General features: G+C 62.9%; 49 protein-coding genes and 2 pseudogenes. 14 read left to right on the top strand and 37 right to left on the bottom strand.

Annotated features, from left to right (window positions below; translation table 11 throughout):
- The coding region (locus tag GSQ79_RS02840) for a molybdopterin cofactor-binding domain-containing protein (protein ID WP_158807224.1) at positions 1–694 on the top strand (694 nt) is incomplete at its 5' end.
- Between the two features lie 4 nt (positions 695–698).
- On the opposite strand, the gene GSQ79_RS02835 is transcribed toward GSQ79_RS02840, so the two are convergent.
- The 4 genes from GSQ79_RS02835 to GSQ79_RS02820 all read right to left on the bottom strand — a co-directional run bounded on the left by GSQ79_RS02835 (position 699) and on the right by GSQ79_RS02820 (position 3,060).
- Complete coding sequence (locus tag GSQ79_RS02835) at positions 699–1,625, bottom strand: alpha/beta fold hydrolase (RefSeq protein ID WP_158807223.1); 927 nt, start codon at positions 1,623–1,625, stop codon at positions 699–701.
- Between the two features lie 107 nt (positions 1,626–1,732).
- Positions 1,733–2,023: a hypothetical protein gene (locus tag GSQ79_RS02830; protein WP_158807222.1), complete on the bottom strand. Its 291-nt coding sequence runs from the start codon at positions 2,021–2,023 to the stop codon at positions 1,733–1,735.
- Positions 2,024–2,108: 85 nt separating this feature from the next.
- On the bottom strand, positions 2,109–2,837 hold the full coding sequence (locus GSQ79_RS02825; protein ID WP_246725066.1) for a 2OG-Fe dioxygenase family protein: 729 nt from the start codon (positions 2,835–2,837) through the stop codon (positions 2,109–2,111).
- Positions 2,830–3,060 carry a BrnA antitoxin family protein gene (locus tag GSQ79_RS02820; RefSeq protein ID WP_158807221.1) on the bottom strand — a complete coding sequence of 77 codons (231 nt, stop codon included), beginning with the start codon at positions 3,058–3,060 and terminating at the stop codon, positions 2,830–2,832. The genes GSQ79_RS02825 and GSQ79_RS02820 overlap by 8 nt, the downstream gene beginning before the upstream one ends.
- A gap of 222 nt (positions 3,061–3,282) precedes the next feature.
- Here GSQ79_RS02820 and GSQ79_RS02815 point away from each other — a divergent pair, with 222 nt between their 5' ends.
- Positions 3,283–4,104 carry a hypothetical protein gene (locus GSQ79_RS02815; RefSeq protein WP_158807220.1) on the top strand — a complete coding sequence of 274 codons (822 nt, stop codon included), beginning with the start codon at positions 3,283–3,285 and terminating at the stop codon, positions 4,102–4,104.
- A gap of 89 nt (positions 4,105–4,193) precedes the next feature.
- Here GSQ79_RS02815 and GSQ79_RS02810 read toward each other — a convergent pair whose 3' ends face one another.
- Positions 4,194–5,240 (bottom strand): oxidoreductase, encoded by a 1,047-nt coding sequence (locus GSQ79_RS02810; protein WP_158807219.1) that lies wholly within the window; start codon positions 5,238–5,240, stop codon positions 4,194–4,196.
- Positions 5,241–5,442: 202 nt separating this feature from the next.
- The gene (locus GSQ79_RS02805) at positions 5,443–5,604 is read right to left on the bottom strand and encodes a hypothetical protein (RefSeq protein WP_158807218.1); all 162 of its coding nucleotides are present in this window, start codon (positions 5,602–5,604) and stop codon (positions 5,443–5,445) included.
- 674 nt (positions 5,605–6,278) lie between these two features.
- On the opposite strand from GSQ79_RS02805, the gene GSQ79_RS02800 reads away from it, so the two are divergent.
- Positions 6,279–7,625, top strand: a complete 1,347-nt coding sequence (locus GSQ79_RS02800; protein ID WP_158807217.1) for an exopolysaccharide biosynthesis polyprenyl glycosylphosphotransferase — start codon at positions 6,279–6,281, stop codon at positions 7,623–7,625.
- A gap of 49 nt (positions 7,626–7,674) precedes the next feature.
- Here GSQ79_RS02800 and GSQ79_RS02795 read toward each other — a convergent pair whose 3' ends face one another.
- Positions 7,675–8,754 carry a hypothetical protein gene (locus tag GSQ79_RS02795; protein WP_158807216.1) on the bottom strand — a complete coding sequence of 360 codons (1,080 nt, stop codon included), beginning with the start codon at positions 8,752–8,754 and terminating at the stop codon, positions 7,675–7,677.
- Positions 8,755–9,216: 462 nt separating this feature from the next.
- On the opposite strand from GSQ79_RS02795, the gene GSQ79_RS02790 reads away from it, so the two are divergent.
- Both GSQ79_RS02790 and GSQ79_RS02785 read left to right on the top strand, forming a co-directional pair.
- On the top strand, positions 9,217–10,203 hold the full coding sequence (locus GSQ79_RS02790; RefSeq protein WP_158807215.1) for a sterol desaturase family protein: 987 nt from the start codon (positions 9,217–9,219) through the stop codon (positions 10,201–10,203).
- Positions 10,204–10,253: 50 nt separating this feature from the next.
- Positions 10,254–11,351, top strand: coding sequence for a GNAT family N-acetyltransferase (locus GSQ79_RS02785; RefSeq protein WP_246725065.1), 1,098 nt, complete (start codon positions 10,254–10,256; stop codon positions 11,349–11,351).
- Between the two features lie 29 nt (positions 11,352–11,380).
- Here the strand turns inward: GSQ79_RS02785 and GSQ79_RS02780 are convergent, their stop codons facing one another.
- Positions 11,381–12,400 (bottom strand): hypothetical protein, encoded by a 1,020-nt coding sequence (locus tag GSQ79_RS02780; protein WP_246725064.1) that lies wholly within the window; start codon positions 12,398–12,400, stop codon positions 11,381–11,383.
- A 720-nt stretch (positions 12,401–13,120) separates the two neighbouring features.
- On the opposite strand from GSQ79_RS02780, the gene GSQ79_RS02775 reads away from it, so the two are divergent.
- Entirely contained in the window at positions 13,121–15,211 is a 2,091-nt protein-coding gene (locus tag GSQ79_RS02775) for an exopolysaccharide transport family protein (RefSeq protein ID WP_158807213.1), read from the top strand.
- Positions 15,166–16,461: pseudogene (locus GSQ79_RS02770) on the top strand (VpsF family polysaccharide biosynthesis protein); the annotation flags it as partial. The gene GSQ79_RS02775 and the pseudogene GSQ79_RS02770, both read left to right, overlap by 46 nt.
- Before the next feature lie 26 nt (positions 16,462–16,487).
- Here GSQ79_RS02770 and GSQ79_RS02765 read toward each other — a convergent pair.
- Positions 16,488–17,750, bottom strand: coding sequence for a glycoside hydrolase family 5 protein (locus tag GSQ79_RS02765; RefSeq protein ID WP_158807212.1), 1,263 nt, complete (start codon positions 17,748–17,750; stop codon positions 16,488–16,490).
- Complete coding sequence (locus tag GSQ79_RS02760) at positions 17,740–18,864, bottom strand: DUF1972 domain-containing protein (protein WP_256378980.1); 1,125 nt, start codon at positions 18,862–18,864, stop codon at positions 17,740–17,742. The genes GSQ79_RS02765 and GSQ79_RS02760 overlap by 11 nt, the downstream gene beginning before the upstream one ends.
- A 245-nt stretch (positions 18,865–19,109) precedes the next feature.
- Between GSQ79_RS02760 and GSQ79_RS02755 the strand changes: the two genes are divergently transcribed.
- Together GSQ79_RS02755 and GSQ79_RS02750 are read left to right on the top strand one after the other, a co-directional pair.
- Positions 19,110–20,273 (top strand): glycosyltransferase family 4 protein, encoded by a 1,164-nt coding sequence (locus GSQ79_RS02755; RefSeq protein WP_158807210.1) that lies wholly within the window; start codon positions 19,110–19,112, stop codon positions 20,271–20,273.
- Entirely contained in the window at positions 20,270–21,538 is a 1,269-nt protein-coding gene (locus tag GSQ79_RS02750; RefSeq protein ID WP_158807209.1) for a hypothetical protein, read from the top strand. The genes GSQ79_RS02755 and GSQ79_RS02750 overlap by 4 nt, the downstream gene beginning before the upstream one ends.
- 266 nt (positions 21,539–21,804) lie before the next feature.
- Here the strand turns inward: GSQ79_RS02750 and GSQ79_RS02745 are convergent, their stop codons facing one another.
- Both GSQ79_RS02745 and GSQ79_RS02740 read right to left on the bottom strand, forming a co-directional pair.
- On the bottom strand, positions 21,805–23,247 hold the full coding sequence (locus GSQ79_RS02745) for a carbohydrate porin (RefSeq protein ID WP_158807208.1): 1,443 nt from the start codon (positions 23,245–23,247) through the stop codon (positions 21,805–21,807).
- Between the two features lie 148 nt (positions 23,248–23,395).
- Positions 23,396–24,505 carry an ABC transporter substrate-binding protein gene (locus tag GSQ79_RS02740; RefSeq protein WP_210252995.1) on the bottom strand — a complete coding sequence of 370 codons (1,110 nt, stop codon included), beginning with the start codon at positions 24,503–24,505 and terminating at the stop codon, positions 23,396–23,398.
- A gap of 198 nt (positions 24,506–24,703) precedes the next feature.
- Between GSQ79_RS02740 and GSQ79_RS02735 the strand changes: the two genes are divergently transcribed.
- Positions 24,704–25,480, top strand: a complete 777-nt coding sequence (locus GSQ79_RS02735) for a GntR family transcriptional regulator (protein WP_158807207.1) — start codon at positions 24,704–24,706, stop codon at positions 25,478–25,480.
- A gap of 37 nt (positions 25,481–25,517) precedes the next feature.
- Here the strand turns inward: GSQ79_RS02735 and GSQ79_RS02730 are convergent, their stop codons facing one another.
- From GSQ79_RS02730 to GSQ79_RS02675, 12 genes are all read right to left on the bottom strand, one after another.
- Positions 25,518–26,411, bottom strand: coding sequence for a polysaccharide deacetylase family protein (locus GSQ79_RS02730; RefSeq protein WP_158807206.1), 894 nt, complete (start codon positions 26,409–26,411; stop codon positions 25,518–25,520).
- A gap of 15 nt (positions 26,412–26,426) precedes the next feature.
- The gene (locus tag GSQ79_RS02725) at positions 26,427–27,416 is read right to left on the bottom strand and encodes an amidohydrolase family protein (protein WP_158807205.1); all 990 of its coding nucleotides are present in this window, start codon (positions 27,414–27,416) and stop codon (positions 26,427–26,429) included.
- A 1-nt stretch (position 27,417) separates the two neighbouring features.
- On the bottom strand, positions 27,418–28,923 hold the full coding sequence (locus GSQ79_RS02720) for an aldehyde dehydrogenase (protein ID WP_158807204.1): 1,506 nt from the start codon (positions 28,921–28,923) through the stop codon (positions 27,418–27,420).
- A gap of 128 nt (positions 28,924–29,051) precedes the next feature.
- Complete coding sequence (locus GSQ79_RS02715) at positions 29,052–29,756, bottom strand: ABC transporter ATP-binding protein (protein WP_158807203.1); 705 nt, start codon at positions 29,754–29,756, stop codon at positions 29,052–29,054.
- Positions 29,749–30,507, bottom strand: a complete 759-nt coding sequence (locus GSQ79_RS02710) for an ABC transporter ATP-binding protein (protein WP_158807202.1) — start codon at positions 30,505–30,507, stop codon at positions 29,749–29,751. Before GSQ79_RS02710 ends, GSQ79_RS02715 begins: the two co-directional genes overlap by 8 nt.
- 39 nt (positions 30,508–30,546) lie before the next feature.
- Positions 30,547–31,806, bottom strand: a complete 1,260-nt coding sequence (locus tag GSQ79_RS02705) for an ABC transporter substrate-binding protein (protein ID WP_158807201.1) — start codon at positions 31,804–31,806, stop codon at positions 30,547–30,549.
- Positions 31,807–31,821: 15 nt separating this feature from the next.
- Positions 31,822–32,799 (bottom strand): branched-chain amino acid ABC transporter permease, encoded by a 978-nt coding sequence (locus tag GSQ79_RS02700; protein WP_158807200.1) that lies wholly within the window; start codon positions 32,797–32,799, stop codon positions 31,822–31,824.
- Positions 32,799–33,656, bottom strand: coding sequence for a branched-chain amino acid ABC transporter permease (locus GSQ79_RS02695; protein ID WP_158807199.1), 858 nt, complete (start codon positions 33,654–33,656; stop codon positions 32,799–32,801). Before GSQ79_RS02695 ends, GSQ79_RS02700 begins: the two co-directional genes overlap by 1 nt.
- 2 nt (positions 33,657–33,658) lie before the next feature.
- Positions 33,659–34,552, bottom strand: coding sequence for a polysaccharide deacetylase family protein (locus tag GSQ79_RS02690; protein WP_158807198.1), 894 nt, complete (start codon positions 34,550–34,552; stop codon positions 33,659–33,661).
- A 2-nt stretch (positions 34,553–34,554) separates the two neighbouring features.
- Positions 34,555–35,259, bottom strand: coding sequence for a fumarylacetoacetate hydrolase family protein (locus tag GSQ79_RS02685; RefSeq protein ID WP_246725063.1), 705 nt, complete (start codon positions 35,257–35,259; stop codon positions 34,555–34,557).
- 25 nt (positions 35,260–35,284) lie between these two features.
- Positions 35,285–35,938 carry a cysteine hydrolase family protein gene (locus GSQ79_RS02680; protein ID WP_158807197.1) on the bottom strand — a complete coding sequence of 218 codons (654 nt, stop codon included), beginning with the start codon at positions 35,936–35,938 and terminating at the stop codon, positions 35,285–35,287.
- An 11-nt stretch (positions 35,939–35,949) separates the two neighbouring features.
- Positions 35,950–37,179, bottom strand: coding sequence for a S9 family peptidase (locus tag GSQ79_RS02675; RefSeq protein ID WP_158807196.1), 1,230 nt, complete (start codon positions 37,177–37,179; stop codon positions 35,950–35,952).
- 458 nt (positions 37,180–37,637) lie between these two features.
- On the opposite strand from GSQ79_RS02675, the gene GSQ79_RS02670 reads away from it, so the two are divergent.
- Positions 37,638–38,834 (top strand): MFS transporter, encoded by a 1,197-nt coding sequence (locus GSQ79_RS02670; RefSeq protein WP_158807195.1) that lies wholly within the window; start codon positions 37,638–37,640, stop codon positions 38,832–38,834.
- 90 nt (positions 38,835–38,924) lie between these two features.
- Here the strand turns inward: GSQ79_RS02670 and GSQ79_RS02665 are convergent, their stop codons facing one another.
- The 3 genes from GSQ79_RS02665 to GSQ79_RS02655 form a co-directional block, all read right to left on the bottom strand.
- Positions 38,925–39,869 carry an acetamidase/formamidase family protein gene (locus tag GSQ79_RS02665; protein WP_158807194.1) on the bottom strand — a complete coding sequence of 315 codons (945 nt, stop codon included), beginning with the start codon at positions 39,867–39,869 and terminating at the stop codon, positions 38,925–38,927.
- 93 nt (positions 39,870–39,962) lie between these two features.
- On the bottom strand, positions 39,963–41,225 hold the full coding sequence (locus tag GSQ79_RS02660; protein WP_158807193.1) for an MFS transporter: 1,263 nt from the start codon (positions 41,223–41,225) through the stop codon (positions 39,963–39,965).
- Positions 41,226–41,318: 93 nt separating this feature from the next.
- The gene (locus tag GSQ79_RS02655) at positions 41,319–42,164 is read right to left on the bottom strand and encodes an aldo/keto reductase (protein ID WP_158807192.1); all 846 of its coding nucleotides are present in this window, start codon (positions 42,162–42,164) and stop codon (positions 41,319–41,321) included.
- 437 nt (positions 42,165–42,601) lie between these two features.
- On the opposite strand from GSQ79_RS02655, the gene GSQ79_RS02650 reads away from it, so the two are divergent.
- The 3 genes from GSQ79_RS02650 to GSQ79_RS02640 all read left to right on the top strand — a co-directional run bounded on the left by GSQ79_RS02650 (position 42,602) and on the right by GSQ79_RS02640 (position 46,638).
- Positions 42,602–43,840, top strand: a complete 1,239-nt coding sequence (locus GSQ79_RS02650; RefSeq protein ID WP_158807191.1) for an LVIVD repeat-containing protein — start codon at positions 42,602–42,604, stop codon at positions 43,838–43,840.
- Positions 43,841–43,850: 10 nt separating this feature from the next.
- A complete protein-coding gene (locus tag GSQ79_RS02645) occupies positions 43,851–44,876 on the top strand; it encodes a GTP-binding protein (protein WP_158807190.1) in 1,026 nt (341 codons plus the stop codon).
- 304 nt (positions 44,877–45,180) lie between these two features.
- Positions 45,181–46,638, top strand: coding sequence for a carbohydrate porin (locus GSQ79_RS02640; protein WP_210252994.1), 1,458 nt, complete (start codon positions 45,181–45,183; stop codon positions 46,636–46,638).
- A gap of 173 nt (positions 46,639–46,811) precedes the next feature.
- Here GSQ79_RS02640 and GSQ79_RS02635 read toward each other — a convergent pair whose 3' ends face one another.
- The 10 genes and pseudogenes from GSQ79_RS02635 to GSQ79_RS02590 form a co-directional block, all read right to left on the bottom strand.
- Entirely contained in the window at positions 46,812–47,534 is a 723-nt protein-coding gene (locus tag GSQ79_RS02635; protein WP_158807188.1) for a GntR family transcriptional regulator, read from the bottom strand.
- 592 nt (positions 47,535–48,126) lie between these two features.
- Positions 48,127–48,435: a hypothetical protein gene (locus tag GSQ79_RS02630; RefSeq protein WP_158807187.1), complete on the bottom strand. Its 309-nt coding sequence runs from the start codon at positions 48,433–48,435 to the stop codon at positions 48,127–48,129.
- A gap of 4 nt (positions 48,436–48,439) precedes the next feature.
- Positions 48,440–49,129, bottom strand: a complete 690-nt coding sequence (locus GSQ79_RS02625) for a tetratricopeptide repeat protein (protein ID WP_158807186.1) — start codon at positions 49,127–49,129, stop codon at positions 48,440–48,442.
- Positions 49,129–50,169, bottom strand: a complete 1,041-nt coding sequence (locus GSQ79_RS02620) for a hypothetical protein (protein ID WP_158807185.1) — start codon at positions 50,167–50,169, stop codon at positions 49,129–49,131. Before GSQ79_RS02620 ends, GSQ79_RS02625 begins: the two co-directional genes overlap by 1 nt.
- A gap of 12 nt (positions 50,170–50,181) precedes the next feature.
- Complete coding sequence (locus GSQ79_RS02615; protein ID WP_158807184.1) at positions 50,182–52,614, bottom strand: N,N-dimethylformamidase beta subunit family domain-containing protein; 2,433 nt, start codon at positions 52,612–52,614, stop codon at positions 50,182–50,184.
- A gap of 46 nt (positions 52,615–52,660) precedes the next feature.
- Entirely contained in the window at positions 52,661–53,101 is a 441-nt protein-coding gene (locus tag GSQ79_RS02610) for a N,N-dimethylformamidase, small subunit (protein WP_158807183.1), read from the bottom strand.
- Between the two features lie 19 nt (positions 53,102–53,120).
- On the bottom strand, positions 53,121–53,819 hold the full coding sequence (urtE, locus tag GSQ79_RS02605) for an urea ABC transporter ATP-binding subunit UrtE (protein WP_158807225.1): 699 nt from the start codon (positions 53,817–53,819) through the stop codon (positions 53,121–53,123).
- A gap of 2 nt (positions 53,820–53,821) precedes the next feature.
- On the bottom strand, positions 53,822–54,562 hold the full coding sequence (gene urtD / locus GSQ79_RS02600; protein ID WP_158807182.1) for an urea ABC transporter ATP-binding protein UrtD: 741 nt from the start codon (positions 54,560–54,562) through the stop codon (positions 53,822–53,824).
- A 10-nt stretch (positions 54,563–54,572) separates the two neighbouring features.
- On the bottom strand, positions 54,573–55,679 hold the full coding sequence (gene urtC, locus GSQ79_RS02595) for an urea ABC transporter permease subunit UrtC (protein ID WP_158807181.1): 1,107 nt from the start codon (positions 55,677–55,679) through the stop codon (positions 54,573–54,575).
- Positions 55,680–55,717: 38 nt separating this feature from the next.
- Positions 55,718–56,165: pseudogene (locus GSQ79_RS02590) on the bottom strand (branched-chain amino acid ABC transporter permease); the annotation flags it as partial.

Below are 56,165 nucleotides of genomic sequence, written 5' to 3'. Positions count from 1 at the left end.
GACGACGCCGTTCAAGCCGTCGTGGATCCGCACGCCGGGCCGGCTACAGAACACCTACGCCAACGAGAGCTTTATGGACGAGCTGGCGGTGGCCGCCGGCGTCGATCCGTTCGACTATCATCGGCGCGTATTGAAGGATCCGCGCGGTCTGGAGCTGTTGGATCGGCTGCAAAAGCTCGCGGCATGGAAACCCGGCGCGGCCAAGCGCGAGCCGACCGGCACCGCGGTGTTCGGGCGCGGCATGTCCTACGTGAAATACGAACTGGTGCGCACTTATGTCGGCGGCGTCGCCGACGTCGAGGTGGACAAGGCGACCGGGGCCGTGCGCGTCGTGCGCTTCTTCGTCGTCCAGGATTGCGGGCAGATCATCAATCCTGACGGCATCAGCAACCAGCTCGAAGGCAACGTCATCCAGACGGTCAGCCGCACGCTCAAGGAGCAGATAACCTTCGACCGCTCGCACGTGACGAGCCTCGACTGGTCGAGCTATCCGATCTTGACCTTTCCGGAGGTGCCGGAGGTGGTCATGGACCTGATCGATCGGCCGCACGAAGTGCCGTGGGGCGGTGGTGAGCCCTCCGCCTCGATCGTCCCCGCGGCGATCGCCAACGCGGTGTTCGATGCGGCCGGCGCGCGCATGCGCTCCGTGCCGTTCCTGCCGGAGAAGGTCAAAGCCGCAATGCAGCGGACCTGACCCTTCAGGGCGCGCGCAAAAAATCGAGCACCGGCTTCAGCGACAGAGCCGGCGCCTCTTCCTGTGGGACGTGGCCGAGGCCGGGCAGCGCGGCGAGCCTGGCATCGGGCATTGTCCGCAGATAGTCGGCGGCGTTGGCGACGGGGATCATGCCGTCCTTCTCGCCCCACAGCAGCAGGGTCGGCGCCCTTACGCCGCGCAGCAGGGGCTCCGGGGGCACCATCGTCACTTGCTCCATGCGCGCGATCATCGCCGGCCGCACGCCCGGCGCCAGCATGAAATCGCGATAGCGCGCGACGAGGGCCTCGTCCATCCGCGTGGGGTCGCCGAAGGCCGGGCTCATGCTGGCCCGCACCATGAAGGCCGGCAGCGTATAGGGCAGCGCCCGGACCATCAGCGGCACCTCGGGCTTTTTGCCGTAGTCGAAGCCGGGGCTGGCAAAGCCGTCGGGCGAAACCAGCACCAGCCTGTCGACCCGCGCCGGGTTTTTGGCAGCGAACATCCAGGCCAGCTTGCCGCCGATGGAATTGCCGATCAGGCTCGCGCGGTCGATGCCGAGGGCATCCATCACCGCCGCCAGAATCTGAAGGCTGCGAGCGTCGCTGTAATCGCCGGTGGGATCGGGGCCGGTCAGTCCGAAGCCGGGCCAGTCGAAACGGATCACCCGAAAATCGGCGGCTAACGATTTGACCCAGGCGTCCCAGGTTTCGAGGCTGGAGCCGAAGCCGTGCAGCAGGATCAGCGCGGGGGCGCGTTTGGGACCGCTGTCCGCCAGGCGCATGCGCATCCCGGCGATATCGCGATAGCCGGTGGGCGCGATATGGTATGCCGCCTCGAGCGCCGCTCGCGGCTTGTCGGGCGTGTAGAGCCATAGGCCGGCTGCCGCCACGATGACGAGGGCGCAGAGCACGAGCAGGACTGCGAGCTTCATCTCAATGTCCCCGAAGCGGATGCCATACGGAAGCCGTGTTGCGCGGTCTCCGCAAGCCGGAAAGCGCGATCCGGCCGGACGACCCAGCGTCTCGGGATTGCAGCGCCTCAGAATTTCCGTGTTTTTGTCAGTCGCGCGAGAGCCATCGCCTCGGCCTCGACCACAGGCGCCGTCGCGACCTCGACGATGTCGTCCGGCATCAAAATGCGGCGTTCCGCGGCGAAAGCGATCGGCTCCAGGCGGCAACGGCAGATCGCCTTCTGTGCGCCATCGACCAGATAATATTCGCCAAGCGCCTCGACCTCGTTGGGGCGCGCCTTGCACAGCCGCTCCTGGGTCTTGACCAAGTGGCGGTTGATCCGGGTGATCAGCGATTTGAGTTTGACAGTATGCCCCACGACCATGCTCCGGCGTGGCTTCGATCACGCCTGAAGCGGGAAGCCCTGGCAATGCGGTTTAATCGCGCGGCGCGGGCCGCACGGCTCAGTTTCGGCGGAAGGTCACCACGAGCACGTCGCGGTGCGCCGTCTGCGCGGGGTCCAGCGGCTCGACGGCGGTGACGCCGTGGAATACCCGCGCGTCGTTTACGATGGCGGAGTCGAGCGGCTCGGTCAGTGTGAAGGACCCCAAGGGCTTACGGTCGAGATCGCTGATCGTCGTCACGCCGCTGGCGATGTTGTCGCGCGCCAGGAGCATCACAAGAACCCAGTCGACGCCGTCGCGATGCGCACCTTCCGGCGTCGGCTGGCCCGCGCCGTCGGTGCTCGCTTCAATACGAAACTGATGCACCTCGACGAACCACGAGTCCGGCTGATCAGCGACCGGGGTGAGCGCGTCGAACAGGTCATAGCAGGTCGCAAGCACCGCCTGCATCGCCGGATGCGCCGCGACATCGTCACGCACCGGCTCGAACCAGCGCTCGATGCCGCCGTTCAGCGGGTTGAAGTCGGTGCCCTGGTAGTGCGGCTGGTGCGGGCGGCGGGTGACCGCCTCGGCCGACACATCGAAGGTCGCGTGACGGCGGCGACGATAGCGCCCGCCATCGGCCATGTGACGGTCTTCGCCGAGATCGTCCCAGCTGACCGCGAAGCCGATGAGCCCATCCTCGCCGATCGCCAGAAGCGCGGCCATCTCTTTGGCATGGACGAAGGCGAAGCCACTGGTGTCGACCGCCGCGCGCACGTCTTCGAACAAGCTGGTTGCCTTAGTCAAAACCGATCGCCTTCCGCAGTGCCGCATTGAGCCGATCCTGCCAGCCCGGCCCCTGCTCCTGAAAATGCTCCAGCACGTCCTGGTCGATCCGCAGCGAGACGAGTTCTTTGGCGCCGGGGATCGCGCGCGGCAACACGACGGGCGGCGCCACCTTGGGGGCCGGCTTGAACACGGCTTCCGCGGCATCCACCGCGCTGACCGGGCGGCGAGGTCTATCCACCATGACTTGGTCTCTTTCGATCGAACTGCAGCCTCTTGCGCGGCTTTTGAACGGCTTCGGCCCTGCTCTACGCCATGGGCGGGCAAAGCTCAATCAAACGGGCATGCCATGCCCTAAAAACCACATCGTACGCAATTCGTTGGATTTTCGCCTGCGCGGCGCGTGTCACCCTATCGCCGCTGCACGATCCCGTTCAACCGTAGACCGAAGGCTTGGGAGGGCACGATGATCGGACGACGCCTTGGGATCGCGACCGTCGGCTGCTTGATGCTGTCGGCCCATGCTCATGCGCAGGGCGCCGCCGATGCGCCTGCACCCAAGCGATCCCAAAGCAGCACCGTCTACCAGTTGCTCGGCGCCGGGTTGGCGCTGCGCTACGAGGCCGCCGCCTGCGGCGTGGTCGCGACGCCGGCCCAGACCGCAGCCATCGCGCAAAAGCTCGAAGCGTTGATCAAGAAATCCAAGTCGTCGGCGGCCGAAGTCGCCGCCTACAAGGCCCGGACCCAGGCCAAGATCGACCCGCTGATCGCCGCCAACGCCAACTTCTGCACGACCATCGCGCAGAGCTTTTCGAGCTACGTCGACTCCTTCGTCACCGAACGCCCGACGGCCGAATGGGAGGACGCGGCGCAGGTCGCATCCGGCGGGTCGAGCGCGCTGGTCGGTGGCTGGACCGTCGACACCCGCGACTGCACCATCACCTATGCCTATGGCGACGAAGGCCACCCGACCGGCATCTTTCTCGGCAAGGTCCAGGGCGCGATTGCTGTAACCTTGCAGCACGACGGTTGGGCCTGGAATGAAAACTCCGTGGTGCTCGTGACGACGCACCTCGATCAGACCGCGATCAAGCCGCTCGTCGCCTGGCACGCCGCGAAAACGGGCCCCTATCTCGCGGCGGTCTTCCCGGCGGCGTCGCTGCCCGACTTCGCCCGCGCCGGCGCGATCGCGCTGGCCTTCGACGGCAAGGAGGCGGCCCCGGCAACATTCCTGATCCCCGGCATCGCGGATGCGCTGGTAGCGCTCGATGGCTGCGGCGGCCCATAAAAAATGTCCATGTGTCCTTGACGCACGTCCGGACGAAGGGCCCGTCATTTTCAAGATCGGTCCGCGGCGGCTCGTCCCGGCCTCAAAAGCTAAGGCGTAGGAACGATCGACGCGTGGCTTCGAGCGGATTCCAGCGCCGCCTCGAGACACGCCATGACTTCGATTGCCTCGGTCGGCGGAACCGGGCTCGGTGCGCCTCTCAGCAAGGTGTCCGCTATCCCGACGTAGAAGAGGCGCTGGTCCCCGTTCGACGCCGCAAAAGCTCGTCGATTGCCTTCACCATCGTAGACGATCAGCGGATCCGGATCTTCGCCCCATCCGGCGGCGGCTGGCTTCATGCCGGCAAGCAATTGTTGCTCCTGGATGTCGGCTTTGGGCTTTACAATCGTGCCTGCATCACCGTGGACGACGAAGCGTGACGTCCCCCCGGCAGTCAGAATGCTGGCCTGGAGTACGGCCCTAAGGGCCGGATAGTCGAATACGACATGAAACCAGTCGTCCGTCAGGGCCCCGGTGCGAAGCGTCGCCATATCGGCATCGATCCGGTCGGGAAGGCCGAAGAGCTGTAGGGCCTGATCGATCAGGTGCGGGCCCAGGTCAAACAGCAGACCACCGCCGCAACCACCGCGTTCGCGCCACCGGTCCCTGACCTGCGGGCGGAAGCGATCGATGCGGGACTCGAAGACCTTGACCGTTCCGACGACGCCATCCGCGATGGCGTCCTTGACGCTTAGGTAGTCACTGTCCCAACGGCGGTTGTGGAACACCGAAAGCAAGCGATCGCATCTGACAGCGGTGGCGATGAGGCTCCGGGCCTCGCCAAGATCCAGAGCGAACGGCTTGTCGATGACGACATGCTTGCCAGCCATCAACGCAGCTTGGGCGAGCGGCGCATGCGTGTCATTGGGTGTTGCAATGACGACGAGGTCGATGTCCGTCGACGATGCGATCGCCATCGGATCAACCGCGACGGCCATGCCCGGCAGATCGGCGCGCACCTTTCCGGCGTCGCTTGATCCGACAAGGCAAAGCCTGAGGCCGGGCACGGACTGGATGAGCGGGGCATGGAACGTCCGACCTGAGAAGCCGTATCCAATCAGGCCGACACGGACGGGGTCTCGGACGCGTGCGAGCATAGGGATTCCTTCCGGTAGTCCAGCGATTGAAGCGACTCAAGGATCGGCGGTCGGAGGCCGGCGACATTAGGCTTCCAGTGATCCCTTCGATATAAGGCGTATTGCCGGACGCGGCCGCACGGACGGAAGCTCAGCTTGCCCGAGGTGCCGGCAACGCGTCTCCCGAAACCATGCGGCGTCGCGACGTGGAATACCGTGCTGCCTAGCTCAGCGATGCGCGTGAGCGAGCGACGGCAAGGGCATTCTCGACCTCCTGGACCGCCTGCGGGACTCGGCCACGATACTGCGTCGGAGCCCCGTCGCGGACCACAGTGACGCGTTCGAGCGCCGTCCGTTTCCCGCCATCGACGATCGGCAGGTTCACCGAGGGCTCGATCGAGATCCCCTCGTTCCTCGGATCGAGACGGTGGGCACCGGTATTCCGTGTGCCGCGGGAAAAGCTTCAAACTCGTCCGGACCCACCATAGGCTCTCGGCGACTTCTCGAGCCACCCACCACCCGACCAGAAATAGGCAAGTAATTGATTCAAGAGATCTAAGGGCGTGCACGTCATCATTGGCAGGCGTCGTCGCGTTACATCGGCACAATGATAAGCGACTGCAAAATCATCGACTTGGGACGGGCATCTACAGGCGGCTGCTCCAATCCAAAGGCATTACCCATTTTGGTGCCGGCTGTAAGGTGCGGAAAGGCGCACTCGACCAATCAATCAGCTTTATCCCGAGAGAAACACCTCTTGGGCACCAAAAGGCGACTCGACACCATGGTTTATGCCTATTAACCCTGCGGTCAGGGCCTTTACGTCGCCCGCGGGCTTTCCTGGTGGCCGTTCGCTTGCTTGGAAGAACGCGCGCGTGTCGGATTTCGGCCAAAGCGTTGATTTTTGAGACAACTCGCATTGCCTGTTGAGAGGGCGTTTTGTATTTCGATCCACCTGTGCTCCATCGTGGGGCATTGCGGCCTGCAGCGACCACCTTTGGCGCGTTAAGGCGGGGCAAAACAAGACTTAGTCCCGCGCGCGTGCGTGCGCGGTTTGCCGTGACCGCAGCACTCGTCGATCTCGCGGCGATCACCCTCAGCGCGGGCCTCGTCGGCTACGCCTACCACGAACTGCTTTATCAGACGGCGGGCATGACGCTGTTCTTCGCCGGGACGGGCTTCTGTCTCGGGATCATATTCGTCATCACAGCGATCTTGCGCGAAGACTACGATATCAGGCGCTATCGCACCTTCTCCGGTCATGCACGGCGCGCCTTCCTGATCTGGAACGTGACGTTCGTGACCGCGCTCGTTCTCGTGTTCACGACAAAGACGACCGACCTGTTTTCTCGTGCGACGATGACGCTCTTATATGGCACAGGCTTCGGGACGATTCTCGCCTTCCGCAGCTTCGTCGTTGTCGGCCTCAAGCGAAACGATCGGCTGGATACCGCAACGGCTCAGCGCATCTTCCTCGTCGGCGGGGAAGACGAGATCACGCGCTTCACGACACAAAACGATCCTTGGACGGCAGGCGTCCTGGTCGGCGCCTCAGTACTGCGTGGGCCGACGACCATGGCTGACGACCTCGCCTTAGCCGCGGCATCTGCACGGATGCTGCGCCCGGACGATGTCTTCATTCTCCTGCCGTGGTCGCAAGAAGAGGCGATCGATGGATGCGTCGAAGCGTTCAAACGCGTTCCGGCGGCCGTCCATCTCGGGCTCGAACGGGCCTTGTCGCGTTTTGGCGACGTTCGCTTCAGTCGGATTGGATCCTTCGCGGGCCTGAACCTCGTACGCCAACCGTTGACGCGAGCGGAAGTCGCGATCAAGCGGCTTTTCGACGTGTTGGGGGCGCTGGCCCTGCTGGCTGCCCTATCGCCATTGTTCGCTCTCGTCGCCTTGGCCATCAAGCTCGAAAGCAAGGGGCCGGTCCTGTTTTTTCAACGCCGCTATGGATTCAATCAGGAGCCTTTCCGCATCGTCAAGTTTCGCTCCATGAGCACGCTGGAAGACGGTCGCGACGTCCGTCAGGCCGAACGCGGCGATCGGCGCATCACGCGCGTGGGACGCTTCATGCGTCGGTACAATATCGACGAACTTCCCCAACTGGTAAACGTGCTTCACGGCGAGATGTCGCTTGTCGGGCCTCGCCCTCATGCGCTCGCGCATGATCAGCAGTTCGAGACCACGATCGCCAACTATGCCAGGCGCCACAATATGAAACCCGGCATCACAGGGTGGGCGCAAGTCAACGGCTTGCGCGGCCCTATCCTCACCGCGAGCATGATCCAGAAGCGTATCGAACATGACCTTTACTACGTCGACAATTGGTCAATGAGTCTCGATCTGAGGATCATCGTTCAAACGGCATTCTCGCCGAAGGCTTTTGAAAACGCTCTATGATCTGAGGACTAAAACGGCGTGGTCAGAATCACGCGGGGTCATCAAGGGTTCAACGAAAGTCTTCCGTCGAGAGCTGGGTCCAGGTTTCGCCGAGCAGGCCGCCGATCACGCTGTCGTTGCCGGCCAGCGCGGCGGCGATCTCGGGATCCCGTGAAAAACTCGTCGCCGCAGCGACGTGATGATAGAAGATGCCGCGTTGTCGCATCAGGCCGCCCAGCACATGGGGATTGGCCGATCCGCGGACTGCGACGGCGCCGATCGCATCGGCCCTTTTCATCACGGCGCCAAGCACCGAAAGCTCATGGTTGCGGATCGACAGGATCTGGAGCGCATGGGCTGCCGCGCCGGCCCTGGCGTAGAGAAGGTACAGCCCCAACGTCTTCCCCTGGGGGTCCACGACTTTCCGGACATTCAAGGGCCCGTTGCGAGTCTTGCGGGAGGCTTGCTCGAGAAGCCAAAGCAGTTCCGTCCGCTCGCTCCAGTCGGGATGAAAGCGGAACCGCTCGACCAGGGCCAGCGCCGCGTCGGCAAACTCGAGGTGCGAGATCGCGACATCCGTGACCGCGCCTCGCTCTGGAGCCGGCAGAGACGCGAACGCCAGACGCCGCGCGCCACGATCGAGAAACCGCGCGATCGGTGCAAGGGCCCGCACGAGACCTGGTATGCGTCGCCCGACGAGAAACGTGCTGGTCTCGACCGGACGCAGGATTTTGACCCATTCGAGGCTGTGCAGCGGCAGGACCGCGTATTTGAGCGCACGGGTTATTCCGAGAGAGATCTGGTTTGCCGTATCCGTAAAGACGAGGTCGAAATCCTCGGTGGTCGTGGCCCGGGCAAGTCGGACCGCAGCTTTGGCCCGGTTGGAGTCGCGAGCCATGAAATTGCCGAGAATGCCGACGCGCAACGGCCTGTCACCGAGCCTGGCGGACAGCGTGACGATCCCCATGAACGCGTCGATGGTCCCGTCGGCACCGACGTCGACCAGCGACGCCGGTTGCAGGCGATCGCCCGGGGAGGTGAGATAGGTTCGTTCGAGCGCGAGCGCGACAGCATCACGGCGGATGACCGATCCGCTGCGGAACGCCGCCGCGAACAAGTCACAAAGACCGGGAATATCCTGTTTGCGCAAACGACGGACACCGGGTTGGTCATCGGAACGGTGATCCAGCGGGTAAAGGCCGACCGCGGTCGTGGATCGTTCAAGTTTCAGGGTCTTGTCCAGTAAGCAGGCACAACAGATCGTCGCGCCCCCGCCAGACCATGTAAAATCTTAGACTTCAAACACAAAAGCGGTCGTATCGCTTTGCTCCGCTCCGGAACGCGTCTTCACCAAACATATAACGCCATGATAATATTCGCGGTTCGCGCCTTTACACGAATCAGCTCTAAGGTAAACTTTTTGTAAGACTGCCCATTGCGCTGGGATAATGTTTAGAAGGACGATCCGCGCCGACCGCGAGCGCGATGAAAGACGGGTATCACAGCGCGAGCATCGCCTTCAAAAGGTGCCGGCGGCGTAAGATTATTTGGAGCCTCTTGTTGAGGCGATCAGCTGTCGCGACAGGTAGTGTGAATTCGAATTAGGATCGACATGTCGAACACGTTCGTCGAGATGATATCGAAGCGTCTATCGTTTGAAAGCCTCGCAGCGATGCTGCTGCTTTTGGCGACGGCCTTCGTTTGCGCAGGGGTCGCCTATTGGAAAAACGGCGGGGAGCGATCGCCACGTGAATTCCTGACGTTCATGTTTCCCCGAGACGTCCTGACGACGGCATCGGCCAAAGCCGACTTTGCGTTCTGGCTGACGAAGCGGCTGATGACGCCATTTCTATTCATTCCCGCCGGAGCGGTCTTTGTCAGTGCCGTCGCCTATTGCACCAGATTTGTCGGTCAAGCCGTTCTTGGCATTCACGACCCGATTGTTCCGGGACCACCGGGTCCCGCGACGATCGTCGTTTTTACGGTTACGATGCTGGTGGCCTACGATATTTCCTATTATCTTTATCACGTCGCGCAACATCGCATTCCGTTTCTGTGGGAGCTGCATAAGGTCCATCACTCGGCGGAAGTCATGGTCGGGATCACGAAGGATCGCGTCCATCCCCTCGACGAACTGATGAACCGCGCCTGGGACGGTCTGATTCCCGGACTCTGCTTCGGAATCTGGACTTTGATCGCGCTCGATCCCGTCGAAGTGACGATCTTCGGCATCAACGTTTACGTCATGCGCAATATTCTGATGATGGACTTCGTCCGCCACACCCACCTTCGGATCTCGTTTGGGTCGATCAACCATGTGGTCTTGTGCCCGCATTGGCATCAACTTCACCACAGCACCAACCCGAAGCATTACGACAAGAATTTTGGATTGCTGTTCTCGTTCTGGGATCGTTTGTTTGGTACCCAATGCATTCCAGAGCCTGAAGAGGCCTTCACCTTTGGTCTCATCGACCGCGACGTGGATGCCTATCAATCGCTGTTCGGCCTATATCTGCTTCCTCTCAAGAAAATGGGGGGCCACATCGCATCGTCTTTTGTGGCGCGCAACACGCGGCCGAACGACAAGGTTTTGCCTTGAGCGGCCCGACAATGCTGCATCGGATCGAGATCGTCGAAACGACCGAGCGGTTGATCGAGATCGGGCCGGCGTGGACAGATCTCTGGTTGCGGACAGACAGCTACGTCTTCCAACGCCACGACTGGGTCATGACCTGGTGGGAGACGATTCCCGATCGCAAGAACCGCAAACTCAACATCGTCCTCGCATGGCGGGACGCCGCGACCCTGGACGCGATCCTGCCGCTCGCGTCTAAACGCCGGAGCGGCTTTCGAGTGGTGGAATGGGCCGCGAAGGATTATGTCGATTACGCCGATGGTCTCGTAAACCCGGAACTCGATCGAACCTTGATCCGGACCCTCTGGGACAAGGTTTGGTCGGCAGGCGGCTTCGACATTGTTTATCTCAATCGCCTTCTACCGGAAGCGAAAGCGCAAATCCTGACTGGAGAGCGATCGGCAAGTCAGAAATTACGTCCATATCATCGTCGTGACGCTAGTCTTCGTGTCTGCGGACCTTGGCCGACGGGCGATGCCTGGTTTCAAGCCCAAACCAAAAAAGCCCGTCAAAACTATCGGCGCGGTCTGTCTTATCTTGGCGAGCGCGGCACAACGGGCTTCAGACTTGTCGACCCGAGCGAGCCGCTCGCGCCCATCGTCAAGCGCCTGTCGGCGCTGAAGCGCCAGAAGGACGCGGCACAGAAGACCCCCCTCTTCGACGATGCGTCCACGACGTTGACCACGCTTGTCGAAATTCTGGCAGCGGTGGGCGTGCTGCGGATCTTCGTTCTGGAGTGTGATGGACTCATCGTCGCCGCCTCGGTCAACTTCGTCAAAGGCGATACGATGATGGCATTCGTGACCGCATACGATGCCGACTTCCAAAAGGGTTCGCCCGGCGTTGTCTTGATGATGGACTACATCAAATGGTCGATCGATCACGGGTCGAAGACGATCGATTTTCTGTTCGGCGAAGAAGACTTCAAGCATCGCTTTGCGACCCAAAGCGTCAGCCTGGACTCGATGGTGGGCGCACGAAGCCTTGCGGGTGCAGTGGCCCTGGCCTTGGAGCGGATCTATCGCGGCCTGAAAACACTGCCGCAGCGCTTGCGGATCGAGAAGCTGCGCAGGCGGGCCTTTGGCTCGACGAAGTCATCGCCCGCTGATTGAGCGGTCGCATTGCGGATGTCCCGTAGTCTTTAGGAGCGACCAGGCAAGAGACGATTGCGCGACCGCCCGGAGCCATCGATGAACTCGAATCCGCCGGCGCCGTTCAGCGTGTGCAGGCGGCTCCCGCGCCAGTGCGGCCCCGCCTGCATTCGCGCCTCGATGGTCTGTTCGAAACCCTCGTCGTCGAGTTTCGTGATACGGGCGATCGCCAAAGCCTGGCCATAACCGTACCGGCAATCCTGGACGGGGCGGAAGATCGCGCCGTCCCGTTCGGTGAGACGTCCCGCCGGGCGCGCCGACGCGATATCGATGAGCACTGGGTTCCGTGCATGCGCGATCCACGGCCCGCGGAAGTCTTCCGCAGACCACAGATGCAATGTGTCGGAGTGGTCGCCCCCCTCGTCCCGGACCGTCGCGAACATCCACCACCGGTCCCGTATCTTCTGGACGGTGGCATCGCTTGCCACGATATTCGCGACAAGCGTGCTGTCCTTGACCCATCCTGCGGGGAACGCCGTCGCCCGATAAAGATCGATGGAGCGCGCCGCGCAGGACTCCGGGATCATCCAGACCTCACCGTCCTGTTCGAACACGAAGGGATAGGACAGATGATAGTCGCGTTCGAGGACCGGTTCCGGTCTCCCGATCGGTCCGTCTGCGCCAAACGTGACGGCTGAAATGATGCCTTTCTGGGTGCTGTGCGAAAAATCCTCGACAAACAGCGTCACCGCGCCGCGATAGTCGATCGGAAACGGATCGGCATAGAAGCGTGATCCGTCGTCAGGCAGAGCCCGCCACCCATGCTCGGGACGACTTCCGAGATCGAAAAGGTCGGGGCCCGTCTGCCGCCAACCGACACGCCAGTGCGGCGTGTCATAGGCGATGGTGTACAGTCGCCGTGCGACCTGACGGCCGAACATCGTCGTCACCCTTCGGATCACGTCCCAAGAGTTCAGCCGATCCGCCACGAACGCCGGTAATTCTTGATCGGGCAAGGCCGGTACGGTCTTCGATGCGGCGCCGTCCAACGCCGCCATGATGAGCGTCACGGTCCGAATCAGACACGTTTCGTAAGCTTTGAAAAGCTTGCCCTTGCCGGCTGCTGCGAGGCGCCCCGTGGCTACAACGGTTCCGTCGGGTCGACGAACGGTCGCTACCGGGGCGCGGTCGGCGATAAGAGACGGAAGCAGAGCTTGCTCGCCTGCCTGATCATCGAAGCACAAAAGCCAAACCTCGCAGTCAGCCCGGACGACGTCGCCACAGAGATCGAGGATGAGATCGACAGGCGTCGCATCGTTCGGCCGATCTGCGAGAGGCTTTGGCAAGCCGAAAGCAGACTTCGAGCGGCCAAAAAAAGCTGCCTCGATCCGAAATAACAGATCCGCGTTCGTCGGCAAGGCGCCCGGCCCTGGCCTGGCGTCGATCGAGACGACGCAGCCGGGCCTTTCCGACAGACGTTCAAGAAGTCGGAGATGCCAAGGCCGCACTACGGTACCGTCGAAGCGAACCGTCAGATGCAAGCCGAGATCTCCAATAGACCGAACCTTGATCAAGCCCTTACAGCGATTGGCACAGGTAATTCAATAGTGCCGCTTTACCTCAATCGCGTGTATCAGATCATAGACACAACTTGCATTGTCGTCCGCTTAGAAACTTGTTAACCATTCTGGCGTACCTGACATTGGGGTCTCCGCAACTTGACGCAAGATCTCCGAGGGTTGGCGGCCAACTGGCGATCCAGCATCGAGGCTCCAATCCCGTACAGCCCTATGGACGTCGCAGAAGATCAGGCCCCTTCGTCGTTTGCCGGGGCTGTTGATATTGCGGATCTCTGGCGGATTCTATGGTGCCGCCGCGCATGGGTCTGCGCCGCGTTCGCGATCTGCGTCCTTGCAGCGTCGGCCTACGTTCTGACGACGAAATCGCAGTTCACGGCCTCAGCTCAGCTCCTCATCGATCCGCGCGGGCGCCAGATCGTCACAAAGGATGTCAATCCCGACAGCCTCGCGGCTGATGGTGGCGTCATCCAAGTCGAGAGCCAAGCCCGTGTGATCGGCTCGGATACCGTTCTGATCCAAGCCATCCAAAAGCTCGGGCTTGATCACGAGCCCGATTATGGCGCGGTGAAACCAGGCATTCTCTCGTCCGTGATGCAACGGCTGTCGGGGTCGAGCGACGCGACGGATCCGAACGCCTCCGTCAATCGAGCCCTGAAGGTGCTCCGCGCCCATCTGGCCTTGAAGCGCGCCGACCGCGAATTCATCGTCGACATCATCTTTACGGCCTATTCAGCGGACCTCGCCGCCAAAATCGCAGATGCGATTGCCGAAGCCTACGTGAACGATCAGGTCCAGTCGCGCGCGCGGTCGTCGACAAGAGCCTCGGAAGCTTTAGCGGCCCACCTCGACGATCTCCGCGCGCAGGTCAAAGCTGCGGAAGACAAGGTCGAGACCTACAAGGCCGCGCATGATCTGATCGGCACGGACAGGCAATTGCTCAGCGATCAACAGCTCGGCGACACCAACGCGCAGCTCAACAATGCACGCGCAAAGACCGCAGAACTCCGCGTCCGCGCCGAGCAGATCGACGCTCTTCGCCGCAGCGGTCTGGATAAAGGAGCGATCCCGGAGGCGGTTCAGTCCACCGTGATCACACAGCTCCGCGCGTCCTATGCCGATCTCCTCAGGCGGGAATCCGACATGCGGACGCGCTATGGCGATCGCTATCCCGATCTCATCGCGCTCGTCGCAGAGGTCCGCCAAGCCCGATCCGCTATCGGCACCGAACTCGAGCGACTGGCTCGCTCCGCGCATTCCGAACTCGATCGAGCCCAGAAGAACGAACGCGCTCTGGATCAAAGCCTCGACTCCTTGAAAAAGAAGACGATCGTCAGCGGTGACGCGTCGGTGAAGCTGCGGGAACTCAATGCGGAAGCCTCCACGCGCCGCGCCCTCTATCAGTCCTTTTTAAGCAGGGCGGAGGAGACCGGCGAGCAATCCGGCATCGATACATCGAACACACGGATTCTTTCCAAGGCCGTTCCGCCGGATCAGGCCAGCTGGCCGGCCCGAGGCTTCATCATGCTCGGGGCGTTGATCGGCGGCATCGGACTCGGAGCGACGCTCGCTTTCCTTCTCGAGTTCTTGAGGCCAACGATCCTGTCGCTTGCGCATATCCAGCACACGACAGGCGCGCCCCTCGTGGGGGTTCTGCCATCGCAAACGCAACGCATATCGGGTTGGCCGAGCCTGCGGCGTGTGGCCCGTCCAGCCTCGCCGCAAAGCAACGCCTTGGGATTGGCGCTCAGTCGCCTTTTCGGCCCCTTGCCCGAGTTGCGCGAGGCGACGACGCTCCATACGCTCTTCGTCACTTCCGTCTCTCACGACAGCAAGGCGCGCACTGACGTAACAGCCGGCTTGGCCTCGGTCGCCTCGGCTTTTGCCATTTCGGTTCTCTTGATCGATGCCGATTTCGAGGCGGGGCCCCATGACGCCGACGGGTTTCTCGACGTTTTGCGTGGCGATTGCAGTCTCAAAACCACTTTGAATCGTCGGAACGCGCCCGGCGTTCAGCGGCTCGGTGTCGGACGTGCCGACACAGGAGCGGCCTCCACGCTGCGCGAACGAACGATCGACGACTTCATGCAGGTTGCGGCGCATGACTTCGATTTCATCGTTTTCGACGGGGGCGCACTGACCGATAACTTGTGGGCGGCGCCTCTGGCGGCGTGCGTCGACCAAATCCTGTTCGTGGCCGTCCGTGGCGTGACCCCGCAGCGCGATGTTGCCACGGCAAGCGAAGCCATTTCCGATGCGTGCGGCCGCTCGATCTCGGCGGCCATTCTTGTCGACCCCGCTTAGGGCCTGACGTGGAACGCGCGCACCCGGTCGACAGGCGTATCCTCCAGACCGCGCGCGGTCTGACACCGATCGCCACCATCCCCTCACATCTCTTCGTCTTCAGCGTCCTGGTCCTCTACACAGTCTCGGGCGGCATGCTCTGGCTTGTCGGGATCAACTACGAAGGCCTGACCGGCAGCGCCGCCAGCAAAATTCACCCTGGCACCTACCTCGTCGTCGCCGCTTTCGCGATCGCTGCGATCGAGGCCGGAAACCCCGTCGCCTTCGGCGTCGAGCTGGCGCGTTATCGACCCGCCGCATTCCTGCTTCTGATGGCGACGATCGTTCTGTTCGTCGACATCGTCGTCAATGCCGGCCCGGGCATGGCCGGCACGCGCGAGACCTACATGCTGGCGGCGCTGGCCGTCGGCTTGTTCGCAAAATCGGACACGCCGACACGCGCCCGTATCGAGATCGTCATCCACGCCGCAATGGTCGCAAACGCACTTCTCGGGCTGGTCGAATTCGGCACCAAGCATCTCTATTTCCCGTACCGCTTCGACGGTGCCCTGCTAGTGACGGATACGCGATCGACCGCGCTTCAAGGCCATCCGCTCGGCAATGCGACAATCACGTCCTTCTATATCCTGGCGCTTCTTGCCGGCGGCGGACGGCTGTCGCCGGGCGTCAAAGGCAGCATCATTCTTGTCGAGTTTCTCGCCCTTGTAGTCTTCGGCGGACGCTCCGCGCTCGTGACGACCGTGGTCCTTGGCGGCGTTCAAGGATTATTTCTCTTCGCGAGAGCCGTCCGATCGCACCGCATTCCGATCGGCGGGGTGGTCGTCGCCCTTCTGATCGCTACCGCGGCTCCCATCGTCATAATCGGCCTAGTTTCAGGCGGGTTCTTCGATGCCATCCTGGACCGCTTCGCGTCCGATGGCGGCAGCGCGAATGCGCGTGTCGATATGCTGACGCTCCTCCAGCAAATTCCGCTGGCCGATCTGCTGATCGGTCCGGATCAGGGCCTCGTCGAGAGTCTGCGCCGGGTCAACGGACTGATGTCAGGGATCGAAAACCCTATCGTCCGCACGATCCTGTATCAGGGTGCGATCCTCACCGCGCTCATGATGGTCGCACTCGGCTTCTTCCTTTACGAACTGACACGCTCGTCCAGGCCCGGGATGGCCTTGCCGATGCTGGGGTTTCTGATCGTGATCAACACGTTCGAGAGCCTCGGCAGCAAGTCGACCCTGCTCGCAAAATTCGCCTTGATGATGCTGGTGCTGTTTCGTCGCGATCAGGGCGAGCTCCGCAATCCGAGCGCCCGGATGATGTCCGCATCGAAGGCACGGGACGTATCGTCCATCAGACCCATACTGTCGAAGAGGTTCCAGAAAGCCCAGCCGAACCCGCGCGCTTCGGCCGCCTCGCGAACATCGCGGACATAACGGACACGATCCGCCGGAGAAGCACCGACGATCGTGCCCCAGGTCTTTACGGCGCCGAACTCCCCCATCAGCACCTGGTCTCTCGGAATAGCGTGAGCCCGCACCCAGGCGCTGACCTGATCGAAGTAAAGCGCGAGAAAGCCGACGCCCGGATTGGCCTCGAAATACTGGCGCATCAGCCGCTCGGTGATGGCCAAGGCCTCCCGCTTCTCTGCTGGAGAGCGGCCGGCATCCAATTCCATGCGCGACTTTACCGCGCTCAAGGTCTGTTCGAGCGAGCCTGCCGATCCGGGCCACGGCACCGCGTTCAAGGCGCGGTATACCGGCTCCTGCATCCAAGGCGCTCCCTGATGGCTGAAAAGATACGGTTCGTAGAAGTGGAAGGTGAAAAGCAGGGGTGCGAAGGCAGCCAGCGGCTTGGGGTCCAGCGCCGTCAGACCGCTGACCATGCTGCCGCACGACCCCGTCGCTACCAAGGTGAGCGCCGGTGCCCGAGCCCGAACAGCCGCAAACAGGTTGCTCTGAACCGCCAGCCACGTCTCTGAACCGCACGCCTTCGGCGGTTCGTTCACCGGCTCCAAGGCGATGCGCGGCCCCATCGGGGCCAAGCCCTCCGCGCAGGCCACGACGAAGCTGCGATAGGCGGCGAAGAGCGGCGCATCGATCGCCGCGATCAGGTTGGCGGACCGATAGTAGTGCGTCGCATCGTTCGCTTGGATGTTGACGACGACACCGAGGCCGGCGCCTTGCGCCGCCCGGACCGCATCGAACAACGATGCCATCAGACGCTTGCGGTGACCGTCGCGCGCATCGAGAAACGGGCCCGGATCGACCGGGATCCGCACGAAGTCGAAGCCGGCGTCGGCGAGACGCCGAAGATCCTCTGGTCGCGGCACGGCCCTCTCCTCCTGAAATGGCGGCCAGGCATAGTCGGTTCGCGGCGCGTGAAATTCGCGCGTCAGCGAGAACCAGGGAAACGTGTTGACCCCCCGCCTGAAGGCAGCCGGTTTCGTCGCGGCGCTTCCAGCCGCCACGCCCGGTTCGAGGCCGGCCGCGAAGACCGATCCGGTCAACAGCAGCGCGTCGCGCCGTGAGACGCCGTCAGGCCTCATGGCCATGACCGAGGGCTAGCAACTCACGTTCGTAGGCCGCCAGGACGTCCGGCCAGGCGAACGCTTGCCGGGCCCGCGCGCGCGCGGCAAGGCGTGCGGGGACAACAAGTTTGTCGTTATCGAGGATCGACGAGATTGCAGCGTCACAACCGGCGACATCCTTGAAATAGAACTGCGCCGCGCCGGCGGTCCAACGATTGAACCCGTTGTCATGAGCGATGACGGCATTGCCGGCCCAAAGCGCTTCGACCAGAGACGGGTTCGTACCGCCGGCCGAATGGCCATGGACGTAGGCCCGCGCATGGAAACGCAGGCACCGCAGCGCGTCTTGATCGTAGATGGGACCGAGGAACGAAACCTCGGGACCCGCTGCGGCCTTGACCGCGCGATGATAGGCATTGCCCTCATGCATCGTGCCGAGGACGGCGAGCTTCGCACCGCGCACCCGACGCGAGAAGGCTTGGACAATTTCGAGGATATTATTTTCCGGTTCGATCCGCGCGATCGAAGTCAGGTATCGATCGGCAACAAGGTCGCGTACGGCGAGCAGAGCGGGATCGGCGGCTTCGATGGGGACACCGCCGTATGGGATCATTACGATCCCGTTGCGAGACCGGCGCGACGCGAGGTGATCGGCGATCGCCGGATGATCCGCGACCAGCTTGTGCGAGACCCAGGCAGCGATCCACTCATTGACCCAGAACCACCCGCGGACCGGACGGCTCCACTTCTGCCGGCGCCATTCCAGTCCATCCATGTTGGTCAGGATCCGGCGCTTCTTCCATCGAAGAAACGGCAGGAACACTGCGGAATTATAGCCAAGCACGAGGCAGACGCTGTCGCGGGACATGGCATCGCGGATGCAGCGCCAGTCGAAATCGAGCGTTCCCAGCGGGCCCTTCGTGGTGACCGCAATGTTGATGCGCTCGACGCCCTTCCAGTCGTCGATCCATTGGCGCCGCGAGACGGCGCCCCCATCGATCTGACAATACACGGCAACCCGCCAGCCGCGTGCCACGAGAAACAGGCTGAGGTGCTCGGCGAAGGTCTCAAACCCGCCATGGGCCCCCGGAATGCCCCTCGTTCCCATAATGACGACTGATCGCTGCGTGATGACGGCCGTCCCCGATTGAATTCGTCGTGTCGCGCGAGGTTTGAACGAGCGATCGCCGCGCGATCGGCAGCTCGGCCAAGTCTTAGCGCATCGATGGTCGAACGAGAACGGCCCGGAACCACGCATGCGAGCGGCCACAGGCTTCAGAGGATGCCGACCTTTCCCTTGCCTTCCGCTAAGGTTGTAGTCTTCTAGGTGGCAGGCAGCGCCACCTTGGGTTGCTTACCTCCACCGAGATTACGTGAATGCGCATTACCTGCGTGCATCAGGGCTACGAACTCTACGGGTCGGATCGAAGCTTCATCGAGAGCGTAGAGGCGATACGCGCCGGCTTTCCCGATGCACAAATCGACGTTGTGTTGCCCCGGCACGGTCCGATCGAGGCCCTGCTTCACGGTGCCGCGTCGCGCATTGTGATCGAGCCGGTCTGGGTCCTCCGCCGCCGCGACCTTCTTCGGTTGTTAACCCGCGACCTGTTGCGCCTTCCCCGCGCCATCCTGCGGGCCTTTAAGCGGATGAAGTATAGCGATCTCGTCTACCTGAATACGACGGTGCTCGCCGACTACATGCTCGCCGCGCGTTTCCGGCCGGGGCGCGCCATCATCCACGTTCACGAACTGCCGCAAGGCGCCGTCCTGGCGATCCTTCGGGCATGCATCCGCTGGAGCAAGGCGGAGGTCATCTTCAATTCGCAGTCGAGCCGGAGTGCATTCGATCTTCCCGCAAGCGTGATATCCGGCGTCATCTACAATGGCGTCGCCGGGCCGCCCCGCGCCGAACCGATGACATACGACGGGTCGCGGCCGCTTCGCCTTCTGATGCTGGGACGGATCAGCCGAATCAAGGGGCAAGAGGTTCTGATCGAGGCTTTGGCAAGGTTGGACGTTGCGATGCGCCCAGAAGTTCGGATCGTGGGAAGCGCCTTCGAGGACCCGCAACGCGAAGCCCAGCTTGCCACGATGATCCAGGATGCGGGCCTCGATAAGACAGTTTCTCTTCAACCCTTCGTGGCGGACCCGGCATCGCTTTATCGCTGGGCCGATGTCGTCGCGGTGCCCTCGCGCTTGCCGGAATCGCTCGGGCGCGTCGCGATCGAAGCCATGGCCTTCGGGCGGCCGCCGGTAGCCTCGGCCATCGGCGGCCTCGTGGAAGTCGTCGCCGACGGGAAGACCGGATGGTTGGTCGAGCCGGGATCGGCGACTGCCCTCGCCGCGGCACTCGAGGTTCTGATCGAGAATCCCGCCTCGTGGGCGAGCTTTCCCGAAGCGGGACGGGCACGCTACGATGCTTTGTTCAGCGAGGCCGTGGCCTCACACGCCATCCAGGCCAGACTTCGAACGATGCTCGAAAGTAGGCCGGGCCTTGTTCGTGTGTCGACGCCCTCCGACGCTTCGGGACGGGCGGCTTGATCGAAATATTGAGCAGGCTCGGTTGGCGCTTCGCCATCATGCTCGGTGGAGAAGGCCTGCAAAGCGCGCTGGCGTTCGGGCTCAATATCGCTCTGGCCCGTTCCATTCCCGACCAAAGCTACGGCGAATTCGCGATCATCGTTCTGATCAGTGGGCTCGCCGCCATCTACATGCGGACGCTGTTCGGCATCGCGGTCTGCACGTTTGTGCCGCAGTGCCGGAGAGAAAGTGCGGCACGTGCCTATGCCGTCAGTTTCGGGTCCGGCGCTGCGGCCTTCGCCTTTGGTTGCGCTATTCTTAGTGCAACTATATTCGCGCTTGCAGGTCTCTCGTGCGCCATCGCTGCAGGCGCGTTTATCGGCATGTCGGCCCTGCGCAGCTATGTCCGCATGGCGTTATTTGCGCAACAACGCGCGGTGCTGGCGACCGCCGGCGATTTTGCCTTCGCCCTGGTTGCAACAGGCTTGTGTGTTCCGATTATCCTGCGCGCCGACACGTCCGATGTCCTGCGCGACGTGTTTATAGCGCTGACCGCTGCACACCTCGCTGGTATCGCCGTCGCGTTGATGCTTTTGCGTCAACCGGTTCGGCTTTCGCTGCGCAAGAGCATCCGCCTGCGTTTTACGAAATTGCTGCCATCGTTGTCCTGGTCGATCGTCAGCGTCACATCGGCTACCATTCAGTCTCAGGGTCCGACCCTGGTCATCGCCGTGCTGGCCGGCCCCGCCGCCTATGCTCCGATCGCCGCAATGACCGCGATCCTGTCGCCGCTTCGTTTGGCGGCGATCGCCCTCGCAAACATGACGCAGCCGGAACTCGCGCGGATCCTGCAGGGGCCGAGGTCCCGCAAGGTGCTGTCCTTGTTGATCACCATGTCGCTTGGCATTCTGGCGGCGTGCGCCGCCTACGAGGTGACCCTGGCGATCGCCTATCCTTTTCTGCGTAATCGTCTTTTCGCCGGGCGCTTCACGGGAAGCTCGCTGTCTCTGATCACGCTCGAACTCTCGTGCATCGCGACGGCGGCCCTGCTCTCCGCGGCTCCAAAAATCCTGTTGGAGGCCACCCGCGACTTCAAGCAGATCGCGATCGTGTCGATCATCGGCGCGGGAGTGGGTGTCCCCCTGGTTGCGTTTCTCGTCGTGACCCAATCGGTTGCGGTTTCGATGGTCGGACTTTTCGCCTCGGAGCTTGTTGTCCTCATCGGATGCTGGATCGCGAGCATTGCGGTTTTGCGGGTGCGCAACACCCCTGCCCTCTTTCCATAAGGCGGTCGGCACGTCGCGATCCCGATATGATGGTCGTTCTGATAACGGCCGGGCGCATAGAAGGCGAACGACAGATGCGGCCCGCGACCCATGTCACATTTCAACGGGGCGCAGTTGCGGCGATAAACAAGAAGCCCTTGATCGCGATCTTGATTTCAGACGTGGCACGCCCTTCGAAAGTAAGCGCGCTGACTGGGTACAGTCAGCGCGCTGCGAATACGTGGGGCTCACCGCTCAGGCGGAAAGCACCGGACTGACCAGCCCCCTTAGCGCGACAGTTTCGGCAAGCCGAGCGCGTCCGCGAAGAACATGGAGAACGCGGCACCGACGAACAGGGCATGCGTGTTGGTCGCCGAGGGCTTTGCGATGCCGACCTGATCCGGATTGAAGATCACGTCGATGAACGGCTTGAAAGCGATACCCGGCGCCAGCGCGATTCCATAGTTCAGCTCGATGAACGACTCGTCGTTGCTGACGGTGCTGCTGACCCCTCCCTTCTGCAGGGTGGAGTCGACGAAAGTCGTATAGGCATCGTTGAGGCTGACATATTGCGCGACAAAGTTCAGCTTGTCGTTGGGTCGCGATTCCATCGGGCCAGCCCAGGAAAAGCCGGCGAAAATGGTGTCCCGGATATTGGTCTGGCCGCTTGTCACGACGTTGGCAGCGCCGAATACGGTGATGCCCCGCTTCGACGTCATGTCGGGGCGCCAGACCACCTGCTGCGCTTGCGCCCAGACCGAACTTTTGCCGTGATCCAGCTTGGCGACGCCGCCATTCCTCACCCGGTTCAAGCCCGCCGTGTTCAACAGCGGATCGGTATAATCGCCCGTGTCATAGAACGCGCCGATATCATAGGAGCGGGGATAGGGATCGTTGTTGTAGTTCGTGCGGTAGCCGAACTGCACGGGAACGGTGACGCCGCGAAACAGGCTCGGATCCCAGTCGCGTCCCGGCCAGTTGAAGTGATGCTGCTGCGCGAGCGCAGGCTCGTCTTCGTAAGCGCCGGCATTGAGATAAAACGAATTCGGCAAGGTCAGCTGCCCAACGATCGCCGTCGATGACGTCAGGTAGGAGGGATAGCCCTTGGTAAAGGAATAGCCGGATGGCGTGGCGCACAGCGCGGTGACGAATTCGCAATAGATTTCGGACGTATCGAACTCGGTGCCCACCGTGACGCGGCCGAAGCGAACGTCGAGCTTGTCGTTGAACAGGCTCTGCTCGTAGGAGAGTTCGTTGAGGCGCGCCGCCGCCGTTCCGCCGAACACTTTGTTGTTGATGTAGGCGCTGCCGGAATAGCCGAGGAACGGCTGGCCGTTGAGATCGTCGAGAAGCAAATGGATCGAGCCGCCGTGGATTCCGGCGATCCGGTTCATGTCGAGATCGACACCGAAGGCGGTAAAGCCTTCGTAGAGGCTGCCGCGCTTGATGCCGCCGCTGACGTTGGCAAAGCCTTCGTTGAACGTACGGCCAGTCAAATAGATTCCGTGGTCGGCCAACTTCTTGCCGAAATCTTCGCCAAGCGGCCGCAGGTTGAAGAGGTAGCCTTGCGACGTGCCCTGATCCGGCAACGGCAAGGCCGGCGCGATCGGTTTCGTCAAAGGCGAGGCATTGGTCCCCTTGTCGGAAGCTTGCTGCGCATGCGCACCAAAACTGAAGCAGAAGGCGGCCGCCGCGATCGCGGCACCGTAAAGGCGAGCATTTGGTTGCATGGCTATCCCCTCGTTGAGTCTCGTCCCGACCAAGAGGGTCGGGCAGTGGATCCTGGCGCCTCCCCCGAGGCGCGACGGTTTTCGGCAAACGGCCGTCGATTGCCGCTCACCGCATCGGCGAGCGCCCGCCTCTGGCCGGATCGGCGTCCTACTTGACGCTCGGCGTCATGGCGTCGGACCAGAAACTCGCGTCGTAGTACCGGCTCGCATCGCTAAGCTGCGGGCTTCCCGGCAGATACTGGCTGCGCAGCCGGAGCACGGTTCGCACGCCTTCGGCGTCGACCTTCGCCTGGCGAAAGAAGCCATCCTTGGGATCGAGCAGCTCGCCGTAGGTTTGTTGGGCGAGCTGTTCCGACATCGACGGCAGGTTGGCGCGCAGAATCTTGATCGCCTCGTCATGGTTCTTCGGCTCGTAGAGCCAATCGATCGCGGCGGCATAAGCGCGGATGTAGGCGACGAGCTGCGGACGATGCGCTTCAGCCCAGGGCCGCTTGGTCGCGGCGACGTTGCCCTGGTACGGCCCGATCGTATGCGTGGCCCAGCCGAGCTGATGAAAGCCTTCGGCCTTGGCCAGGATATCGTAAGGCGTGGAGAGGATGGTTGCGACCTGCTGACCCTGCTTCATCGCCGTCCAGCGTTGCGTCATGCCGCCAACAGGAACGATGGTGTAGTCGGTGGCCTTCAAACCTTCGCGTGCCAGCATGTCGAAAAAGACGAAGGCGTAGCCCGTGCTTCGCGCGTCGACCGACAGTGTCTGGCCGCGAAGTTTTTCAAAGGTCGGGATCGCCGGCGCACTGACGACACTGAGAAAGCCGCTGTCACTGCCCATGACGGCAACGAAATCCGATTGCTTGCCGACGGAGGCGTCACCCTGCCCTTCAACGTAGGCGACAATGTTGTCGATCGCCGTCATCGCGATATCGAACTTGCCGGTGGCGAGTCCGGACATTTGCGCTATCGATCCCGTCGTCGGCTGGACCTCGATTTCGAGGCCGCGTGCGGCGAAAAATCCCTTGTCGCGCGCGACGAACAGCGGCCAGTTGAAGCCGCCAGGGAAGACATTGACCGTCAGCTTCGTCGCTGGCGTCTCCGCCGAGGCCGGGGTCTGGACCGCCGAGGCCAGAAGCACCGCAGCGAACAGACGGCGAATCAGCGAGCCTCGCTTCCGCAGGCAGCGCCCCGCGGGGACCGGCTTCAGCGCCGAGCGCGTTCCGATTGTAAAATCCAGAGTGGGCCGGGGATGGCGAATTGCAGACACGAGGATAAACCTTTGGTGACCAGATCGAGGGTGTGTTGCCCGATCGTGGACGATTCACGACACTTCGTACACACTGTCGCAGGGATCGTGCCAAAGTGTATGCACCTTGAGGCAACAGCGTTTTTTTGATGGCTGGCCTCTTTCGGCGAAGGGTGGCATGAGGAAGAGAATACTGTGTTCACAGGGAGAAGGGGTGCGATGACGTCGAAAGCTGCCGTGCAGACCGCCTCGTCCGAGGAGCCCGTCTCACTAGCGCTCCATGCCCGGACGCGGGCGTTGCAGGTGACCGAAAGCGTGCGCGCTGCTCTTTTGGACGGCAAACTGCCCGCGGACAGCCGCATCAACGAAGTGCAACTTGCGCGGTCTCTGTCGGTGTCGCGGACGCCGATCCGCGCCGCGCTGCAAACGCTCGCTGGCGAAGGCCTGCTTGATCATCAGCCAAACCGCGGCTTCGTCGTCCGTGCCTTCAGCATGGGCGAAATCGGCGACGCCTTTGAAATGCGCGCGCTGAGCGAAGGCCTCATCTGCCGGCTGGCAGCAGAGCGTGGTCTCAGCGCGGAGCAGGATCTCGCCATGCGCGAGGCCTTGTACCTTGGCGACGAACTGCTGGCGCTGTCGCCGACGCCGCCTGACTGTCGCAGCCGTTATTCCGCGATCAACGTGCAGTTCCACCTGGCGCTGCAACAGGCCGCCGACTCCCGACTGCTCGCCGACGTCCTGCGCTTGTGCAACCGCATCCCCCAGACGTTGACCCACAACGTCGTGGGATTCGACCTTCCCGATATCCGTCGCCGTCACGAGAACCATCACAAGATCTATCACGCCGTACTCCTCCGCGAGCCGAAGGCCGCCGAGACGCTGATGCGCGCCCATATCGTCAGTTTGAAAGCATCCTTGATGCGAGTGGCGGCGCTCGCGAGCGCCGCGAAAAAGGACGACCCTGCGGACGAAACCCACGCGCAATGGCTGCTGTAGCGGTTGGTTGATCCGGCGGCGCCGTGGCGACGTGACGTTACGTTGCCACCGTCTGTGAACGATACCAGTCCAGAATCTCCGCGCCGGTCCACATCACGACACCCTCGTGCCCGAGGATGTAGTCGTAGAGCATCTCCAGGTACTTGATGCGATGTGGCACGCCGGTGAGATAGGGGTGGATGGAGATCGCCATGACCCGCGGCGCACTTGCTCCGTCGAGATAGAGCCGATCGAACTGGTCGCGCCCGCGCCGAAAAATCTCGTCGGAGGGTTGCTGCTGCACGGCGCTGATCACGACGTCGTTAATTTCGACGGTATACGGGACCGATACGATCGAGCCGGCGCGCGTGCGTAGCGACACGGGCTGCTCGTCCAGTACCCAGTCCGCGACATATTCGATGCCGGCCTCGGCGAGCAGATCAAGCGTCTCGTCCGTTTCCGTCAAGCCGGGGCTTTCCCAGCCGCGCGGGGGATTGCCGGTGAATTCCTTGATCGCGGCTATTGTGGCGGCGATGGCGGCCTTCTGGTCGTCCACCTTGTGCATCGGCTTCTGGATGAAGCCGTGCCCCATGAAGTCCCAGCCGGCCTCACGCGCCGCTTCGCAGGCCTCGCGGTAGACGTCCAGCGCCGTTCCGTTGACCGCGAACGTCGCCTTAAGACCGCGTGACCCGAGAGCTTCGAGGAAGCGCCAGAAGCCGACGCGCATCCCGTACTCGTGCCAGGCCCAGTTCGGAATGTCGGGGAGCAGCGCCTGCCCCATCGGCGGCGGCAGAACCGCGCGTGGCATTGGCCCTGTCGAACTCCAATTCTCGACGTTGACGATGGTCCAGACGGCCACGCGCGCGTCGCCGGGCAGACGCAGCTTGGGCCGCTTGTGGATCGGCGTATAATCCAATCGGTTGCGGACGCTGCCGCCAAGATCCTGGGTCATCGAGTAATCCTCTGCTTAAGCTTCGCGGAGCAAGGTGAGCGCAGTGCCGCAGCACAGGCACTTGGTTTCATCAGGCGTGATCCCAGGAACGTTTGCGATGGTCTGCAACGGGGCCTGGTCCGCCATATCGAACGGCGAGTCGGTCCCGATGCAGATATGATCGGCCCCGACAAGATCGATCAAGTAGCGCAGCGCCTGCGGATCGAAGACTAGGCTGTCGAAATAGATGCGCTTGAGCAGGTCCTTGGGCGAGGACGCCGTCTTCGCCTTGGTTTCGCTGCGGACCTTGTGGCCGTGAACGAGCCGGCCGATCTGATAGGGCAGAAAGCCGCCGCCATGCGCCAGCACGATCTTCAGATCGGGAAGGTCGTCGAGCGCGCCGGAAAACATCAGGTGTGACAGCATCACCGTGGTATCGAAGGGGTTTCCCAGCAGGTTGGTCAGATAATAGTCTTCCAGCCCGGCTTTCGCGCCGACGTAATAGGGATGGGCGAAGACGAAAGCGCCGAGTTCTGCGGCGCGGCGCAGCACCGGGCGAAAGCGCGTCTCGGCGAGTTGTGCGCCCTCGATCGAGGTGCCGATCTCCACCGCCTTGAACCCGTGCTCCTTGACGACGCGCTCGAGTTCCGCAACGGCCGCGTCCGGATGCTGCATCGGCACCGTTGCCATGCCGCGGAGCCGGCTCGGCTTGTCCGCCACCATGTCGGCGACGCCGTCGTTGACGAGTTGCGCGGCGGCCAGCGCAAGATCGGCATCGGCCCAATAGTAGAACATGGGCGGTGCCGGCGAGATGACGGAGACGTCGATCCGTTTGCGATCCATCGACTCGAGCTTGGCGTCGGTAAGGTGGAACTCGGGTGCGAGCGGATAGACGTAGCCTTGATCGTGCACGATCTTGCGGGCGTCGCCCACGCCTTCGACGCGCGCCTGGAAGCGCGCGGGATCGGCGGTGATGGCGTCGACCACGCGCTCGGGGATTACGTGGCTGTGAATGTCGATGGTCATGTCAGCTGTAGCGCTTTTCTGTCGCGTCGTCGGCGTACCAGTCGAAGGGCGCATCCGAGAGATTGACGATGATGTTCTGGATCTGGGTGTATTCTTCGTAGGCGACGAGGCCGTTTTCGCGCCCGAGCCCGCTCATCTTGAACCCGCCCCAGGGCGAGCATGGATCGATCCGGTGATGGTCGTTAATCCAGGTGATGCCGCTCTGCAGCTGATGGGCGACGCGATGCGCGCGGGTGATGTCACGCGTCCAGATCGAATTGGCGAGCCCGAACTCCGTACCGTTGGCCAGCGCGATCGCCTCCTCCTCCGTATCGAAGGGGATGACGCAGACGACCGGTCCAAAGATTTCCTCCTGGGCGATCCGCATGTCGTTGCGCACATCGGTGAAGATCGTTGGAAGATGGTAGTAGCCGCCATCGAACGCGGCACCGTCGGGACGGCGGCCGCCAGCCGCGAGCGTCGCGCCTTCGGCCACGCCGATCGCGACATAACGTTCGACGAGCGCACGCTGTTTCTCCGAGACGAGCGGGCCCATCTGGGTCATGCGGTCCTGCGGATCGCCGAGGCGGATCGCGTTGGTGCGGCGCACGAGTTCGGCCACGACGGCATCGTGGATCGAGCGATGGACCAGGAGCCGCGATCCCTGCACGCAAGTCTGACCGGAAGCGATGAAGGAGGCGAACAGCGTCGCCGCCACGCATCGATCGACGGGGACGTCGGCAAAGGCGATGACATTGGCCTTGCCGCCGAGCTCGGCGGCGACGCGCGTCAGGTTGCGTGCGGCGAGCGACGCGACCGTCTTTCCGGTTTCGGTGCCGCCGGTGAGATCGATCTTGGCGATGCGCGGGCTCGAGGTCAGCGCGAGACCGGCAGTGGCGCCGTAGCCCGGCACGACATTGTAGACGCCGTCGGGAACACCGGCCTCCTTAAAGATGTCGCCGAGCAAAAGCGGCGTGATCGGCGCCAGTTCGCTCGGTTTGACGACGATGGCGTTGCCGGCGGCCATTGCCGGCGCGATCTTCTTGGTGAGAATGAGGAGCGGATGGTTCCAGGGGGTGATGTGCCCCACGACGCCGAGCGGCACGCGCCGGGTGTAGTTGAGGAAGGCGCCGCCGAAAGGTGGCACGGTATCCTCATGCGTCCGCGCCACGGCGCCGAAATAGCGGAACCACTCCGGCAGGCGGCCGAGCTGCGCTTCCATTTCGCGCCGCGGGCGCCCGATCTGGTCGACCTCGATCGTGACGAGATCCGGCAGGCGTTTTTCCAGAAGATCGGCGGCGCGGTGCATGATGTTGCCGCGCTCGGCGGGCTGCACGGCGGACCAGACTGCGAAGGCGCGCGTCGCGGCATCGAGCGCTTTCTCGATGTCCGAGGCATCGCCTTCTTCGACCTCTGCGACGACGCTGCGGTCCTTTGGATTCTCGACGCGGATCGTCCGGCCCGTCGAAGCAGGCTGGAAGCGGCCGTCGATGTATAGTCCTAGCGGTTTGACGTTCATTGTGTTCATGGCTTCTTTCAAAAATAATCTTCACTGGGCGGCGCCGCGCATATGCCGTGAAGCGCGACCTTCGACAAAGGTTCAGACGTGCGGTGCGCCGCATCTGCGGTCCCGCTGCGCCAGTGACGATGATTGTTTCAGTGCACCCCAAGGAAACGGGTGAGAATATCCGGCGTCTTGGCGATCGCTTCGGCCTGCGCCTCATAGACGATCTTGCCGGTTTCGAGCACGTAGACGCGATCCGCTACGGCGAGCGCGCTGTAGAGGTTCTGTTCGACGAGCAGGATGCCAAGGCCCTCCGCCTTCAGTTGCGCAATGATCCCCTCGAGGTGCTGCACCATGATCGGTGCCAAACCTTCGGAGGGCTCGTCCATCAGGATCAGTTCGGGATCCAGCATCAGCGCCCGGCCGACCGCCAGCATGCCGCGCTCACCGCCCGAGAGCTGGTTGCCGCGGTTCATGCGACGCTCCGCGAGGCGCGGGAACAGGCCAAAAATCCGATCCGCCGTCCATCCCGTCTTGGTGCGGATCGGCTTGAGCATCGTGAGATGCTCGGTCACCGTCAGTGACGGAAACAGGCGGCGGCCCTGCGGCACGAGCGCGATCTTGCGACCGGCGATCTCATGGGCTTTCAAACCAAGCAGCGCGTCACCCATCCAGGTGATCGTGCCGGCGCGAACCTGCGGGGACGTCAGGCCCATGATCGAGCGGACCAAGGTGGTCTTGCCCATGCCGTTGCGCCCGAGAAGCGCGACGACTTCGCGGTCGCCGACGGTCAGGGACGCGCCATGCACCACCTGGGCGTCGCCGTAAGAACAATGAAGGTCGCGGATCTCAAGCATGGGGGCGCGCTCGGCCTAGGTAGACGTCCTGGATGTCGGCATTGGTGCGGATCTCGGCCGGTGCCCCCTCGGCGAGAAAGCGGCCGTTGCTCAGGCAGGTCACCCAATCGACCAGCGACAGCACGAGATCCATGTCGTGTTCGATGAGGATGATGGTGAGATCCGTCGGCAACGCGCGGATGACGTCGGCGACGATGATCCGTTCGGACGGCGACAGGCCGGCAGCGGGTTCGTCGAGGAGCAGCATCTTGGGACTCGTTGCAAGCGTCATCGCCAGTTCGAGTTGGCGCTGCTCGCCGTAGGACAAGGCGCTGACAAGGACGTCGGCACGGGCGCCGAGACGGGCCAGTTCCAGCGCACGCTTCGCCCGTGCGTCCTCGCCCGCGGTCAACTTGCGCGAACCGAAGAAGGAGAACTTGCGAGCGACCAGGCCCCAGATCGCAAGCTCCATGTTTTCGCGAACCGTCAGGCTCGGAAACAGGTTGGTAATCTGGAACGTCCGGCTGATGCCGGCGGCGGCGCGGCGATGCGGCGGTGCGGATGTCACATCGCGGCCCTCGAACGTCACGCGGCCCGAGGTCGGCCGGATGACGCCGCTGATCGCGTTGAACAGAGTCGTTTTGCCGGCACCGTTGGGGCCGATGATGGCGCGCCGCTCGCCGCGCTTCACGCACAACGACACGTCGTCGACGGCCTTGAGGCCGCCGAACCGGACGCCGACGCCATCCAGGGTCAGGATGCTATCGGGCACGGCCGACCTCTTCGGTCACGCGTATGGGGTCCGCGCGCGTCACCGCTTCTTGATCCCCTGGAAGTCGCGCGAATAGGCGGGCTGCTTCATGTAGGTCGCGGGATCATACTTCCAGAACTGTGAGACCTGCGGATAGGTATCGACCGGGACGTTCCAGTACTTGCCGTCGGCGTTCTTCACCACCTTGCGAATGAACACGTCGTACACCGGGTTGCCGTAGGCATCGAAGTGGACCGGCTTGCCGAGCGGGCTGTTGGGAAGATCGGTCTTCAGCACGGTCTCGAGGAACAGCTTGCGATCGTCGACCTTGCCGCCGATCGTCTCGATCGCTTTGGCCACCCACATCGCGCCGACGTAATGCGAGAACGCATAGAGCGAAGGGATCTTGCCGAACTTGGCGCTGTAGGCTTTGACGAAGGCCTGTGTCGCCGGAAGGTCGGCGCCTTCTGCGAACTGCGCCGAGGTGACGATCCCCTCGCATTCCGCGCCCATCGTACGGATGACGGACTGGTCCGTGGCGTTCTGCGCGCCCAACAGGGGGATCTGACCCTTCAGGCCGAAATTCGTATATTGCTGAATGAGGCGCGCGGAATCGGCGCCGGTCTCCATGGCGAAGATCGCGTCGACGCCCAGGCTCGAAAGCTGGCCGAGGTAGGGACTGAAATCCGACGTGTTCAGCGGATGCCAGAGCTGCAACAGGATTTCGCCGCCACCTTCGGTGAAGGTCTGGGCGAAGCCGCCGCATTGTTCGTGGCCAAACGTATAATCCTGGCTGACCGTCGCCACCTTCTTGTAGCCCTGCTTGAGGGCCCAGTCGGCGAGTGGCCGAGAGAACTGGCTGGCGGTATAGCCGCCGGCGCGGATCACGTTCGGGATGCGGCCGCCCTGCGTCAGCGTGTCGGCGGCAATCACCGGAATGAAATAGGGCTCGCCGTTGCCCTTGACGTAATTCGCCACCGCAAGCCCGGTATTCGCAAGAAGATTGCCGAACAGCATGTCGACCTTGCCCTGCTCGACGAGGCGGCGGGCCTTCTGCAGCGCGGTGTCGGGATTGGACGCATCGTCCTCGACGATGATCTCGACCTTACGGCCGCCGACCTGATTGCCGATGCTGTCCCAGAACATCGTAAAGCCGTTGACGATCTCCTTGCCGCCGGCCGCCACGACCCCGGTCAGCGGTGCCAGCAGGCCGATGCGGATCGGGGCGGACTCGGCCTGCGCTTCGCGCGCGCTGGCAAGAGCGCTGGTGCCGCCGGCCAGCATCAGGCTGGTGATTTCGAGAAAGCGTCTGCGATCCATGATGTGTTCCTCTGTCTATGAGCGGCGGCGGCGCTTGGCGAGCAGGATGCGGGCGCGCCCGACGATGCCTTCCGGCGCAAAAATCATGATCAGCACGAAGGTCAGGCCGAGAACGCTCGGCCAGCGCGCGGTGAAGACGCTGACGACGTTCTCGAGAAGGATGATCGCGGTGGCCCCGACAAAGGCGCCGAACAACGTGCCGACGCCGCCTGTGATCGCCATCAGCAGCGCCGAGACCGATTGCGACAGCTGGACCGTCGAGGGGCTGACGAAATCGTTGAAGACGGCGTAGAGAGCGCCGGCGATGCCGGCGACGAAGCCCGAGGCCACGAAGGCCAGGAACAGATGCAGCGGGACGTTATATCCGAGGCTCCGCATCCGGCTCTCGCTTTCGCGAATCCCGCGCATGGTCAGGCCGAACGGCGAATGCACGAAGCGCCAGATGATCCAGGTGACCGGCACCGTGACGAGCAGAATAGCGTAGTAGAAATGCACGTGATCGACGAGGAAGCCTGGGCGGCCAATGCCGCGCAGGCCGTTCTCGCCACCGGTGATGCCGGTCGAGCGCAGGCACACCCCCCAGACGATCATGCCGAGCGCCAGCGTCAGCAGAAGAAAGTAGACGCCGGAGGTGCGGATCGCGAGCAGCGCGAAGACGGCGGCAAGTAGCGTGGCGGCGAGGATGCCGAGCCCCATGCCGACCCACAGCGATCCGCCGAGCGACGCCGTCCAGTAGATGACGACATAGGTCGACACGCCGAAGATCGCGCCGTGCCCGAGCGGCGTGCGACCGACGAATCCGGCGAGGATATCGATCGACATCGCCAGGATGCTGAAGATCAGGATCTGCGTGGCGATGGAGATCTGGTAGCCCGGCAAAAGCAGCGGCAGTGCCAGAAGCGCCGCGAGCACGATACAAAGCCATACTAGCACGCGCTTGGTCGGGGCGGCGCGATCGACAGGCGGCAAGGCGGAAACGAGCGGCGTCGACATCAGGTGGCCCTGCCAAAGAGGCCCAGCGGGCGAAACGCGAGGATCAGCGCCATCGGGCCAAAGATCACGAAGTAGGACAGTTCGGGAAACCACACTTGTCCGAACGAATTGAGCAACCCGACGAGTAGCGCACCGACCGCGGCGCCGGCGAGACTGCCACGGCCGCCGATGATCACCACGGCCAGCGAGAACACCAGGATCTCGGCATCGGCGCTGGGGTAGAGTGTCAGGAACGCGCCACCGACCACGCCGCCGAGGCCGGCGAGCGCGGCGCCCAGCATGAAGGTGCCGAGAAAGACGCGGCGGATGTTGATCCCCATCGCCTCGACCATCTCAGGATCGTCGACGCCGGCGCGGATGAGCGCGCCGAGCCGCGTGCGGTTCAGCAGCAGCCACAGCAGGCCAAAGATCGCGACGCCGAGCGCGAGAACGAAGAGCCGGTATTTTGGGTAGAAGATGTGGCCGAACCGCGCCGCGCCGCGCAGCATGTCCGGGATCGGGACCGTGTAGGTGTCGCCGCCCCACAGCACCAGGACGAGGTCGTTGAGGATGAAGGCGATCCCCAGGGTGAGCAGCACCTGCCGAAGCTCGTTGCCACGGACGAAGCGCAATAGGCCCGCGTCGATGACGAGCCCGAGGAGCGCGACGACGGCCATCGCCGCAAGAATGCCGAGGACATAGCTGCCGGTAGCGGTGGCGGCGGTATAGCCGACCAGGCCGCCGAACAGATACAGCGCGCCATGCGCCAGATTGACGATCCGCAACAGGCCGAAGATCAGCGTGAACCCCGACGCGACGATGAAGAGCAGCGCCGCGAAGGTCAGGCCGTTGAGGAGTTGCAGAAGGGTCTGGTTCATCGCTAGGGCTTTGGCGCCGCAAGCGCGTCGGGGCGTTGGCCGAGAAACCAATCGTAGATCTCGCCGCCGGTGCGATAGACGACGTCCTTGTGCTGCGCGATATGGTCGAACACGCGAGCGAAGTGCTTTAGGCGATGCGGCGCCCCCATGATGTAGGGATGGACGACGAGGGCAAGGACGCGCGCCGAGTCTTCCGAGTCCCCGTAGATCTGGTCGAACTGGTCGACGGCGCGGTCGTAGTATTCCGACGCCTTGTGATGCTGGATCAGCATCATCGCGACGTCGTTGCATTCCTGGGTATAGGGGATGTTGACGATCGGCTTCGTGCGGGTCTTCAGCACGACGGGCTCGTCGTCGAGAACCCAGTCGCAGACGTAGTCGAAGCCTTCTTCGACGAGAATGTCCGGCGTCTCCCAGGTCTCCGTCAGGCCCGGGCCCAACCAGCCGCGCGGATCGCGCCCAGTGAACGCACGGATCGCATCCTTGGTCTTGCGGATGTCCTCGCGTTCGTCCGGCACTTTCTGCATGTTCTTCTGGCCGAAGCCGTGGCCGACGAATTCCCAGCCACGCTCGTGGGCTGCGCGCGCGATCGGCTCGTAGGTCGCGATCGCCTTGCCGTTGATGGCGAGCACCGCCTTAATCCCATGCTGATCCAGCACCTTCAGCATGCGCCAGAAGCCGACGCGATTGCCATATTCGTGCCAGGCCCAGTTCGGAACGTCCGGCATCGGCGCGCCGCCGGCAGGCGGGGTCAACACCGTGCGCGGCATGGTTTCCTTAGGGTCCCATTCCTCGATATTGACGATCACCCAGACGGCCATGCGCGCACCGTCCGGCAGTTTCAGCGCCGGGCGTTCGGTGATCGCCGAATAGGACAGACGTTCGGTCGGCAACATGATCAGGCCTCGCACGGTGCAACGGTGATGGTGATGGTGCCGACGCCTTCGACCCGCCCATGCATCGTCTCGCCGGGACGCACGGGACCGACACCGGCGGGCGTTCCCGTCATGATCAGGTCGCCGGGCGCCAGCGCGTAGGAGGCCGAGAGGTTGGCGATGATTTCGGGGACGTTCCAGATCATATGCGCGATATCCCCGCTCTGCCGCGGCGCCCCGTCGACGTCGAGGGTAATCGATCCCTTCGCGGGATGGCCGATAGCGCTCACCGGCACGATCGCGCCGCACGGGGCCGAAGCATCGAACGCCTTGCCGCGCTCCCAAGGTAGCATCTTCGCGCGCATGTCGCGCTGCTGGTCGCGACGCGTCAAGTCGAGTCCGACGGCGTAGCCGAAGACGGCGTCGAGCGCCTGTGCCTTCGTCAGATCCCGACCACCTGCGCCCAGCGCAACGACAAGTTCGATCTCGAACTGAAAATCTTCGGTATCCGCGGGATACGCGACGACGCCACCATCCTCGACGATCGCGTCGCTCGGCTTCTGGAAAAAGAACGGCGGATCGCGCTCGTCGCCTTCCTTCATCTCGCGAATGTGATCGACGTAGTTGCGGCCGACACAATAGATGCGGCGGATCGGAAAACGGTCGGCGGAGCCTGCGATGGGAAGCGAAGGCTGGGGAACGACGGGCAAGGGTAGCGGCAAGGTCAAGACGAACTCGAAGGTTGGATTGGGTTCAGGCGGCCGGCTGCGGTGGCGGCGCAAAAGCCGGCAGGGTCATGATCGTATTGGTGTCGGCGACGATCCCGAAGGCCGTGGCGATGCAGAGGAGTCCGGCTTCGTGGAGGGCCGGGCCATCCATCGTCTCGACGCAGTCCTTGGCGACGATCACGGAATAGTCGCGCACATTCGCCGCCGTCGTCGTGGCGAGCACGCAGGAATTCGTGTTGACGCCGGTGATGATCAGCACGTTGATGCCATGCGCGCGCAAGGTGAACTCGAGGTCCGTTCCGATAAAGCAATCGTAGCGCTTCTTGGTGGCGACGAGGAGATCGCAGCTCGCGTCAAAAAGCTCCGGCATGACTTCCACACCGGGCATGCCCGCCACGTTGTGGCGCAGGACGTTCTTGCGCGTCGCGGTCGGATCCTCCGCGCGCGTCCGCCAGAATGGATTGCAGGCGATCTCCGCGGCGTCGCGATATTGCGTCATCACATGGATCACGGGAATGCCGGCGCCGCGCGCCCACGTGAACAGGCGAAGGTTCGCGGCGATGACCTGCTTCGCCACCTCGGGCGAGGTCGGCATGGTCGCCACCGCCATGTCGAGATGGCCGCGATGAAGGTCGATCGCGACCACCGCCGCCTTGGGCTGACTGACACCGAGATTCAAAGCCGCGTCTCCTAGATCAGAGGGTTCCAGCCGGTCTTCACCACCGCCCGCTGGTCGATGCCGAAGCGGTCGGCCAGCCAATCACTGATGAGTTCCTGCCCGATGGTCGGATGATCGTGCTGGCAATGCTCGGCACCGGTCTCTTCCGGATCGACGATGCGCAGCGTCACGTCCACACCCTTGGATTTCGCGTAATCATGAGCCCGGCTCGCCTGGGCGACCGTCAGCACGTCGTGGCCGCCGTGGACGATCAGGAACGGGCACTTCATGTGATCGAGATGACCCTCGAGCGTGAAGTTTTTCATGATTCCATGAGCTTCATCCATGGTCTTGGCGCCCAAGACCCACTTGATGTGCATCGCGAGCCCAAAATTCTCGTCTTTCTGGCCCCACATCTCGTGCACGTCGTAGACAGCGCCGTGCGAGATCGCGGCGGCGAGGCGCGGCTCGTAGCAGCCGGCGCGGGCTGCGTAATAGCCGCCCATCGAGGAGCCGCACACGGCGATCCGTGACGGGTCGACATCGCTTCGCGCAACGAGCCAGTCGATGCAGGCCGCGATCGGGACTTCGGTATCGGGGCGGCTGACGATGCCGTGGCGGCGTAGCGTGCCGCCCTGGCCGGGACCGTCGATCATCAGAACCGAGATGCCGCGCTGCAGGCAGCCATGGGCCTGCATGAACCACATCTCGTCCTTGATGGAATCGAGACCGCCCATGCAGATCAGAACCGGAAGCCGGTCGCCGGGAAATGGCGCGCGCACGAAGTAGCCGCAGATCGGCTTACCGTCTTCAAAAGGAATGTCGACGACCTCGCCGGACGGATTGAGATTGGCGAGGAAGCGATGGCTGCAGGATTCCATCAGCTCGAAGGTTTTCAGCCGCCGTGGATCCGTCGGCTCCAGAAAAAACTCGGCCTGACGATAGTGGTTGGCGGCGCGAAGGTAGCAGTTCATCGCGGTGCGGACGTGGCCGGCGGCTTCTTCGCTCAGGCCGCGCTGCCGATTGCGCTCCGCGACTGCAAGCCATTCATGATGCCAGCTTTCGAGGTCGCCGGCGACGATGCGCGAGGCGGTGCGCAAAACCTCGCTGACGCCGCCGCCGCCTTCCTGGGTTTCGCCGAGGCCGCGCCGGAGCTGATAGGAGAACCAGGGATATTGCGGCCAGTGATGCCAGCCGTAAGGCTCGTAGTGCGCAGACTTGTCCGCGGTTACCTGTTCGATCGTGTCATCGGCAGTCAACATAGAGCACCCACTGGTTGATGCGCCAAACTGAGTACAGTTTGGCTTAATGTCAACGAACATGTATACATATGCGGCCCATATTGGCGGCAAATTGCCTATCAAAATGGCGAACTGTCTGCATTATGCATTCGATCGAACCTTAGCCGTTGGTTCGACGCACGAACGGTCGTCCGGCCGCCAGCCTGTCAAGAGGATTTGGCTGATCTGACCTGCGTTTTCGCCGAGGACACGCGGGTAGACGCTGTGGCTGGCGCGCCTTAGACAAAGCAGGAAAGACCGCTTGATCCGCGTCTCAACGTGCGGTGAACAGCGTCGCCATCTCCGCCTTCATCAGCCCGCGTTGCATCGCACGATCGGATCGACGCGCCCTGCGTCGGGCAACCGAAGCCGCGGTGGGAGGGGCCGCCGCATTGGCGATCCATGGCGTCAACCGCGAACCACCGAAAACACGAGCCCCAATGACCCAAGTCTTGACGCCTGCCCCTTTGGACGATGCCGACCGGCCGATGATTTCTCGGGCGCTCATCTTCATTCTCTCGCTCGCGTGCGGCGTCGTCGTCGCCAACATCTATTACGTCCAGCCTCTGGTCGGCCTCATCAGTGAGGATTTCGGGATGCCGGTGGCCTCAGCGGGCCTGCTCGTGACCCTGACGCAGATGGGTTACGCGTGCGGCCTGCTGCTTGTCGTGCCGCTTGCCGACATCGTCGAAAATCGCAGGCTCATCCTGGGCATGCTGTCGATTCTCGCCATCGCGCTCGTCTGTGAAGCCGCGGCGCCGACCATTCCGATGTTCCTCGCGGCTTCGCTCCTGGTCGGGATCAGCGCCAGCATGGTCCAGGTCATCGTGCCCTTCGCCGGCCATCTCGCGCCCGATGCATCCCGGGGGCGCGTCGTCGGCACGGTGACCAGCGGCCTGTTCTTCGGCATCATGCTGTCACGCCCGGCGGCGAGCTTCGTCGCGCATTTTGCCGGGCACCGCACGATTTTCGAGCTGTCGGCCGTCGCCGTCCTGCTTCTGGTCGTACTTCTCTTCCGCACGCTGCCCGAGCGTCGTCCGAAGGGCATGACATACCTTCAGACCCTTGGCTCCTTGGGTCCGCTCTTGCTCAAGACCAAGGTTCTGCATCGTCGTGGGGCCTACCAGGGCGGGCTTTTTGCGGCCTTCAGCATGTTCTGGACAACCGTCCCGATATTTTTGGCGACACCGAAATTCGGGTTCAGCCAGATCGGTATCGGTATCTTCGCGCTGATCGGAGCGGCCGGGGCCATCGCGTCCCCCTACGCCGGCCATGCCGCGGATCAAGGAAAGTCGGCCCTGATCACGCGCCTCGGCCTTTTGGGGACCCTTGCGGCATTATTGATAGCGCTGGTCGGCGGTCTTTATGACTCCTGGCCGCTTCTGGTCGTCGCTGCGCTTTTGATCGACATGGCCGTCGCCGCAAACTTGGTGGTCGGACAGCGCGCGCTGTTCGCTTTGGGATCCGAGCTGCGTGGACGCCTGAATGGTCTCTATCTCGCGTCCTTCTTCGTGGCAGGCGCCGTGGGGTCGCTGGTGTCTGGCTACGCCTATGCCTTTGGCGGCTGGACCGGCTTATGCCTGACAGGCCTGATTTTTCCGGCGCTTGCCCTGGCCTACTACGGAAGCGAGCCATAGATCATAAGGTCTTGCCGTAGGGCGAAGACTGCCACCATCGATCAACGGGACCTTGCGCAACGGCCGGCAAAGACCGAAGCGGCGGGCACGTTATGCGTTTCGTAACAGCTCGAGAGGCAGCATGACATGAACGCCGCGTTTCCGATTGACCACCTGCGTGATCCTCACATCGGCGGCGATGCTGCAGAGCCGATACGCTTGATCGGGGGACAATGTGCTGGCGTTGCAGATCAGGACGATCATGCGGCGCACCCCGGTCCGGACGGCTTCGTCGAAATCGTCGTCGAACGCCATCGCAATCAGATGCGTCTTGGTCTCGGCATAGGGCGCGGATAGGTCTGCGCCCTTTAGGAGATCGATCTGCAGCGTGCCGGCGAGCCCCGTTTCCACGGCGGTCAGGCAGACCTCGCCGTCCCCTTGAGCGGCGTGTCCGTCGCCGACCGAGAGGAGACCGCCGGGCGTGGCGACCGGCAGATACAACACCGATCCCGCCGTCAGCTCCTTGTTGTCGATGTTGCCGCCGAAGGAGCCGGGCACGACAGATGTGACCGCGCCTTCTTCGGGTGCGGGCGCCGTCCCGATGACCCCGAAGAACGGGCGCGCGGGGATGGTGATGCCCCAGGGCGTAACGATCCGGCCGTTAATCCGATCGATCCCGAGGTGGATCACGCCGCCGACCGGAAAATCGTCCGGCAGCAGACCCTTGTCCGGCGCGATAAGATTGTAGCCCCAGTCGTCGGCGAGCGAAACATCCACGATCGTCACGCGGAGAGCGTCACCTGGCTCCGCGCCGCGAACGAAGATGGGGCCGTTGAGGATGTGCGGCCCCAGGCGCTGCTCGACGGTGGCGTGGATCGCCCGCAGTCCGTCGCGAACCGAGAAGCCGTCCTCTGTCGGTAGCTGGTCAGGGCTTCCGCTCGCCGTCGTCACGAAGACGGTGTCGCCGGAATCGATCGCCAGGACCGGCGGGAGAGCCGCGTCGAGGTAGCCCCAATGGACTGTATCAGGGCCGGCGTCGAGACGATGGTGGGCCATCAAATAATCCTTGCGGCAATGCGTTGGTCACCCTCACCCGACACGCCGAAGCACTCGTGACGTGCTTTGGCATCAGAGCATCCGGCTGCCTCTTCAAACTGCTTCGGCGTCACCTTTGGCCAGGGGCGCTGCCGCCGCTTTCGGACGGTTGGCGATCCGCGTCGTGTCGAAGAACGACATCAAGATGAACGCGATGACCAATTGCCCGGACATCAACACCAGCGCGGCCGTTCCCCAATTGTCGAAGACGACTTTCAGCGAGGCGAAACAATAGCCGGAGACGGCTGCCGCGGTATAGTAGCAGCAAATGTAGAGGCCGGAGGCCCGGCCGACCATGCTGGCGCGCACCGACCGTTGCATCAAAGAGTAGCCGTTGACGTAGAGGATGGCGCTTGCCGCCATGCCCTCGCCGAACGCCAACCACTCCTGCGCCGCGAAACTGGTCGCGAGATTGAAGATCGCGTAGGCGACGGTGCCCAGCATAACCAGCGCGAACAGATGCAACGCCTTCTGATTGATGCGGTCGGCGAGGTAGCCGACGGGGATCCCCATCAGCGCGCCGACGCCATACATGCTGGCCGCGGCGGCCGCGTCCTGCGCCGAGAAATGCAGCGCGGTACGCAGAAATGTCGGATAGAGCCCGACGTAACCAAAATTGGCGAGGCCGGCACCAACGGAGACCAGCGCCAGCAGAACGGTGTTACAGTTGAGAAGGCGCGCCGGGATATGGCTTTCCTCGACGCTATCGCGCAGGGCCACCACCCCGGTCTGTTCGGAGAACCGCCGCGACACCAAGAGCATCACGATGGCGGCGCCGATCAGCCCCACCACCCCGAAGACATACATCGGGACATGCCAATTGCCGGATTCGATCATCAGCGCGCTGCCCCAGCGCGGCCCGATGAAGGACCCCGCGCCATAGGCCACGTTGAGCACGCCGAGTGCCAGCGTGCGGTTGCTCAGGAAATACGTGCCGGCAATGGTGAAAATCGCAACGTTTTGCAGCGCCTCGCCGACGCCCGACACGACGCGATAGGCGGCCATGTCGTAGAAGCCGATCGAGACGCAGGTCAGGATGGTGCAGACCGAATAAATCACGATACCCAGGGCCGCGACGGCCCGGCGCGACAGCCGATCGAACAGGAAGCCGCCGGGAATACCGGCGATGCCGAGCCCGAGCGTGAACAGAGTCGCCAACAATCCGCCGGTCGCAAGCGGGAAACTATATTCCTTCGCGACGGCCGGCAGGAGCACCGGAAAAACGCTGCGATCCATCGCGTTGACGACGTAGGTCAGGCAGACCAGCAGGAACGAGATCAGGGCGAATTTTGTCGACAGGCGCGGCAGGCTTTGCATTCGGTGAGACTCCGGAACGGTGGATGGACCACGAACGCAAGATCCCCCGCGATCGGATGATGAAAAGCGCCGGCGCGTCCGGCTGACGTCGGCTCAGAGCGTTTCGAGATCCCATGCCGGCGCGCGCTCCGGCGGGTTGACGAGGCGCAACTGCTTGGCGCGCAGCGTCGCGATCAGCGCCATCTCCGCCTCGTCGAGCGCAAAGTCGAAAATGTCGAGATTCTGATCGATATGCGCCTCGCTCAGCGCGCGCGGCACGGCGGCAACCAACGGCTGCTGCACCAGCCAACGCAGCGCGACCTGGGCCGTGGTCTTGCCGCGAATTTTCGCGATTTCGGTGATGACCGGATCGTCCAACAGTTGGCCGCGCGCGACTGGGCAATAGGCGGTGAGGATCATGCCATGCCGCTTCAGGGCCGCCAGCATGGCCGTTTGTGGGAGATAGGCATGATACTCGACCTGATTGGTGAGCAGCGGCTCAGGGCACACCTTGACCGCCTGCTCCAGCATGGCGATCGTAAAGTTCGACACGCCTATATGCCTGGCGATGCCGCCGCGCTTGGCCCTGGCGAGCGCGCCCAGCGTCTCGGCGAACGGCACCCCGGGTTGCGGCCAATGCACCAGCAGCAGGTCGACATAGCCGACACCCATCGCCTTCAGGCTGGTTTCGGCCGAGATCAAGAAATCAAGCTCGCGTGCGTTAAGCTCGGTCACCTTCGTGGTGATCCACAAGTCTTCGCGGGCGATCCCGCTGGCACGAATGCCTTCGCCCACCTGCTCTTCCGTGCCGTATTTGCGCGCCGTGTCGATCAGGCGGTATCCCGACTGGATGGCATGGGCGACCAGTTCGGCACCGCGCGAGGGAAAGTCCATGGTGCCGAAGCCGATCGCCGGCATCTGGGCACCGTGAGCGGAGATCGTGAAAGCTTTTGAAGTCATGCGCTTGGAATTTCCATGATGAGTGAACATGGTTAGGGCAGGGATAGACCAGTCCGAGTGGCGCGCGAAACGTTCGCTACCACACTTCGGATGAGCGGCAGCTGGCGGCTTCTTCTCCCCTCGACCCGACGAGACCCGGCGCCGTCCATCGGTGTGCTTCAAACCGGCATTTTGCAGCAGGATGAGGCCGAGCAGCCGTCTTCACCGCTGCCACCGATTTACCGCCGCGGAGGTCAGGAACGCGACCAGCCTTCAAACCCGCCGATCGACCATACTTGGCACATTTTCGAAAGTCGAATAGGATATTCGAAAATAGGCACGTCTTGCGTTGGTCGCCCTCCTCATATCCAAAACCCGGACCAAGCAGACCATGACGGGGCGCCCGGCTTCGTCATGGCAAGGCGCGCCAACCTGGACTCCAAGGAAACAAGCGTCCGATGACCATATCCGTACTTCCCGGCGACCAGGGATCGACCCTCAATTTCAAGCTGCTGGCCAATCATCAACTCGGCGGCTTCGGCGGCGTCGGCGAAGGCGTGTCCGTGCAGATCGCAAAGGACGGCCGCCGCATCCTGTGGCTGGCCCATGAGAGCGCCCCCAAGAATTTCACCGGCCTCGACGTCACCGACCCGAAGAACCCGAAGGTTGTGGTCCAGACGGCTCTGCCGCACTCCTACCTGCGCTCCAACTCGCTGGAGGTGACCGGCGACGTGATGGCCGTCGCCTATCAGGCGCAGAAGCCCGGGATGACGGGCACCGGCCTTGAACTCTGGGACATCTCGGTGCCGGAGAGCCCGAAGTCGATCGCCTTCATGAGCACCGACGGCGCGGCGTCGCGCGGCGTGCACCAGCTTTGGTTCTGCGACGGCGAATTCGTCCACATGGCGTCGGGCGCGCCGGATTTCGTGCCGCACAACGTGCTGGACGACCAGTGCTATCGGATCATCGACGTGCGCAACCCGGCGAAGCCCGTGGAAGCCGGCCGCTGGTGGCTGCCGGGCACGCGCGTGGGCGACACCGCGCCACAACCAAAACGCCATCCGGCCGGCTCGGACTCCGGCTTCCGGGCTCACAACACCAATGTCTATCCGCAACGCCCGGACCGCTGCTACCTCGGCTATCTCGACGCCGGCATGTTCATCATGGACATCGCCGACAAAAGTAACCCCAAGGTCATCTCGCGCTGGGACAACTCACCGCCTTATGCGGGCTTCACCCACACCGCGCTGCCGCTGTTCGATCGCGGTCTGCTGATCGTCACCGATGAGTCCGTGCTCGATGACGGCGCCGATTATCCGAAGCTCGTCTGGGTGCTCGATGCGCGCGACGAGACCAATCCGGTGCCGATCGCCACGTTCCCGCCGCCGGACTATGCCAAGTTCGCAAAGCGCGGCGGCCGCATGGGAGCGCATAACCTGCACGAGAACACGCCGGTCAAGACTTCCTGGTTTTCTGATCAGGTGATCGTCGGAACCTTCTTCAACGCGGGTCTACGCGCCTACGACATTTCCAATCCCTATCAGCCGAAGGAAATCGCGCACTTCATCCCGCCGGCCCCGACGGGCGCGCCGACGGGCTCGATCCAGATCAACGACGTCCACATCGACGAGCGCGGCATCGTCTACGCGGTCGACCGGCACGCCGGTGGCGTCTACATCTTAGAAATGGATTTTTGAGGCCGCATCGTTGATCGCGCACCCGGCCCAACTCTTCGGTGGCGGTCGTTTTGGGCGCCGCCTGCCGCGGCCGGGTGCCGGCAAAGTGCCGGTCACTGTCGTGACGGGCTTTCTCGGCGCCGGCAAGACCACGCTGATCCGCGCTGCGCTGAAACATCCGTATGCCGCCAACTCCGTCGTGATCGTCAACGAGTTCGGCGAGATCGGCATCGACGACGTGTTGATTCGCACCTCGACCGAAGAGGTGCTGCTGATCGGCAACGGCTGCATGTGCTGTGCAGCGCGCCACGATCTGCAACGGATCTTGCGCAATCTCTATGCGGAGCGCGAAACCGGCGCCATCCCGCCCTTCGCACGCGTGATCGTCGAGACGTCGGGCCTCGCCGATCCCGGCCCCATCCTGCAGATCTTCCATGCCGACCGGACGCTCGCCGACCACTACACGCTGGGTGGTCTCGTCACCGTCATCGACGGCGTGCTGGCCTCCCGTGCCGAAGCCGCCGATGCGGTCTGGATCGAACAAGTCGTGCAGGCTGATAGTTTGATCCTGACCAAATCCGATATTTTGGGTGCGGAGGATGCAGCCGTACTCACATCGCGCCTCGCTGCGATCAATCCGCAGGCACCAGTGATTGAATCGGAGGCGGCGCGTACCGACCCGGCCTTGTTCCTGCAACAGCCGGTGCTTCCGTTGCAGAAGGCCGACCGCGATTCCCATCATGGGCACGAGGCGGACTACCAAAGTTTCGTATTGCGCTTCGAACAACCCTTCGACTGGGCGCTCTTCACGCGCGCGATGGATGCGCTGGTCGCCTCACGCGGCGAAGACATTCTTCGGGTCAAGGGATTTGTCGACGTCGCGGGGACGGCCGGTCCCGTGGTGGTGAATTACGTCCGCCACCTGGCGTCATTGCCCGAAGAGCTAAACGCCTGGCCCGACGCCGACCGCGCGACGCGGCTTGTCTTCATCACGCGGAAGCTCGGCCGCGCCAAGGTGGCGGCTCTGTTCGCGGGACTGCTTGGGCTCGACGACTAAGTTGTCGGTCATGCGATCCCGGCGAACGAGCCCTGCAGCGACATCACATGATGTGCAATTTCCGTGCCAGCTTCAGCGATTTATGCAAAGCCCGCTTGATTTTCGAATATAGTGTGTAATATTCGAAAATCGACTTCAGTTTGATGTCGGAGCATCTTGGTTGGCAACAGCCGCGATGTCGAGTCACCTCACGGGGGTGAGGGCTCGCCGACACATGCGGCCGCACGGTGCGGCTGCGGATTTCCACGAATGACTGGGCACGCGGGACATACTGGCAAGCAGTATGAACCCGGATGGGGGACGTATGCAAAAACTTTGGACCACAATCGGCGGAGTCGGCGTTGCAGCTGCTTTGATGGCGACCGCGACATTGACCAACACAAGCGCTTTCGCACAACAGCGGACCGACGTCGGGACGACGGCGTCGCCCCTCACACAATCACCGACTCCGGCGCTGCCCTTGCCGAATGCCGGGACAGGCCAAGGCTATTTTTTCAATCTGCGGCCTGTAGGCGAAAAGATCGGCAAGAGCCTTGCCGACTACGGCATCTATGTTACCGGACGAACCTTCAACGAGGAGTTCTCGAACGTCAGCGGCGGATTGAAACGCGGCTCGCTCTATGAGGGCTTCACCACGCTCGGCTTCGACCTCGACATGAATCGCATCGCGGGCATTCAGGGCGGTTCGGTCCATTTCCTGGCCAACGACCTGAACGGTCTTCCTTTCCTGCCCTACTCCGGAAGCAACTACGCCAACAACAAGGTTTTCAGTGGCCCCGCGGCGTCGCGGCTCAACGAACTCTCCTACGAGCAATCGTTTTTCGACCACAGGTTCGACGTCCGCGTCGGCCGCGTCCCGACGGGAACGGAGTTCGACACCACCGATCTCTATTGCGAGTTCGTGTTCTCGCTCTGCGCCGCACCGTCCGCCTTCAACGGGGTCAGGGGCTACCCGAGCTATCTGACGTCGTCGTGGGGGCTCGTCACGCAGACCCAGCTCCCTAAAAACTTCTTCTTCAATATCGCCGCCTATGAAGACGAGCCGTCGCTCGCCACGACAGGGCACTACAATTGGCCCGGCCCCGATTGGGGCTTCGACCGTGCGCGGGGCGTGACCATCCCGGCGCAGTTCGGCTATCGGACATCCTACAAAAACGATCCCTATCCAACCACGATCGATATCGGCGCGCTCTATGACACGGGCGACTACAGCGACCCGCTGCAGAACAGCAGCAATCGCAATCGCGGACTCTTCGGCGGCACCGCGAAGGTCGATCATGGCAAGAGCGAGATGTGGATGCAGGCCCAGAAAGTGGTCTATCGCCCCGATATGACGTCGGAGCGCGGGATCACGCTCTTCGTCGACGCCAACCTGATCACGACGGGCAACCCGATCATCGACGACGCTTTTTACGGCGGCTTCGTCTGGAGAGGCCCGTTTGCAGAGCGCCCGAACGACAAGTTCAACGTCTCGGTCGGGTACATCCTTCTCAATTCCGACTACACGAACTTCGTCAACAGCGCCCTGCAGAAACGTGGGTTCGGCGCGACATCCCATGGCGCCGAGACGACCGTGGAAGTGAACTACGGTCTGGCGTTGGCGCCGGGCGTGACGTTCAAGCCCTTCCTCGACTACATCGTCAATCCCGACCAGGTGAACGTCGCTGTGCCCTCCCCGAACAATACGCACGTCCTGTTCGTCGGTGCCGCAATCTCTGTCTTCTTCCCCGAAACGCTCGGCCTGCCGAAGCTCGGGTTCTAACCGACGATCATGATGGAAGGCGGCGTGACAAGAGCCCACGCCGCCGATCATAAAATCGAAGAACTCCCGACGGATCGTTTGTCAGCCGACGACCGTCGCGACCGATGTCAGCCATCAGCAACCTTGCGTCTCGTCCGGGTCCATCCCGGACTGGGCGCGACGCAGCGATCGATCTACGGCCAGATCTCTGTCGAATTGTCGAAGATCGGTTCCGACGATGTGAGAATCGAGTCGGCAGAAGCGGAAATGTGCCGCTGGATTAAGCGGGTGGCCGTCTCGGCGTTACGCGCCAGGACGGCCTTCTTCAGATCCTCGTGCTCGCGTGCGATATTGCGTCCGCGGCTCATATACCGTCCGGACAGCAGTCTGTACCGCGCCCACTGGTTGTTGAACTGGGCCAGCGTCGCGAGCAAGATCGGCGACCCGCAGGCCGCGTAAAGAGAATAATGAAACGTCCGATGCCGCTTCTCGTATTCGGGATCGAATAATTCGCGACCGTTTTTCCCGGGATATTTCGAGAGCGTGTTCAAAGACGCGAGCACGAAGGATTCCCAGTGCTCGTCGCCCTTCTCGATCGAAAGGCTGATCGCCAGAGCCTCCATTTCGCTGCGTACCATGGTCAGGTCGAGCAGATGCTCCGTCGAAACCGGCGCCACCCGAAACCCCCGGTGGTCCTCCAGAAGAACAAGACCCTCCGCGATGAGGCGCATGAGCGCTTCGCGTAACGGGCTTAGACTCACCTGATATTTTTCGCGGAGCCAATCGAACCGCAGGGTCTGCCCCGGTTTCAGGGTCAAATCCACGATGTCGGCACGAAGACGGTTCTGTGTCGTGGTCGCAATGGTGGGCGAGTCCCGCTCGTCCAGGAGCCCCGATTTCTGCGAAATGTTCGTCATGAGATAGCCGACCAGGAATCATCTACGTGCCTCAGCATAAAGCACTTTATCATTCGGACAGGGACCCCGAAAATTTCTCGTCGGCATGATCGCACAGAGTGATCTGGGCTTGAAGCGGTGCCCGTACCCGACAAATCGCCGTCTTGCCACCACCGCTAGCATGTATGGCTTCGCAGGAAAAACGGGGCTTTTGCCGCGCGGGACCGACACATGGCTGGATTCGCGCAATAGCGCGAGGCTCCCCGTGAACGCCGCCTCACAACAGACGAACTCGATCGCCTCGGCGAGACTTAGCGTCCGGCGGCCGACGCCGAGTATGAGTGCCCGACGGTGTGCTCGCCCTTCGTCTTCGCCTGCCTGCCGGTGCGCGCCTTCGGGAGATCCGGCCCGCGTCGACGCGCGCGCCCCTATGTGATCCCCGAGCCGGTATCGATCGGATCTCAGATAGCCTTGGCGGGCGATCCACCGTCATGCAGGCTTGGGCGCGCGCGAGGCTCGAAAGCAGCTGCGTTGCTCTCAAGCTTCCCTTGCCGCCTGCTGTCACAGGTCGGCAAAGCCGCGATGCTTACGGAATGACAATCCCTCGCCATTCTCACGCTACCGATGGCTGATCCGCGGGATGACGCTTGAACATGAACACGCAGGACCCGCCGTCGGTGTCGCCGGCAACGGCGCGGGCCTTCTGCCGATCCGTCATCCAGTTGCAGATCATCACGGCGGCGGCATTGGTGACGGCGGGCTTCCACAGCCACATGTCGTTGACGTCATCGACCTTGTTGATTTCGAACAGCGCCTTCGGCGCGTCAGCGGCGAGGCCGATCGACCACTCCGTGAAATCGGCGCCGAACTCCTTGACGTAGCTGATCAGTTCGAATTTGATTTGCTGGACGCTGTAAGCCATTGGCTCAGGCCGGCACGGGGTTGATCGTGGCATGCCCTGGCCCGGACCGACCACGCCAGCGCTGCGCCATCGCCTGACCGGCGCCTTTCTCTTCCGCCGACATTTGCGCGATCAGGCCCTCCAGCGCATTGAGTGCCGTGCCGACGCCATGACCGGCCGCAAGCGACAGCCAGGCAAAGGCGGAGACACGGTCCTTCGCGACGCCGATGCCGTTGGCGTAGAGGTGGCCGAGGCGCGCCTGAGACGGGAAGTGTCCGGTTTCCGCGGCAAGCCGGTAGAGCTCTGCGGCGCGCGCATTGTCCTGCGGGATCTCGCCGCCCTTGGCATACAGCGTCGCAAGATTGTAACGCGCCATCGCATCGCCGGCATCCGCTGCTTTCTGCAGCCAGGCGACGCCGGCCGTGCGGTCCTGCGGCACGCCCTGCCCCATCGAGAGCATGGCGCCGACGTTGGTCGCAGCCTGTACGTGGCCTTGCTCGGCCGCCTTGCTGTACCAGGCGAAAGCCGTCGCCAGCGAGGGCACGACCCCGGTGCCGTTGGCATAGAAGGAGCCGAGCCAGGCCTGGGCATCAGGATTGCCGGATTCCGCGGCGTGCTCAAAGATGGGAAGCGCCGTGTCGTAGTCGGCGCGCCCGAAGGCCGCCACCGCCTCCCGCAACCGATCTTCCGTGGCCGTCTGGACAGCGCGTGGCATCACCAACCTCCCTTGTCTTGTGTCTGATAAAGCGTGGCCGTCTGAACCTCGTCATGCAAGGCGTCGGTGGCCGCCGACACTTTGGCCTCGAACCAGGCGCGCATCGGATCGCCTGCCGTCTCGTCGATGGCGTCGCGCTGCCGCGCTTCGGCTGCGGCGGCCCGCGTTGCGATTGTCGCAAGGATCGCCTCGCACGCCGACGCGTCGCACAGCGCCGAGGCCTCGCGAGCGAACAAGCGGATGCGGCTCAGCGTGCGCCCCAGGGCCGTCGGTTGAAGAATGACTACCGCCGTAACGGTGTGATCCGCAAGAATGACGACGTTGGGATAGAGCAGAACCGAGCCGCCTTCGCGTACGGCGTGGCTTCCGCCCATGGTTTCGACCACGCCATCGGCAAGGCATGTCGCGAGATGCTTCCAATTGGCGTCGTGTTCCAACCAGCGCGTTGCCATCGCGCCGTTTTCTGCAAAGGACGCATTTTTCAGCACCACCTCTGGCGAAGGCCAATCGAAACCGGTCTTGGCCTCCGGATCGAGCTGAACCAGAAGCAGGGGGCCCCAGGTCTTGACGGGGACCGTCAGCAATCGCTCCGGCCTCAGGCCGAGATATTGGTCGAGGCTCGCCTCGCGGTTGACGTCATCCGCCGCGATCGGACGGCGGTCCCGGCTGTAGCCGCAGGCGGTAAACGAGCATTTCGTCTTGGCGCCCGTCTGGCACTGCAGCGGGACCGCGCGGCAGCCGCCGTGCTGCGCCTTGTTGAACCGGCCGACAAGGGATCCGTCCGCGAGGCGTTCGATGTGAATGCCGTGAGTGCCGATGGTGAACGGCAGCACATCCCCGGCGTTCGGAATCTCCGCAGCGAAGCCGGCGCAGACCCAGGCGCGCGTCCAGATCGCCGCATCTTCCTCCGCCTGGAAGATGCGGGACCGGAACGCGGCCGGAGGAAGGAGCCGGACGGTCCCTTGCGGGATCGTCCGGTCCGTGGAGACGGAAGGCCGCTGGGGGGCGACGTCTCCCGTCTCCAAGGAAGAGTGCAGCACGGGTCCGATCCCTCAGCCCGACAGGAATTCGCCGCGGGCCTTGCGGCTGCGGTGTTCCGGCGGCGTGGGATCGTAGTCCGCGCGGCCACGATGCTTGATGGCGTCGGCAGGCGGCGCGGGCAGAGGACCGTCTGCCGCAAAACGATCGAGCACATTTTTCACGAGCTTCGAAATGTTGTTGTCGCAGTTGTTCCAGGGCAACGAGCCGCAGAAGGCGATCGACGAGAAGGCAAAGCAGCCACCCCCGTTCGGCGTCTCGTGGAAGGCAATGTCGGCGCGAACGCGCGGATGCGTGGTGCCATCGAGGCCCTGCTGGTTGAAGCCGAAGTCTTCCATGACGAGCAGATAGGCTTCGGTGTGACGTCCCGCCGACGTCGCGACGGCGAGGGTGTGCGGCGGCGAGCCCAGCATCGTATCGACGATGTCGAGTTCGAGACCGGCAGCGCCACCACCGACGAGACCGAAATTGCCGAGTTTTTCGTCGTAGCCGATGCCGTCGAACGCCCAGGCCACACGAGGATCGAGACTGTCCGGCGTCCGCGAGAAGTAGGACGAGACGTCGAAGCCCTCCGACGACATGCCGGTGCCCGCCACCGAGTGCAGGTAGCGTCCCCGGAAGCGCCACATGCCGCCGAGTTCGCCGGTGCCCTGGTGATAATATTCACCGGGATCGGCGCGCCAGGTGCGGATGCCGGATTCGCAGCGCCGCATTTCGGTGACGACGCCACGGCCCGTGCTCTCATAGGCCGGGTGGTAGGAATGCACCCAGTACCAGGCATCGGCGCCCATATACATCAGGCGTCCGCCACGCTGCGTGTAGTTGTGCAGCGCATCGAGCTGCGGGCCGCTGTTATGTTCGGGATGCGACCCGGTGATGATGACGTTATAATTCTCGATGCGCGCCAAACCATCATAGGTGATGTCTTCGTCGGTGAAGACGTCGTAGTCGTAGCCCATCGTCTCCAGCCAGCAGATCAGGTGGAGGTCGGCTGGGTACTGCCACGGCGCCTGCGCCAGGAAGTGGTCGTACTTCGGACGGATGGAGAGGATCGGACGCAGACGTGACGAAATCGAAATGCCGGTGCCGTCCGTATGCGTGTCGTAGATCGAGCCGCCGTATTCGCGATGTTCCGCGAGATACATGTTCTGCTGCTGCATGATCGGCACGCGATAGACGAACAGCTCGGCGCCGCCGGCGTTGCAGGCCACATGCTCGTTGGCATAGGCCATGTAGCTGATCGTCGGCACCATGACCGCGATCTTCGCCGTCTCCTGCCCGACGCGGGGAACCACCCAGAACGGGATGAACTCCTCGTCGCCTTCCGACGTCGTGAGCTTGGCGGCATAGAAGCGGCTTTTCACGCCGGTTTCTGGCACTGACCATTCGAAGTCCGCGCTCCAGCGGGCATCGTCGACGTCGTCGTCGTGGAAGCTGATGGCACCATATTCATGCGGCGCATGTTTCCAGTCGAAGTTGGTGCCGCCCCAATTATAGCCGGTCATAGCGCGGTTCGGGCAGTTCACCAGCTGCGCGTCGAAGCGGTAGGGCCCCTCATCGCTGGCGACAATCGTGTCGATGCCCTTGCCGAAATTCCACGCCGCGACGATGACTTCCGACAGACGACCGGACGGGCCGCTGTTGCGGCGCTCGGTAAGGCCGGGCTGAGCGCCGAGCTTCATCGTCTCGATGTCCTGGCGCGACAGGGCGACCTTGCAGATTCGCGGGCTGTCGATCTTGCCATTGTACTTGCCGGCGAAGACGACGCCGGCCGGCTTCGACGAGGCGGCGAGTGCATCGTCCGGCGCAAGGGATTCGACGTAGCAGGCGATGCCGACGGGAACAGGCGCATGGCTGATCGCCAGCTTCAGGATCTGCCGGACGGGCTCGATGACGGGATCGAGCGCATAGACGACCTGCGGCTCGTGATAGAGGACGACATCACCGGTGGCGGCATCGAAGGTCGCGGCGCAGAAATGCCAGGCGTGATCGCGCAGCGGCACGCCGGTAGTGATGCGATGCTCGTTGATGCGCAACTCGAGGCAGCCGTCCTCGTTGACGAAGAGGCCGTAGCCGCAATCCTTCGACCACTTGGTGACGAGGCCCTGTGCGCCGTGCTTCCAGTAGCGCGGATGCGTCTTCGGCGCGGTCGGCCAGATCCAGCACTGCAGCGTGAAGCTTTCGACGTGGAAGGCCTTGGCGTCCGGCACATAACCGTAGGAACCGCCGTGGATGATCTGTTTGCGACCCTTATACGTCTTGTTGACGTCCGCGGCGACCGGCTTGTCGAGGTAGCCGGGTCCACGGGGATTGGTATCGCCGTTGATCAGGTGCACGATCTCGACCTTGTACTCGGCCGGGCCATTGCAGTTGACGTAGAATTTTATCGGATCGCCGGGATGCACGCTGAACTTGTCAGCGTAACCGGTCAGCCTCATGGATGTCATGTCTTGCTCCGCGAACGCATATGATAGTGGGTTGATGCCGGCCTGATCAGGTGACCGGCCAGTTGTCGTCCTTGCGCTTCCAGCCTTCGTTGAAGTCCTCCGGGAAGCCATAGGTCTCGGGCAGTTCGTCGAGGCGGATCAGGAAGATCGCGTGTTGGATTTCCTGCTCGTCGTCGTAGATCTTGTCGTCGATGAATTCCGGCGGCACGCCGCGGATGCCGGAGAGCCGGCCGATGCGCCACTCCTTCTCGATCTTGGTGCAGATGACGACGAGCTTGCCCTTGGGACTTTCGCCGCGCATGCGCAGGAGAATCCGCTTCAGGACGGGATCGGCATGGACGCCGCCGGTGACGACGGTCGTGTCGCCAGGCTCGCCGCATTTCAAAACGGAGAAGCCGGCAACGCCCTTCATCGAGTCGATGCAGGCCTTGTGCTCGTCGATCAGACGCTGGCGCTCCGGCGTTCCCTTTTTAGGTATGGCTTCCATCGATGCAGGCTCCTCTGGGTTAGATCGTCATGTGTCGGGTGACGAGTTCGTCGGTCATCTCGGCGATCGGGCCGCGCGCGACGATGCGGCCGTTCTCCATCATCAGGAAGGCATCACCGAGCTTGCGCGCCACCTTGATGTGCTGCTCGGTGAGGATCATCGTGATGCCGAATTCCTTGTTGAGACGGCGCAGGGTCTGGCCGATCTCATGCACGATGTTTGGCTGGATGCCTTCGGTCGGCTCGTCGAGCAAAAGGATGCGCGGATCCGAGGCGAGCGCGCGGGCGATCGCCAACTGCTGCTGCTGTCCGCCGGACAGAAGACCGGCGCGCTTGTCGAGATTCGCTCTGAGATAAGGGAACAGCGTGAGGCAGAGTTCGGGAACATCCTGCAGCCCGTCGTTGCGCGCGAATGTCCCGAGCAAGATGTTTTCGCGCACCGTAAAGGCCGGCAGGATCTGGCGCCCCTGCGGGATATAGCCAAGGCCCTGCGTCGCGCGCTTGTGCGTCGGGGCCTTGCTGATATCAGCGTCGGCGACGTGAATCGCGCCGTCCATGCGATCGGTCAGACCCATGATCGTACGTAGCAGCGTCGTCTTGCCCACGCCGTTGCGCCCGAGCACGCAAAGGCAGTCGCCTTGTTTGAGCTCGAACGACAGATCCTTCAGGATCGGCGTCTTGCCGTAATACGAGCTGACCTGGTCCAGGCTGAGCAGCATCATCAGTCCTCCGGATCGCCGAGATAGACGTCGCGCACGCGGGGATCGGCTTCGACCTCGCCGATCGTACCCTGCGCCAACAGGCTTCCCATATGCATGACGGTTACCACATCCGCGATTTCACGGACGAAGGCCATGTCGTGTTCGACGACGATCAACGTGTTGGTTTTCTTCAAGCGATTGAAGATCTTGATGGTGTTCTCGATCTCGCTTTCGGTCATGCCGGCGACGGGCTCGTCGAGCAGCAGGATCGACGGGTTCTGCATCAGCACCATGCCGATCTCGAGCCATTGCGTCTCGCCGTGCGAAAGCACGCCGGCCTCGGTCTCGAGCCGGCTGCCGAGGCCGGTCAGTTGCAGGACCTCGTCGAGCTTTTCGCGCAGGCCTTTCGGCTTGCGATGCATCATGTTGCGAAACGGATTGGTCTCGCGGCTGAAGGCGACTTCGAGGTTGTGCCGCACGCTGAGGTCGCGGAAAACCGCCGGCACCTGAAACTTGCGCCCGATGCCGCGGCGCGCGATCTCGTGCTCGCCAAGCCCGGTGATGTCGTCGTTGCGAAACACGATCTGCCCGCTCGACGGTTTCTGCCGGCCGCTGATCAGGTCCATCGTCGTCGTCTTACCGGCACCGTTGGGGCCGACGAGGCAGCAGAGCGTGAGCTCGGTGATCTTGAGGCTGAAGTCATTGATGACCTGCGTGCCGCCAAAATTTTTGCTGAGGTGGTGGATCTCGAGAACGCCCATGGTCGCGCCCTTACTGGCTTGGCATGTCGGCAGCACCGGCTGCCTGCGGCAGCGGCGATGACCTGCGGCGGGTGCCCACCATGCCGAGAACGGTTTCGAGAAGTCCGGCCAGGCCCTTTGGCAGAAAACGGACGACCAGGATGAAGAAGCCGCCGAGCACCAGGAGCCAGGAATTGAGGAACTGGTCGCCGAGGTAACTCTGGCCGCCCTGGATCATCAGCGCGCCGATGATCGATCCGATCAGCGAGAAGCGCCCGCCAATGCCGACCCAGATGACCATGCCGATCGAAAAGTTGGTGTCGAGCTGGGCTGGCGAAACATATTGCACCAGCATCACGAAGCAGCAGCCGGCGACGGCGGCGATGAAGCCCGAGATCGCATAGATCACCGTCTCGTAGACCGCGACGTTGTAGCCGAGGAAGCGTACGCGCTCGGGATCGCCACGCAACGCTTGAGTGACGAGACCGAACTTGCTCTGCGTGAGGAGCTTGGCGCCGCAGGTCGTCAGCACCAACAATCCGAACACGATCCAGTAGCTGGTCGCGCCATAGGGGTCGATGTCCGCGCCGAACAGTTTCAGCGGCGACGGCGGCGTCAGGCCGTTCACCCCGTTGGTATAGGGCTGCATGTCGATGATCAGCGTATTGAGCGCGCTGAGGACGGCCAGTGTCATGATCGCGATGAACGGACCGGACACGCGTGCCGCGAAGACGAGGGTGCCGAAGATGACATAGAACAGAGTGGGGACCGCGAGCGCCAGAATAATGCCCAGGGTCGTGTTCGAGAACGGTACCCACAGCGCCGGCAGGTGATCGAGGCTGTTGTTGAGCATGAACGGCGGGATCGGGCTCGACACCGGATCCTGCGACTGCATCTGCATGGTCATGCCCATGCCGTAGGCCGCGAGCCCGAAGGCGATGCCCTGACCGAGGTTGAGAATGCCGCCAAAACCCCAGCCGAGGCTGATCGACACGGCGAGCATCGCGTAGACGCCGTAGACAGCAAACTGGTTCAGCAGGAAGGAGTCGCTGGTGATCAAGGGCACGACACCGACGGCGACGAAGAACACCGCGTAGACCGCCCATTGTGCGGTCTTGGAATGATAGAGGTTCGTCATACCAGCCTTTTCCACACGAGCCTTTGCAACGACGCCGCTCATCGCCGGGCCTTCGAAGGCGCGAACAGACCCTTGGGCTTGAAGCGGAGAAAGACGACGATCAGCACGTACAAAAGAAAGCGGGCGAACGTGTCGCTCGTCGCGAAGGCGAACAGGGACTGCAGTTCGCCGGTCAAGCCCGATGCGACGACGCTGCCGAGAATGGTGCCGCCGCCGACGACCACGACGAGGAACGCCTGAACGACGTAGCTCTGACCCATGTTGGGCAGAACGATCGCAAGAACGCCGAACAACGAGCCCGCAACGCCGGCGAGGCCGGCGCCGAGCGCGAAGGTGATCATGTAGACGCGATCGGCGTTGATGCCGAAGGCGGAGGCGATTTCCTTGTTCTGCATGACGGCGCGAACCTGCATGCCGAAACGCGTCTTGTAGAACAGGAAGAAACTGGCGGCGATCAGCGCGATCGCGACGCCGAAGACGACGAGA

This window comes from Beijerinckia sp. L45 (genome assembly GCF_009765775.1).
Lineage (GTDB): Bacteria > Pseudomonadota > Alphaproteobacteria > Rhizobiales > Beijerinckiaceae > RH-AL1.
The sequence above is the reverse complement of the archived record's forward strand: the minus strand, read 5'-3'. Positions and strand labels throughout refer to the sequence as shown.

Coding starts and splice junctions, on each gene's coding strand:
- GSQ79_RS02835 (WP_158807223.1), bottom strand. CDS start 1,625: ATGAAGCTCGCAGTCCTGCTCGTGCTCTGCGCCCTCGTCATCGTGGCG.
- GSQ79_RS02820 (WP_158807221.1), bottom strand. CDS start 3,060: ATGGTGGATAGACCTCGCCGCCCGGTCAGCGCGGTGGATGCCGCGGAA.
- GSQ79_RS02815 (WP_158807220.1), top strand. CDS start 3,283: ATGATCGGACGACGCCTTGGGATCGCGACCGTCGGCTGCTTGATGCTG.
- GSQ79_RS02810 (WP_158807219.1), bottom strand. CDS start 5,240: ATGCTCGCACGCGTCCGAGACCCCGTCCGTGTCGGCCTGATTGGATAC.
- GSQ79_RS02790 (WP_158807215.1), top strand. CDS start 9,217: ATGTCGAACACGTTCGTCGAGATGATATCGAAGCGTCTATCGTTTGAA.
- GSQ79_RS02775 (WP_158807213.1), top strand. CDS start 13,121: ATGGACGTCGCAGAAGATCAGGCCCCTTCGTCGTTTGCCGGGGCTGTT.
- GSQ79_RS02765 (WP_158807212.1), bottom strand. CDS start 17,750: ATGAGGCCTGACGGCGTCTCACGGCGCGACGCGCTGCTGTTGACCGGA.
- GSQ79_RS02755 (WP_158807210.1), top strand. CDS start 19,110: ATGCGCATTACCTGCGTGCATCAGGGCTACGAACTCTACGGGTCGGAT.
- GSQ79_RS02745 (WP_158807208.1), bottom strand. CDS start 23,247: ATGCAACCAAATGCTCGCCTTTACGGTGCCGCGATCGCGGCGGCCGCC.
- GSQ79_RS02735 (WP_158807207.1), top strand. CDS start 24,704: ATGACGTCGAAAGCTGCCGTGCAGACCGCCTCGTCCGAGGAGCCCGTC.
- GSQ79_RS02730 (WP_158807206.1), bottom strand. CDS start 26,411: ATGACCCAGGATCTTGGCGGCAGCGTCCGCAACCGATTGGATTATACG.
- GSQ79_RS02725 (WP_158807205.1), bottom strand. CDS start 27,416: ATGACCATCGACATTCACAGCCACGTAATCCCCGAGCGCGTGGTCGAC.
- GSQ79_RS02720 (WP_158807204.1), bottom strand. CDS start 28,923: ATGAACACAATGAACGTCAAACCGCTAGGACTATACATCGACGGCCGC.
- GSQ79_RS02715 (WP_158807203.1), bottom strand. CDS start 29,756: ATGCTTGAGATCCGCGACCTTCATTGTTCTTACGGCGACGCCCAGGTG.
- GSQ79_RS02705 (WP_158807201.1), bottom strand. CDS start 31,806: ATGGATCGCAGACGCTTTCTCGAAATCACCAGCCTGATGCTGGCCGGC.
- GSQ79_RS02700 (WP_158807200.1), bottom strand. CDS start 32,799: ATGTCGACGCCGCTCGTTTCCGCCTTGCCGCCTGTCGATCGCGCCGCC.
- GSQ79_RS02695 (WP_158807199.1), bottom strand. CDS start 33,656: ATGAACCAGACCCTTCTGCAACTCCTCAACGGCCTGACCTTCGCGGCG.
- GSQ79_RS02690 (WP_158807198.1), bottom strand. CDS start 34,552: ATGTTGCCGACCGAACGTCTGTCCTATTCGGCGATCACCGAACGCCCG.
- GSQ79_RS02675 (WP_158807196.1), bottom strand. CDS start 37,179: ATGTTGACTGCCGATGACACGATCGAACAGGTAACCGCGGACAAGTCT.
- GSQ79_RS02670 (WP_158807195.1), top strand. CDS start 37,638: ATGACCCAAGTCTTGACGCCTGCCCCTTTGGACGATGCCGACCGGCCG.
- GSQ79_RS02665 (WP_158807194.1), bottom strand. CDS start 39,869: ATGGCCCACCATCGTCTCGACGCCGGCCCTGATACAGTCCATTGGGGC.
- GSQ79_RS02660 (WP_158807193.1), bottom strand. CDS start 41,225: ATGCAAAGCCTGCCGCGCCTGTCGACAAAATTCGCCCTGATCTCGTTC.
- GSQ79_RS02655 (WP_158807192.1), bottom strand. CDS start 42,164: ATGACTTCAAAAGCTTTCACGATCTCCGCTCACGGTGCCCAGATGCCG.
- GSQ79_RS02650 (WP_158807191.1), top strand. CDS start 42,602: ATGACCATATCCGTACTTCCCGGCGACCAGGGATCGACCCTCAATTTC.
- GSQ79_RS02640 (WP_210252994.1), top strand. CDS start 45,181: ATGCAAAAACTTTGGACCACAATCGGCGGAGTCGGCGTTGCAGCTGCT.
- GSQ79_RS02635 (WP_158807188.1), bottom strand. CDS start 47,534: ATGACGAACATTTCGCAGAAATCGGGGCTCCTGGACGAGCGGGACTCG.
- GSQ79_RS02630 (WP_158807187.1), bottom strand. CDS start 48,435: ATGGCTTACAGCGTCCAGCAAATCAAATTCGAACTGATCAGCTACGTC.
- GSQ79_RS02625 (WP_158807186.1), bottom strand. CDS start 49,129: ATGCCACGCGCTGTCCAGACGGCCACGGAAGATCGGTTGCGGGAGGCG.
- GSQ79_RS02615 (WP_158807184.1), bottom strand. CDS start 52,614: ATGACATCCATGAGGCTGACCGGTTACGCTGACAAGTTCAGCGTGCAT.
- GSQ79_RS02610 (WP_158807183.1), bottom strand. CDS start 53,101: ATGGAAGCCATACCTAAAAAGGGAACGCCGGAGCGCCAGCGTCTGATC.
- urtE (WP_158807225.1), bottom strand. CDS start 53,819: ATGCTGCTCAGCCTGGACCAGGTCAGCTCGTATTACGGCAAGACGCCG.
- urtD (WP_158807182.1), bottom strand. CDS start 54,562: ATGGGCGTTCTCGAGATCCACCACCTCAGCAAAAATTTTGGCGGCACG.
- urtC (WP_158807181.1), bottom strand. CDS start 55,679: ATGACGAACCTCTATCATTCCAAGACCGCACAATGGGCGGTCTACGCG.